General features: G+C 71.5%; 46 protein-coding genes and 1 tRNA gene. 21 read left to right on the forward strand and 26 right to left on the reverse strand.

Translation table 11 applies throughout. The features are described 5' to 3' along the window. From DN069_RS32925 to DN069_RS32935, 3 genes are all read left to right on the forward strand, one after another. The coding region (locus DN069_RS32925) for a glycosyltransferase (protein WP_111506910.1) at positions 1-1,827 on the forward strand (1,827 nt) is incomplete at its 5' end. Further along, complete coding sequence (locus DN069_RS32930) at positions 1,824-3,107, forward strand: nucleotide sugar dehydrogenase (protein ID WP_111506911.1); 1,284 nt, start codon at positions 1,824-1,826, stop codon at positions 3,105-3,107. The genes DN069_RS32925 and DN069_RS32930, both read left to right, overlap by 4 nt. A 42-nt stretch (positions 3,108-3,149) precedes the next feature. Then, complete coding sequence (locus DN069_RS32935; RefSeq protein ID WP_243640068.1) at positions 3,150-5,807, forward strand: glycosyltransferase; 2,658 nt, start codon at positions 3,150-3,152, stop codon at positions 5,805-5,807. 127 nt (positions 5,808-5,934) lie between these two features. Here DN069_RS32935 and DN069_RS32940 read toward each other — a convergent pair whose 3' ends face one another. The 4 genes from DN069_RS32940 to DN069_RS32955 form a co-directional block, all read right to left on the reverse strand. Next, on the reverse strand, positions 5,935-6,528 hold the full coding sequence (locus tag DN069_RS32940; protein ID WP_111506912.1) for an acyltransferase: 594 nt from the start codon (positions 6,526-6,528) through the stop codon (positions 5,935-5,937). Between the two features lie 39 nt (positions 6,529-6,567). Then, a complete protein-coding gene (locus tag DN069_RS32945) occupies positions 6,568-8,193 on the reverse strand; it encodes a N,N-dimethylformamidase beta subunit family domain-containing protein (protein ID WP_133260119.1) in 1,626 nt (541 codons plus the stop codon). A 173-nt stretch (positions 8,194-8,366) separates the two neighbouring features. Continuing rightward, positions 8,367-9,053, reverse strand: coding sequence for a response regulator (locus DN069_RS32950; RefSeq protein ID WP_111506914.1), 687 nt, complete (start codon positions 9,051-9,053; stop codon positions 8,367-8,369). Further along, positions 9,050-11,614 (reverse strand): ATP-binding protein, encoded by a 2,565-nt coding sequence (locus tag DN069_RS32955; protein WP_111506915.1) that lies wholly within the window; start codon positions 11,612-11,614, stop codon positions 9,050-9,052. The genes DN069_RS32950 and DN069_RS32955 overlap by 4 nt, the downstream gene beginning before the upstream one ends. A gap of 265 nt (positions 11,615-11,879) precedes the next feature. Here DN069_RS32955 and DN069_RS32960 point away from each other — a divergent pair, with 265 nt between their 5' ends. Continuing rightward, entirely contained in the window at positions 11,880-12,320 is a 441-nt protein-coding gene (locus DN069_RS32960) for a hypothetical protein (protein WP_111506916.1), read from the forward strand. 19 nt (positions 12,321-12,339) lie between these two features. Here the strand turns inward: DN069_RS32960 and DN069_RS32965 are convergent, their stop codons facing one another. The 3 genes from DN069_RS32965 to DN069_RS32975 form a co-directional block, all read right to left on the reverse strand. Continuing rightward, a complete protein-coding gene (locus tag DN069_RS32965; RefSeq protein WP_111506917.1) occupies positions 12,340-13,716 on the reverse strand; it encodes a hypothetical protein in 1,377 nt (458 codons plus the stop codon). Positions 13,717-13,995: 279 nt separating this feature from the next. After that, positions 13,996-14,301 carry a hypothetical protein gene (locus DN069_RS32970; RefSeq protein WP_111506918.1) on the reverse strand — a complete coding sequence of 102 codons (306 nt, stop codon included), beginning with the start codon at positions 14,299-14,301 and terminating at the stop codon, positions 13,996-13,998. A gap of 62 nt (positions 14,302-14,363) precedes the next feature. Next, a complete protein-coding gene (locus DN069_RS32975; protein WP_111506919.1) occupies positions 14,364-14,969 on the reverse strand; it encodes a DedA family protein in 606 nt (201 codons plus the stop codon). A gap of 59 nt (positions 14,970-15,028) precedes the next feature. Here DN069_RS32975 and DN069_RS32980 point away from each other — a divergent pair, with 59 nt between their 5' ends. After that, positions 15,029-15,289, forward strand: coding sequence for a hypothetical protein (locus DN069_RS32980; protein ID WP_111506920.1), 261 nt, complete (start codon positions 15,029-15,031; stop codon positions 15,287-15,289). On the opposite strand, the gene DN069_RS32985 is transcribed toward DN069_RS32980, so the two are convergent. Together DN069_RS32985 and DN069_RS32990 are read right to left on the reverse strand one after the other, a co-directional pair. Beyond that, on the reverse strand, positions 15,249-16,625 hold the full coding sequence (locus DN069_RS32985; protein ID WP_111506921.1) for a S53 family peptidase: 1,377 nt from the start codon (positions 16,623-16,625) through the stop codon (positions 15,249-15,251). The two genes, DN069_RS32980 and DN069_RS32985, sit on opposite strands and share 41 nt — an antisense overlap. 343 nt (positions 16,626-16,968) lie before the next feature. After that, positions 16,969-17,316, reverse strand: coding sequence for a YrdB family protein (locus DN069_RS32990; protein ID WP_111506922.1), 348 nt, complete (start codon positions 17,314-17,316; stop codon positions 16,969-16,971). A 231-nt stretch (positions 17,317-17,547) separates the two neighbouring features. On the opposite strand from DN069_RS32990, the gene DN069_RS32995 reads away from it, so the two are divergent. Continuing rightward, positions 17,548-18,867 carry a UDP-glucose dehydrogenase family protein gene (locus DN069_RS32995; protein ID WP_111506923.1) on the forward strand — a complete coding sequence of 440 codons (1,320 nt, stop codon included), beginning with the start codon at positions 17,548-17,550 and terminating at the stop codon, positions 18,865-18,867. A gap of 16 nt (positions 18,868-18,883) precedes the next feature. Here DN069_RS32995 and DN069_RS41095 read toward each other — a convergent pair whose 3' ends face one another. Next, positions 18,884-19,954, reverse strand: coding sequence for a hypothetical protein (locus DN069_RS41095; protein ID WP_207892356.1), 1,071 nt, complete (start codon positions 19,952-19,954; stop codon positions 18,884-18,886). Positions 19,955-20,230: 276 nt separating this feature from the next. On the opposite strand from DN069_RS41095, the gene DN069_RS33010 reads away from it, so the two are divergent. From DN069_RS33010 to DN069_RS33020, 3 genes are read left to right on the forward strand one after another with little or no spacing between them, the layout of a single operon-like run. Further along, on the forward strand, positions 20,231-21,577 hold the full coding sequence (locus DN069_RS33010; protein ID WP_243640071.1) for a glycosyltransferase family 2 protein: 1,347 nt from the start codon (positions 20,231-20,233) through the stop codon (positions 21,575-21,577). Next, positions 21,570-22,769 carry a glycoside hydrolase family 26 protein gene (locus DN069_RS33015; protein WP_133260121.1) on the forward strand — a complete coding sequence of 400 codons (1,200 nt, stop codon included), beginning with the start codon at positions 21,570-21,572 and terminating at the stop codon, positions 22,767-22,769. The genes DN069_RS33010 and DN069_RS33015 overlap by 8 nt, the downstream gene beginning before the upstream one ends. Next, positions 22,766-24,634, forward strand: coding sequence for a glycosyltransferase family 39 protein (locus DN069_RS33020; RefSeq protein ID WP_111506927.1), 1,869 nt, complete (start codon positions 22,766-22,768; stop codon positions 24,632-24,634). The genes DN069_RS33015 and DN069_RS33020 overlap by 4 nt, the downstream gene beginning before the upstream one ends. A gap of 25 nt (positions 24,635-24,659) precedes the next feature. Here the strand turns inward: DN069_RS33020 and DN069_RS33025 are convergent, their stop codons facing one another. After that, positions 24,660-25,727, reverse strand: coding sequence for a glycoside hydrolase family 26 protein (locus DN069_RS33025; RefSeq protein ID WP_165845743.1), 1,068 nt, complete (start codon positions 25,725-25,727; stop codon positions 24,660-24,662). A gap of 160 nt (positions 25,728-25,887) precedes the next feature. Beyond that, positions 25,888-25,961 (reverse strand) — tRNA-Gly (locus DN069_RS33030). Positions 25,962-26,174: 213 nt separating this feature from the next. Here DN069_RS33030 and DN069_RS42055 point away from each other — a divergent pair. Next, complete coding sequence (locus DN069_RS42055; protein ID WP_111506929.1) at positions 26,175-26,393, forward strand: hypothetical protein; 219 nt, start codon at positions 26,175-26,177, stop codon at positions 26,391-26,393. A gap of 144 nt (positions 26,394-26,537) precedes the next feature. Further along, positions 26,538-27,113, forward strand: coding sequence for a dCTP deaminase (gene dcd / locus DN069_RS33040; RefSeq protein ID WP_111506930.1), 576 nt, complete (start codon positions 26,538-26,540; stop codon positions 27,111-27,113). A 6-nt stretch (positions 27,114-27,119) separates the two neighbouring features. On the opposite strand, the gene DN069_RS33045 is transcribed toward dcd, so the two are convergent. The 5 genes from DN069_RS33045 to DN069_RS33065 form a co-directional block, all read right to left on the reverse strand. Beyond that, positions 27,120-27,986 carry an alanyl-tRNA editing protein gene (locus DN069_RS33045; protein ID WP_111506931.1) on the reverse strand — a complete coding sequence of 289 codons (867 nt, stop codon included), beginning with the start codon at positions 27,984-27,986 and terminating at the stop codon, positions 27,120-27,122. 121 nt (positions 27,987-28,107) lie between these two features. Then, a complete protein-coding gene (locus DN069_RS33050; RefSeq protein WP_133260122.1) occupies positions 28,108-28,917 on the reverse strand; it encodes a Yip1 family protein in 810 nt (269 codons plus the stop codon). Positions 28,918-29,010: 93 nt separating this feature from the next. Further along, positions 29,011-29,940: a LamG domain-containing protein gene (locus tag DN069_RS33055; RefSeq protein WP_111506933.1), complete on the reverse strand. Its 930-nt coding sequence runs from the start codon at positions 29,938-29,940 to the stop codon at positions 29,011-29,013. 46 nt (positions 29,941-29,986) lie between these two features. Continuing rightward, positions 29,987-30,385 (reverse strand): LamG domain-containing protein, encoded by a 399-nt coding sequence (locus DN069_RS40545; protein ID WP_165845744.1) that lies wholly within the window; start codon positions 30,383-30,385, stop codon positions 29,987-29,989. Positions 30,386-30,725: 340 nt separating this feature from the next. Beyond that, the gene (locus DN069_RS33065; RefSeq protein ID WP_111506935.1) at positions 30,726-32,924 is read right to left on the reverse strand and encodes a 4Fe-4S dicluster domain-containing protein; all 2,199 of its coding nucleotides are present in this window, start codon (positions 32,922-32,924) and stop codon (positions 30,726-30,728) included. Between the two features lie 246 nt (positions 32,925-33,170). On the opposite strand from DN069_RS33065, the gene dnaK reads away from it, so the two are divergent. The 6 genes from dnaK (at position 33,171) to DN069_RS33095 (ending at position 39,629) form a co-directional block, all read left to right on the forward strand. Then, positions 33,171-35,024: a molecular chaperone DnaK gene (dnaK, locus tag DN069_RS33070; protein ID WP_111506936.1), complete on the forward strand. Its 1,854-nt coding sequence runs from the start codon at positions 33,171-33,173 to the stop codon at positions 35,022-35,024. Next, positions 35,021-35,707 (forward strand): nucleotide exchange factor GrpE, encoded by a 687-nt coding sequence (gene grpE / locus DN069_RS33075; RefSeq protein WP_111506937.1) that lies wholly within the window; start codon positions 35,021-35,023, stop codon positions 35,705-35,707. Before dnaK ends, grpE begins: the two co-directional genes overlap by 4 nt. Positions 35,708-35,800: 93 nt before the next feature. Then, entirely contained in the window at positions 35,801-36,970 is a 1,170-nt protein-coding gene (gene dnaJ, locus DN069_RS33080) for a molecular chaperone DnaJ (protein WP_111506938.1), read from the forward strand. Position 36,971: 1 nt separating this feature from the next. Next, the gene (locus DN069_RS33085) at positions 36,972-37,421 is read left to right on the forward strand and encodes a heat shock protein transcriptional repressor HspR (RefSeq protein ID WP_243640073.1); all 450 of its coding nucleotides are present in this window, start codon (positions 36,972-36,974) and stop codon (positions 37,419-37,421) included. A gap of 459 nt (positions 37,422-37,880) precedes the next feature. Further along, positions 37,881-38,900, forward strand: a complete 1,020-nt coding sequence (locus tag DN069_RS33090) for a helix-turn-helix transcriptional regulator (RefSeq protein ID WP_111506939.1) — start codon at positions 37,881-37,883, stop codon at positions 38,898-38,900. 201 nt (positions 38,901-39,101) lie between these two features. Continuing rightward, positions 39,102-39,629 carry a hypothetical protein gene (locus DN069_RS33095; protein ID WP_133260123.1) on the forward strand — a complete coding sequence of 176 codons (528 nt, stop codon included), beginning with the start codon at positions 39,102-39,104 and terminating at the stop codon, positions 39,627-39,629. A 13-nt stretch (positions 39,630-39,642) separates the two neighbouring features. Here the strand turns inward: DN069_RS33095 and DN069_RS33100 are convergent, their stop codons facing one another. After that, complete coding sequence (locus DN069_RS33100) at positions 39,643-40,716, reverse strand: TDT family transporter (protein WP_111506941.1); 1,074 nt, start codon at positions 40,714-40,716, stop codon at positions 39,643-39,645. A gap of 70 nt (positions 40,717-40,786) precedes the next feature. Between DN069_RS33100 and DN069_RS33105 the strand changes: the two genes are divergently transcribed. Further along, entirely contained in the window at positions 40,787-41,746 is a 960-nt protein-coding gene (locus DN069_RS33105) for a LysR family transcriptional regulator (protein ID WP_111506942.1), read from the forward strand. Here the strand turns inward: DN069_RS33105 and DN069_RS33110 are convergent. Then, complete coding sequence (locus DN069_RS33110) at positions 41,743-43,026, reverse strand: MFS transporter (protein WP_111506943.1); 1,284 nt, start codon at positions 43,024-43,026, stop codon at positions 41,743-41,745. The genes DN069_RS33105 and DN069_RS33110 overlap by 4 nt on opposite strands. Before the next feature lie 157 nt (positions 43,027-43,183). Beyond that, positions 43,184-43,978, reverse strand: a complete 795-nt coding sequence (locus DN069_RS33115; RefSeq protein ID WP_111506944.1) for a carbon-nitrogen family hydrolase — start codon at positions 43,976-43,978, stop codon at positions 43,184-43,186. A gap of 117 nt (positions 43,979-44,095) precedes the next feature. Between DN069_RS33115 and DN069_RS33120 the strand changes: the two genes are divergently transcribed. Continuing rightward, entirely contained in the window at positions 44,096-44,923 is an 828-nt protein-coding gene (locus tag DN069_RS33120) for a maleylpyruvate isomerase family mycothiol-dependent enzyme (RefSeq protein ID WP_111506955.1), read from the forward strand. 56 nt (positions 44,924-44,979) lie between these two features. Here DN069_RS33120 and DN069_RS33125 read toward each other — a convergent pair whose 3' ends face one another. The 6 genes from DN069_RS33125 to pdhA all read right to left on the reverse strand — a co-directional run bounded on the left by DN069_RS33125 (position 44,980) and on the right by pdhA (position 52,392). Then, positions 44,980-46,377, reverse strand: coding sequence for an MFS transporter (locus DN069_RS33125; protein ID WP_111506945.1), 1,398 nt, complete (start codon positions 46,375-46,377; stop codon positions 44,980-44,982). Between the two features lie 72 nt (positions 46,378-46,449). Beyond that, positions 46,450-47,454, reverse strand: a complete 1,005-nt coding sequence (locus DN069_RS33130) for a trypsin-like serine peptidase (protein WP_111506946.1) — start codon at positions 47,452-47,454, stop codon at positions 46,450-46,452. 123 nt (positions 47,455-47,577) lie between these two features. Next, entirely contained in the window at positions 47,578-48,693 is a 1,116-nt protein-coding gene (locus DN069_RS33135; protein ID WP_111506947.1) for a M64 family metallopeptidase, read from the reverse strand. Between the two features lie 119 nt (positions 48,694-48,812). Continuing rightward, positions 48,813-50,261: a dihydrolipoamide acetyltransferase family protein gene (locus DN069_RS33140; protein ID WP_111506948.1), complete on the reverse strand. Its 1,449-nt coding sequence runs from the start codon at positions 50,259-50,261 to the stop codon at positions 48,813-48,815. An 18-nt stretch (positions 50,262-50,279) separates the two neighbouring features. Continuing rightward, positions 50,280-51,263, reverse strand: coding sequence for an alpha-ketoacid dehydrogenase subunit beta (locus DN069_RS33145; protein ID WP_111506949.1), 984 nt, complete (start codon positions 51,261-51,263; stop codon positions 50,280-50,282). 1 nt (position 51,264) lies between these two features. Beyond that, complete coding sequence (pdhA, locus tag DN069_RS33150; protein ID WP_243640075.1) at positions 51,265-52,392, reverse strand: pyruvate dehydrogenase (acetyl-transferring) E1 component subunit alpha; 1,128 nt, start codon at positions 52,390-52,392, stop codon at positions 51,265-51,267. 251 nt (positions 52,393-52,643) lie between these two features. Here pdhA and DN069_RS33155 point away from each other — a divergent pair, with 251 nt between their 5' ends. Beyond that, positions 52,644-53,300 carry a response regulator gene (locus DN069_RS33155; protein WP_111506951.1) on the forward strand — a complete coding sequence of 219 codons (657 nt, stop codon included), beginning with the start codon at positions 52,644-52,646 and terminating at the stop codon, positions 53,298-53,300. 135 nt (positions 53,301-53,435) lie between these two features. Further along, positions 53,436-53,808: phosphotransferase enzyme family protein (locus DN069_RS33160; protein WP_165845745.1), on the forward strand; the 373-nt coding region annotated here is incomplete at its 3' end.

The raw sequence follows: 53,808 nt of genomic DNA on the forward strand, positions 1-53,808 counted from the left end.
CCGCGGCCGTCGACGGCCGCGGAGGCGGCCGAGGCGCCCCACGAGGCCGCGACGGCGCGGCCGAGCGCCGAGGCCGTGCCCATGACCCCGGTGAAACCCGCCCAGGTGCCCGCGACCGCGGGGCACGGCGCGGGCGCGGGTGGGGCGGCCCGTGTGGCCGGGGCGCAGGCAGAGGCCGCTGTGCCCGCGCAGTCCGGGCCGGCGCGGGCCGCGCAGCCGGATGTCACCGTGATCGTCGCGGTGTACAACACCATGCCCTACCTGACGACCTGCCTGGAGTCGCTGCTCGCGCAGACGCTCGGCACCGCGCGGATGCAGATCGTCACCGTCGACGACGGCTCGACCGACGGCAGCGGTGCGGTGCTGGACGCGTTCGCGGCCGAGCACCCCGGGTTGGTCGACGTCGTGCACCAGGCCAACTCCGGTGGCCCGGCGGCGCCGAGCAATCGGGCGCTGGATCTCGCCCGCGGGCGCTTCGTGTTCTTCCTCGGCGCCGACGACCACCTCGGCCCGGAGGCGCTGGAGCGCCTGGTCGCCGCCGCCGACGCGCACGGCACCGACGTCGTCGCGGGCCGGATGGTCGGCCTGAACGGCCGCTGGGTGCCGAAGGCCGCGTTCGAGCGGCAGCGGCACGACGCCACGCTCGGCAACTCCGCGCTGGCCTGGGCACTGTCGAACACCAAACTGTTCCGCCGCTCGCTGATCGAGCGGCTCGCGCTGCGCTACGACGAGGACCTGCCCGTCCTCAGCGACCAACCCTTCACGCTGGCCGCCCTGTTCGCCGCGGGCCGGGCGTCGATCCTGAACGACTACGACTACTACTACGCGGTGCGCCGCTACAACGCCGACAACATCACCTACCGGGGCGGACCGGAGCCGCGGTTGCTCGGCACCGAGCGGATCATGGCCCTGACCGGCCGGCTCGCCGAGTCCCCCGAGGTCCGCGACCGCGTGCACCGGCGCCACCTGGAGGGCGAGCTCGCGGACATCCTCGGCCCGGCGCTGCTGGAGCTGGACCGGGAGGCGCAGGAGCGGATCACGGCGCGGGTGGGCGCGCTGGTGCGCGAACACGCCACCGACGAGCTGCTGCTGAAGGTGCCGACCGCCGCCCGGATCCGGCTGCTGCTGGCCCGCGCGGGCGAGGTGGACGCGCTGCTGGAGGCGCTCCGCTTCGAACAGCGGCACCCGCGGCTGCCGCTGCTGATCCGCGGCGAGCGCGCCCTGCTGGACCACCCGGCCCTCGGCGACGCCCGACTCGGCCTCGACGAGCGGTTCTTCGCCACCGACGCCTCGCTGACCCGCCTCGACGGCCTGACGGCCGCCCTCGCGCTGGACGCGCGCCGCCGCCCCTGCCTGACCGTCACCGCGCACAGCCCGCTGCCGGGCTACGGCGGGCCGGTCGCCCGGCTCTGGGCGGAGACCTTCCGGCCCAGCGGCGCCTCGGCCGTGGGCGAGCAGTTCATCGCCCATCCGGCGCTGGTCTCCTACGCGCCCGCCCCCGACGGCGGGACCACGGTGACCGCGCGCGTCCCGCTCGGGCTGCTGCTGCGGCAGACCCACCTCGGCGCGGCGTCCGGCCCCTGGTCGCTGCGGCTGCGCCTGCACGGCCGGGCCGCGACGGGGAGCCGCACCCACGAGCTCGGTCCCGTCGGGTGCGACGCACCGGTCAAGCTGCGCGCCTGGCGCGGCCCCCATCTCTTCCGGGTCTCCGCGACCGTCGGCGCCGAGGGCGAGTTGCAGCTCTCGGTCGCCGCGCTGAGCCTGGTCCGCTCGCTGAAACGACGGCTGCGCCCCACCCCTCGCGCCGCCCAGGAAGGAAAGACGTGAACGTCTGCGTAGTCGCCCTCGGCAAGATCGGCCTGCCGTTGGCGGTGCAGTTCGCGAGCAAGGGCCACCAGGTCGTCGGCGCGGACGTGAACCCGGCCGTCGTGGAGCAGGTCAACGCCGGGACCGAGCCGTTCCCGGGCGAGGCCGAGCTGGACCTGCGCCTCAAGCAGGCCGTCTCCGCCGGTCTGCTGACCGCCACCACGGACACGGCCGCCGCCGTGGCCGGCAGCGACGTCGTGGTGCTGGTCGTCCCGCTCTTCGTCGACGGCGAGGGCACGCCGGACTTCTCCCACCTCGACGCCGCCACCGAGGCCGTCGCCGCCGGACTGCAGCCCGGCACCCTGGTCTGCTACGAGACGACGCTGCCGGTCGGCACCACCCGGGACCGCTGGGCGCCGCTGCTGGAGCGCGGCTCGGGCCTGACCGCGGGCCGCGACTTCCACCTGGTCTTCAGCCCCGAACGGGTGCTCACCGGCCGGGTCTTCGCCGACCTGCGCCGCTACCCCAAGCTGATCGGCGGCATCGACGCCGCCTCCGCCGCGGCCGGACGCGCCTTCTACGAGGCCGCGCTGGACTTCGACGAGCGCCCCGAACTGCCGCGCCCCAACGGCGTCTGGGACCTCGGCACCGCCGAGGCCGCGGAGCTGGCCAAGCTCGCCGAGACCACCTACCGGGACGTCAACATCGGCCTGGCCAACCAGTTCGCGCGCTTCGCCGACCGGGTCGGCGTGGACATCGCGCAGGTCATCGCGGCCTGCAACAGCCAGCCGTACAGCCACATCCACACGCCCGGCATCGCCGTCGGCGGCCACTGCATCCCGGTCTACCCGCGCCTGTACCTGTGGAACGACCCGGAGGCGACCGTCGTGGCCTCCGCCCGCGCGGCCAACACGGAGATGCCGGCCTACGCCGTCGACCTGCTGGCCGAGGCCTACGGCGAACTGAAGGACGCGCACGTGCTGGTGCTCGGCGCGGCCTACCGCGGCGGCGTCAAGGAGACCGCGTTCTCGGGCGTCTTCCCGACGGTCGCGGCGCTGCGCGAGCGCGGGGCGATCCCCTACGTCAGCGACCCGCTCTACACCGACTCCGAACTGGTCGCGCTCGGCCTGCCGCCGCACCGCGGCGAGCCGGTGACGGCGGCCGTGGTCCAGGCGGACCACCCCGAGTACCAGGCGCTCGGCTCCGCCGACCTGCCCGGCGTCCGGGCCCTGGTCGACGGCCGCCGCACCACCGACCCGGCGCGCTGGCAGGGCGTGCGCCGCGTCGTCATCGGCGGCTGAACCCCCGCCCCGCAGAACCATCCAGAGAAGGGCGCGACCGCCGTGAACGCGGAGCAGCAGCAGGACCAGGCGGCCGACCTGGCGGACCCCGACGAGCGGCTCGACCTCGACGACCGGCCCCGGCTGGCGGTCATCGTCGGCAACGGCATCACCGGCGACTCCCGGGTGCAGAAGACGGCGATCGCCGCCGCCCGGGACGGCTGGCGGGTCCTGCTGCTCGGCCGCAGCCGCAGCGGCCGGGTGGAGCGCTCCTGGATGGGCCCGATCGAGGTGGTCCGCGTCCCGGTCTGGCACAACGTGCGCCGCCAGGTCGCCCACGACCGCGCCCGCGGGCCGCGCAGCCTGGTCACCCGCTTCCGGCTCGACGACGTCGACGCGCTCAAGCGCTACCAGGCCGCGCACCGCACCTGGGACCGCGCGCTGAGCGCCGAGGTCGGCACGCTGGAACGCGAGGGCCGCGCCTCCGTGCGCCGCAACACGCTCAAGGCCGCGCTGCGGGCCCGCCGGACCGTGTACCGCGCCCGCAACTGGGCCTTCCGCTGGGAGGGCCGGCAGCAGCCGGACCCGACCGTCCCGGTCGGCGAGTGGCGCCTGGACTGGCCCGAACTGCTCGACCTGGACCTGGCCTTCGGCCCGGCCATCGAGGAGTTCCGCCCGCACGTCATCCACGCCAACGACGTCACCATGCTGGTCCCGGCCGCCCACAGCGCCGCCCGTCTGTGGGCCGCCGGCCACCGCTGCTCCTGGCTCTACGACTCGCACGAGTACGTGGCCGGCGTCGAGTGGGGCAACCCGCTGCGCCAGGCCGCGTACCCCGCGCTGGAGACGGAGTTCATCGGCCGCGCCGACGCCGTCGTCACCGTCTCCCCCGAGATCGCCGGGCTGCTGCGCGAGGCTCACGGCCTGCGGGAGACTCCGCTCGTCGTCGCCAACACCCCCGTGCGCGAGGCGGTCGGCGTGGACGCGCCCGGCACCGGCGTGCGCGCCCTGTGCGGGCTCGACGAAAGCGTCCCGCTGCTGGTCTACGCGGGCTGGGTGGACCGCCAGCGCGGGCTGGAGACGGTGGTCGCCGGGCTCGGCGCGCTCCCCGAGGTGCACCTGGCCCTGGTGACGAACCGCCAGAATCCCTTCGTCCAGGTGCTGCTGGACCAGGCGGCGGAGGTCGGCGCGGCCGACCGCGTGCACGTCCTGCCGTACGTGCCGCAGCACGCCGTGGCGGACTACATCGCCTCCGCGGACCTCGGCCTGATCCCGTTCCGGCGCACGCCCAACTGTGAGCTGTCGCTGCCGACGAAGATGGCCGAGTACCTCCACGCCGGCCTGCCGGTGCTGGCCAGCGACGTGAAGACGGTCCGCGCGTTCACCGAGGAGCACGGCATCGGTGAGGTCTTCACCGCCGGCGACGCCGTCTCCTTCGCCGAGGCCGCGGCCAAGGCCGTCGCCGCACGCGACGCCCTCGCCGAGCGGATCACCGAGCCGCTGCTGGCCGAACTCTCCTGGGAGGCCCAGACCGGCACGCTGCTCGACCTGTACCGCCGCCTCGCCGGGACCGGCCCGGAGGCCCCCCGCCCCGACGTGCCGTGGACCGTCACCGAGCAGGTGCAGCGCCCCGCGCAGAGCGAGGACGGCGCCTCGGCGGTCAACCGCTGGCGGTCCCTGGACGCGTCGGGCGACGTGCGCCTCGGCCTGGGCATCGCCAACTACGCGGGCCAGCTGGCCGCGTTCGCCTCGGCAGTCAGCCGCGAGCGCGAGGACGTCTCCTGCGAGGTCGTCATGGCCAGCAGCGCGACGGGCTTCGGCTACCCCGCCGACGCCTACCTCGACAACTCCCGTCTGGGCTCCGTCGATGTGCAGGTCGAGCAGGTCCGCCGGATCCTCTCCGGCCGCTACACCCACCTCCTCACCGACGCGTTCCGTCCCGTGCTGGGCTTCCTGAACGGCGACCACATCGGCGCGGACCTCCCCGCGCTGCGGTCGGCGGGCCTCAAGGTCGCGCTGCTGGCCCACGGCAGCGAGATCCGCCATCCAGGTCGTCACCTGGAGCGCCACGCCGAGTCCCTCTTTCTCGACGCCCCCGCCGAGCAGGTCGCGGCGATGACCGCGATCGCGGAACGCAACCGCCGCACGGCGGCGGACAGCGGCCTGCCCGTGTACGTCACCACCCCCGACCTGTTGATCGATCTGCCGTGGGCGACGTGGGCCCCGCTGGTCGTCGACGTCGACGCGTGGTCGAGCGACGCGCCCGTGCTGGAGCGCAAGCGCCCCGTCGTGGTCCACGCCCCGTCGAAGCGGTGGACGAAGGGCAGCGGCCGGATCCTCCCGGTGCTGGAGTCGTTGCACGACCAGGGCGCCATCGACTTCCAACTCCTGGAGGGCGTCCCGTGGGAGGAGGTCCGCCGCCGCATCAGGTCTGCCGACATCGTGGTCGACCAGTTCGCCATCGGCGCCTACGGCACGTTCTCCTGCGAGGCGATGGCGGCCGGCCGCCCGGTCCTCTGCTACATCTCCGACGAGGTCGAAGCGGTCACCGGCCCCCTCCCCATCGTCAACGCGACGAGCGCGACGCTGCGCGAAGCGGTGGAGTCCCTCCTGGACGACCGCGAGGCGGGCGCGCGAATCGGCGCGGAGTCCCTGGCCTTCGTCCGCGAGCACCACGACGGCCGCAGGACGGCCGCGGCGCTGTCGAGCTTCCTGCAGTAGCCCACCCAGGGGCGCGAGGCTCTGCGCGACAAGCCACCGGCGTGCGGATGGTCCTCATCGAACAGGGCCATCCGCGCAGGGGGGGTTTCTCGCGCAGTTCCTCGCGCCCCTGGGGAGTGCAGCTACCTCAGAGCTCGAAAAGTGATCCGTCACGCTCGGCGTAGCGCGAGTCCGTCTGGGGGCAGACCCACTCCCCCGTCGCGGCGTCCTGCTCCAGACGGACGCCCGCGCGGCCCACCCAGCCGATGCGCCGCGCCGGGACCCCCGCGACCAGGGCGAAGTCCGGGACGTCCCGCGTCACCACCGCGCCGGCGGCGACCAGGGACCAGCGACCCACCCGGACGGGGGCGACGCACACCGAGCGGGCGCCCAGGGACGCGCCCTCGGCGACGACGACGCCGACCGGCTCCCAGTCGCCGCCGCGCTTCAGCTTGCCCTCGGGGTCCACGGAACGTGGGTAGTGGTCGTTGGTGAGGACGACCGCGGGGCCGACGAAGACGCCGTCGGCCAGCTCGGCCGGCTCGTAGACCAGGGCGTGGTTCTGGAGTTTCACGTTGTTGCCGATGCGGACGCCGGGGCCGACGTACGCGCCGCGGCCGATCACGCAGCCGGTGCCGAGGCGGGCCTGCTCGCGGATCTGGGCGAGCTCCCAGACGGTGGTGCCGTCACCGAGCTCGGCCGTCGGGTCGACCTGGGCCGTGGGTTGGACGCGTGCGTTCATGCGCCGACCGTACGGCTTCCCGGTGAAGCGCAGGGGACGTCAGGCCTTCAGGCGGGTGACGAGGTTCCGTGTCGCGATCTGCGCCTGCGGGATCTCCAGCTTCGGTCCGCCGCCCAGCGCCAGCGCCCAGCCGAAGGTGCCGGCGTTGAAGACCCACCCGCCGGCCGTGGCGCGGTAGAGCGTGGTGTTCTGCTGCTGCATCCGGCTGCGGCCGGCCGCGCGGAACTGGGAGTCGGAGAGCAGCAGGTGCTCGCTCGCCGCGGGCAGCGGCACCCCGCGCTGTTGGCCGTCGGCCTCGCCACTGACCAGGTCGGGGAGGAAGTCGCCGTCGATCAGGTCGGTGCCCTGCCAGAACCAGTGCGTGGCGGTGCTGACCGTCAGCGGGAACGTGCCGACGACCGCTCCGGTGTACTGGCCGCCGAGCAGCCGCTGCTCGGCCAGCGCGCCGTTCGGGGCGGCACGGCGCCAGAACGTGGTCGGGCCGGTGGGGTCGTGGATCGGGTCGGGGTCGGTCTTGTAGCAGGTCATCAGCGGGAAGCCGGTGGGGTCCCGGTCGATCCGCACCTTCCAGTAGCAGTCGTTGGCGGCGAAGGTCGCCAGCGAGAGGCCCCCGGCCACGCCCTGCTCGACGGTCTGCCGCATCTCCTGCGACCAGTACTCGTCGTGGCCGCTGAAGAGCAGCGCCTGGTGCCGGCTCGGCACGACACGGCCCTCGTGCAGGTCGAGGTTGGTGGCGTAGGTGACGTCCCAGCCCTCGCGCTCGGCCCAGGAGACGAAGGCCAGGTCGAGAGCGAACTCGGCGGGCATGCCGTCGTGCTGGTAGGGGCGTCGGAAGCTGACGGCCCGGGAGCGCTGCGGGTAGTGCCGGACGTACCGCTGGCGCGCCACCGGCTCGGCGGGGTAGGTGTGGCCGTCGGGCGCCTTGGCCCCGGCCGCAGGGTCCGTGGCGGAGGGCAGGAAACCGTAGTAGAGGCTGCGGCCCAGCGTGCCGTCGAACGGGTACTGGTTGTAGGCCTGGTAGGTGTTGAACGGCAGCACCACCAGGAACGTACTGGCCCGGCTGTCGTCGCGGACCGCGAACGGCACGGCGGTGCGCTCGCCGCGCTCGGTGGTGAAGGAGGCGAGGTAGAGGCCGCTGACCCAGTCGCGCGGGATCTCCAGCGACCAACTGGGCTGCCAGCTCGTCCGGACCGTGCCGTTCGGCCCGTCCACCTCCGGTGCCGGCTGTTGCTGACCCCGCTGCTTGGGACTGGTCGTCAGCAGCCGCCCGCCCGCGCCGCCGTAGTGGCCCATCCGGTAGACGGCGACGGTGTAGGACTGCGGGGCGGCGGTGGCGACGTGGAAGGCGATCTGCTCGCCGTGGGTGACGCTGGTGGTGTCGGCGAAGGCCTTGATCTGGCTCAGGTCGTCGGTGACGGGCGTCGCGCCGCGGTCGGCGGACATCCAGCCCCGGCTGCCGGCCTCGCGGTTCTCGCGGGTGATCGGGTTGCCGGTGCGCACGTCGGCCGGCCGGGCCGTCGCCGAGCCGTTCCCGGCCCCGCCGCCGTCGTTCTCGGAGCACCCGGCCAGGCTCGACAGCCCGGCCGCCCCGGCGGCCACTCCCGCGGTCGCGGCGGCGGCTCGACCCACCCCACGCAGCAGGCCGCGTCTTGTGACTTCCCGCATCCGCAGGTCCCTCGTCCTCGCAGGCATCGCGTCTTCCGGCGGGAGTCTAGGCGGCGCCACCAGGCCCGAACCGGCCTCCGGAGGCCCGGTGACCGACTGTGACCCGATTGCGTCCGCGCGGTCCCCAGGACCTCACGCGCCGTCCAGCCGCCGTTCAATCTCACGGCTCGAACTCACGGCTCGAAGCGGTAGCCCATGCCCGGCTCGGTCACCAGGTGGCGCGGGTGCGCCGTGTCCGGCTCCAGCTTGCGGCGCAGGCCGGCGAAGTAGACGCGCAGGTAGTTGGTGCTGCCCTCGTGTCCCGGCCCCCAGACCTGCTGCAGGATGTGACGCCCGGTCACCAGGCGGCCGGGGTGCTGCAGCAGCACGGTCAGGATCCGCCACTCGGTCGGCGTCAGCCGTACGTCCGCGACCCCGTCGACCGCCGGGGTCACCACGCAGCGGTCGAGGTCGACCAGGTGGTCGCCGATCCGCAGCGGTCCCGACGAGGGCTCCTCGCTGGTCGGGCGGCGCAGCGCCGCCCGCAGCCGGGCCAGGAGTTCGTTCATCGCGAAGGGCTTGGTGACGTAGTCGTCGGCCCCGGCGTCGAGCGCGGCGACCTTCTCGCCGGAGTCGGCACGGCCTGACAGCACGATGACGGGGGCGGAGGTCCAGGCCCGCAGGGAGCGCAGCACCTCCATACCGTCGAGCTCGGGCAGGCCGAGGTCCAGGATGACGGCGTCGGGGGGATTCCGGGTGGCCTCGTGGAGCGCGCGGCGCCCGTCGGACGCGGTGGCCACCTCGTAGTGGCGGGCCCGCAGGTTGATCTGCAGGGCCTTGAGCATCTGGGGTTCGTCGTCGACGACGAGGATCCGGCTCACGCGGGCTCCTCCTCCCTCTCGTCCGCATCGTCCGGTGTCTCCTCCGTCGGTGCGGAGGGCAGCGACAGCACCATGGTCAGGCCGCCACCGGGGGTGTCCTCGGGCCGCAGGGTGCCGCCCATCGCCTCGGTGAGGCCGCGGGCGAGCGCCAGGCCGAGGCCGACGCCCGTCGCGTTGTCGGTGTCGCCGAGCCGCTGGAACGGCTGGAACATGTGCTCGCGGTCCTGCTCGGGCAGGCCCGGTCCGCGGTCGACGACCCGCAGTTCGACCCGCTCGCCCAGGGCGCTCGCGCTGACCAGCACCGGGCGGCCGGAGGCGTGTCGCAGCGCGTTTCCGACGAGGTTGGCGACGACGCGCTCCAGCAGCGGCCCGTCCACCAGCACGTCCGGGACGTCGGCCAGGCCTCGGGTCGTCACGGGGACCTCCGCCTCGGCGGCGCCGGAGCCGAGCGAGTCGAGCGCCGTCGCGACCACGTCCTCCAGCGCGTTCGGGTGCAACTGCAGTGAGAGCGCGCCCGCCTGGAGCCGGGACATGTCGAGCAGGTTCTCCACCAGCCGGGTCAGCCGCTCCAGCGAGACCTCGGCGGTGCCGAGCAGCTCGCGCTGGTCCTCGGGGCTGAACTCGACGTCGTCGCTGCGCAGCGAGGAGACCGAGGCGAGGGCGACGGCGAGCGGGGTGCGCAGGTCGTGGCTGACGGCGGCGAGCAGCGCGGTGCGCAGCCGGTCGGCAGCCTTGACCGGCTCGATCTCGGCGGCGGCCTCCGCCAGCCGGGCCCGCTCCAGGGCGACGGCGACGTGTGCGGCGAAGGCCGCGAGCACGCGCCGGTCGGCGGCGGGCAGCGGGCGGCCGCGCAGCACGAGCGAGGCGCTGCCGCCGACGGGCACCACCTCCGCGCCCGGCTGGTCCGCCAACTCCTCGGGCTCCACCACCGTTTCCACCAGGTCGACGCTGTTCAGCGCGAAGGTCTCCCGCAGCCGGGCGAGCAGGGCGGGCACGGCCTGGTCGCCGCGGAGCACGCTGCCGGCGAGCGCGGAGAGCGTCTCGGCCTCGGCGGTGGCACGCGCCGCCCGCCCGGCGAGTTTGGTCGCCGTGTCGACGATCCCCGCCACGACCAGGCCCACCAGCGCGAAGACCACCAGCGCCAGCACGTTGTTGGGCTCGGCGATGGTGAACTGGTGGATGGGCGGGATGAAGTAGTAGTTCAGTAGCACCGACGCCGCGACCGAGGCCACCAGCGCGGAGACCAGCCCGCCGAGCGTCGAGATGCCGACGACCAGGGCGAGGAAGAGGAGCGTCTCACTGGTCAGGTTGATGGTGTCCCTGGTCCGGCACAGGATCGCGGTCAGCACGAAGGGCAGCACGACGGCGCAGGCCAGCCCGGCCCAGCGGCGGGTCGCCGACCGGCCGTGGCGGGCGGCCTGTGCGCCGCCGAGCCGCTCGGTCAGGTGGCGCCCGCGGCCGGAGGACTCGTGGGTGACCATGTGGACGTCGATGTCGCCGGAGAGCTCGATCGTCGTCTCGCCGATGCCGCGGCCGCCGGTGAGCGCGCGGCGCAGCAGGCCGCGGCGGCTGGTGCCGAGCACCAGTTGGGTGGCGTTGGCGGCGCGGGCGAAGTCGAGCAGCGCGCTCGGCACGTCGTCGCCGACGACGGAGTGGTAGCTGCCCCCGAGCGACTCCACCAGCCGCCGCTGCGCGGCGAGCGCGGCCGGGTCGGCGTCGGCGAGCCCGTCGCTGCGCGCGACGTGCACGGCCAGCAGCGCCCCGTTGCCGGCCCGGTCCGCAATCCGTGCGGCGCGGCGGATCAGCGTCGCGCCCTCGGGCCCGCCGGTCAGCGCGACGACGACGGTCTCGCGGGTCTCCCAGACCTTGTGGATCTCGTGCTCGGCCCGGTAGCGACGCAGGCCCTCGTCGACGCGTCCGGCCAGCCAGAGCAGCGCGAGCTCGCGCAGCGCGGTCAGGTTTCCGACGCGAAAGTAGTTCGACAGCGCGGCGTCGACCTTCTCCGCGCCGTAGACGTTGCCGTGCGCCAGGCGCCGGCGCAGGCCCTCCGGGGCCATGTCGACCAGCTCGATCTGGTCGGCCCGGCGAACCACCTCGTCGGGCACGGTCTCCCGCTGCGGCACGCCGGTGATCTTCTGAACCACGTCGTTGAGCGATTCGAGATGCTGGACGTTGACGGTGGTCAACACGTCGACGCCGGCGTCGAGCAGCTCCTGGACGTCCTGCCAGCGCTTGCCATGGCGCCCGCCGGGGATGTTGCTGTGGGCGAGCTCGTCCACGAGCGCGACCTCGGGCCGCCGGGCCAGTACGGCGTCGACGTCCAGTTCGTCGAAGCGGCTGCCGCGGTACGCGCGCTCGGAGCGCGGCAGCACCTCCAGGCCGGCGACCCGCTCCTCGGTGTGCCGGCGCCCGTGGCACTCCACGAACCCGACGACGACGTCCTGGCCGCGTTCCGCCCTGCGGTGGGCCTCGTCCAGCATCTTGTAGGTCTTGCCGACTCCCGGCGCCGACCCGAGGAAGACCTTCAGCCTTCCCCGGCCCGAACCGGTGCTTCCCGCCATCGTGCCGTGCCTCCTCGCCACCCCCGTCCGGCATCCCACCCAACTGCACACCGGCCGGGCGCCGGACCGCTTTGACGGCACCTTGTCGGTCCCCACCGCTCCCCATACGCAATCTTGACGCCGCCCGACGGGTATCGATCCGTCGATCCTGAGGTGAGCAGCGCATTGATCCCGTTAAAACGGATGCGAAAACTCCGGATCACTTGCTAATGTGAAGGCACCGAGGCCATCGGGGCCTGGGAATCACGGAAAGAACCGATACGTCATGTCCGAGACCGCCACCGCAGCAGTGACCGCCCGTGTCATCGTCGGTGTCCGCGACTCCGCGAAGGGCCGCGCGCAGCTGCGCCGGGCCGCGGCGGAGGCCCGCCGCCAGGGCGCGGAGCTGGTCCCGGTCCTCGCCTGGTCCCCCTCCGGCGGCGAGCTGCTCTACCGTGCCCGCCCCTGCCCCGAGCTGGCCCACGCCTGGGAACGCCGCGCCTGCGCGAAGCTCGACGAGGTCGTCACCGAGACCCTCGCCGCCGAGCAGCTGCCCGCCGCGGTCCGTCCCGTCACCGTCCGCGCGGAGTCCCTGGCCGAGGCCGTCACCGCCACGGCCACCGCCCCCACGGACCAGGTCTTCGCCCCGGCGGAGCGCCCCGGTCTGCTGACCCGCCTGGGCTTCTACCACCACACCCCGAACCGCGGCGTGGCCCTGGCCCACTGAGCGGGACGCCACCCGCGGATCAGCGGAACTCGCGCAGCCGCGGCGCGGCGCCCAGGCCCACCAGGGCCAGGACGCCCGCCACACAGCCCAGTTGCAGCCACAGCGCCGAGTCCGCGCGGTGCGCGCCGGTCGCGGAGGCGGCGGCGTAGGCCTTCTCGTTGATGCCGATCAACGACTGCAGGGCGGTGTCGTGGGCGTCGAAGTCCGCGTTCGAGCCGCCGGGAGCGAGGCTGGTGCAGTAGGCGATCGCATCCTCCAGCCGGCCCGAGGTGACCAGCGCGCGGATCTTGCGGTCGTCGACCTGGTACGCCTGGAAGGCCAGCAGGGTGTGCGTCGCCGCCTCGCGCTCGCCGGGGAAGGTGATGTTGCGGAACTCCCTGCCGTACTCACCGCCGAAGCCGACGTCCGAGGGGTTCTCCTTCAGCCGCGCCACCGCGGTGGCCAACGCGCTGTCGTAGGTGTCGAGCCCCGCGCCGTCCAGGGAGAGGACCTGGTCGGTGTCGGTGACGAAGTCCGCCTGGTACTGGGCCCGCCGGCCGACGTCGAGGACGTAGCGGCTCTCCGCCGCGTTCGAGTCGGCGACGATCGCGCGGGCCTGGGTCAGCGCGACGACGGAGTCGTACGCGTCCTTGCGGGCGGTGGAGAGGTCCTGGCCCTCGCCGCCGAGGAACGAGCCGGCCGTGGAGAGCAGCACGACGACCAGCACGCCGGCGGCCGCCAACGCGGGACTGACGACGCGTCGGAACCGCACCGCGAGCCAGATCTGCGTACCGACCACGGCCACCAGCAGCCCGCCGCCGAGCAGCGCGAACCAGAGTCCGGCCGTGTCCAGGCCGCGCCGCTCGTCGCCGTAACTCTGCTCGAAGGCCTGGTCGTTGGCCTGCACCAGCGAGTGTGCCGCGGGCAGCAGCTGCTGCCGCATCAGGTCGGTGGCCTGGCGGTAGTCGGCGAGGGCGGCGGGGTCCGGGTGACCGGCGGTCGCGTTCGCGTGGGAGTCCAGCTCCAGCGCGCGGGCCGCCAGGTCCTGGTAGCGGCCCATGCCGTCGAGGATCGCGGCGAGCGCGGTCTGTGCGGCGGCGTTGCCGGAGGCGTCCAGCGTGGCCTGCTGCAGGTCCCTGTCGGCGTCGGTCCGGTCGGTGGCGTACTGCTGCCGGGCGGTGGCGAGGTTCGTCGTCAGTCTGAGGTCGTCGCCGAACATCAGCTGGTTCGCGGCCTGCGCGTCCAGGTCGGTCAGCGCCTGGTAGAGCGCGCCGGCGTCGGTGACCTGCGGCGCCTCGTGCCGGGTGATCTGGTCCCAGGTGTCCCGCGCCCCCGTGGTCGTCGCGTAGAGCACCCCGCCCAGCGCCAGCGCGAGCACCGCGCACAGCGCGCTCGCCCAGCGCAGGCGCGCGGGCACGCTCAGCCGCGTCCCGGCGCGGACCCTCCCCCACCGTGGCCGCGTGGGAGGCCCCGGCTCCGGCCCCTCCCCCGAGGAGCGCTCCCCTTGTGCGCGCTCCGGCACTGCGACCCGTTCCCCCACCGTCGTCATCCCCGCCGAGCCTTCTCCCCGTCTCCGGCCTGTCGGCCTCGGGGATCACTCTGCTGGGGAACGCGAGCGCGCCGACGCGTCCTAACGCTCTCTTAGCGCTCGGCTGCCGGTTCTTGACGCCTTGTTGGCGGGAGGCGAGCCGACGCCCTACGCGGGCACGCTCTCCGGCATCGGCAGTTTCCGGCCCTCGGTCAGCAGCGTGCAGACGGGCGTGTGCGGGCGGTGGCCGCCGTGGTGGGGGTGGTCGACCCGCACGCTGATGGGCGTCGGCGGCTCGCCGGGCAGCTCCGCCTCCAGCACCGTCGTGCCGGTGCCGCGCTGGTGGTGGTAGCCGACCTCCTTCCCGTCGACGAGGAGCAGGAGGTCCTCGGTGCGCCAGGTGAACCCGGTGCGCAGGTCGAGCGAGACCGAGTGGCCGTCGATGTCGAGGTGGTAGTGGTGCCGCGTGGTCATCCTGGCCTCCCGGGCCGCCGGACGTCCCCCTCAGCTACCACGATAAGCCCGGCCCGCGGCCCCTACCCCTGGCGCTTGTGGCGCCGCCAGGCCCAGACACCGACCACGGCGATCACGATCACCGCGATTACCACGGCGGCGATCTGGCCGGCCTGCTTCTCCACCCGCTGGTAGGCCTGTCCGGCCAGGTACCCCAGCAGCGTGAAGCCGATCCCCCAGGTGATCCCGCCCAACGCGTTGAACAGCAGGAACCTGCGGTAGGGCATCTTGGAGATGCCGGCGAGGGCGGGCATGACCGCACGGAAGAAGGCGATGAACCGGCCGAAGAAGACGGCGGCGGCGCCGCGGTCCCGGATCATCTCCTGCGCCGCCCCGAGCCGGTCCTGGTGCCGGCGCAGCGGCCGGATCCCCAGGATCCGGCCCCCGAAGTGGTGGCCGATCTCGTAGCCGACGCTGTCACCCGCGATGGCGGCGACGACGACCACCAGCGCGACGGCCCAGTAGGAGACGTGCCCCTGGTTGGCCAGCACACCACCGAGGACGGCGGCGGTCTCGCCCGGGAGGACGAAGCCGATGAAGATCGCGTCCTCGAGGAAGACGAGCGCGCCCACGACCGCGTACACGACGGGCCCGGACAGGCCGGCCAACCAGTTGGTGATCGCTCCCATGGCCCCCAGTCTGCGCCATCGCGCAGGGCTCCCGGGCGGAGGCTCATGGAGTGGCGGGCATGAAGATCTTTCTGGCCGGGGCGGGCGGGGCCATCGGGCGGCGGTTGGTGCCACTGCTGCGGGACGCGGGGCACGAGGCCGTCGGTACCTCGCGGAGCGCGGAGGACGCGCGGCGGGTCCGCGCGCTGGGCGCGGGGGCCGTGGTCGTGGACGGCAAAAGGACGGGGCGCGAGGGGTGGACGGTCACCCTCGCGCCCCGTCAGCTCAAGCGGTCAGCCGTCAGCCGCGCGCCAGCGCGTCGACGAAGGCCGGGCCGTTGATCGTGCCCCAGCCGCTGGCCAGGTCGTAGCCCTTGGCGGCGGTGTAGCCGTTGACCTTGCCGAAGGAGTTGTTGCCGGTGGTCACGTCCACGATGCCGTGGCGGGCGGCGCCGGTCTCACCCATCAGGTACAGCTTCGGGTTGATCAGGCCGAGGTCGTGGCCCGCCTTCTGGTCCGCCATCGCGACGATGCCGGAGAAGATCGGGGTGGCCTCGCTGGTGCCGCCGACCAGGCCCCAGCCGTCGTTCGCCTTGTTCGGGTCGAAGGTCTGGTAGACCCAGGCCGCGCCGTTGACCGCCGCGGTCATGCTGATGTCCGGGGTGCCACGGGTGGCGCCGGTCACCTTGGCGACGCCCTTCTGGAAGGGCGGACGGGCGAAGACGCCGGACTTGCCGCCGCCGCCCGCGCCGTAGCCGTCGTTCCACACCATGTCGGCCTTGAGGCGGTTGCCGTTGTCGTCCAGCGTCAGCTGGGTGCCGCCGACGGAGGTGACCATCGGGTCGGAGGACGGCCAGGAGTTGACCTTGTACGGGTAGAGCCCGGTGGTGCTGGTGGAGTCGGTGGCGCCGTTGTCGCCGGAGGCACCGAGCACGGTCACCTTCTTGGCGAGCGCGTCATGGAATGCATAGCGCAGGTCCTGGATGGACTTCGCACCCTTGCCGTAGTCGGGGAAGGTGTTCTCGGTGGCGCCGAAGCTCTGCGAGATCACGTCGCCGATGTGGTGGTCGATCGCCCACTTCTCGGCGGACATCATCTCCGGGAAGCCGGTGGTGCCTTCGGTCTCGGAGACACCGGTCTCTATCAGGACGATCTTGGCGCCGGGGGCTATCGCGTGGGCGTACTCGACGTCCAGCGTGGTCTCGCCGGCCCAGCCGAGCTGGTCCGGGGTGCCGGTGAAGGTCGGGACGTTGCCCCACTTCTTCACCTGCACGGAGGTGTTCGGCAGGCCGAAGGTCTTGTCGAAGGTGTTCAGGTCCTTCTGGATCGTCGGCGACCCGAAGGAGTCGACGATGACGATGGTGCGGCCCTTGCCGGTGATGCCGGCCTTGTAGAGCGGGGCCAGGTTGTAGGCCTTGCGGTACTGCGTCGGGGTGTAGCAACGGATGTGGAGCTTGCTCGCCAGGCAGGCGCTGGTCGGCAGGACCGAGCTCATGCCGGAGGCGAGGAAATGACCGGCCGAGGCCGGGACCGGCTTGGGCAGCGCGGCCGACGCGGTCGCCCCGGAGGCGACGGCGGTGCCGGGCGCACCGGCGGTGAAGGCGAACAGGGCGGCTGCGCCCGCGGTGACCGCGGCAGCAGCTCGGAGGGAACGCGCACGCGCGCTGGAACGACCCATGGTTCTCCTCAGGCTCACAATGGCGTGCACGCGAGCACCGGGGGAAAAGTCTGAATACATGTCACCCCCACCCCCCCGGGCGCGGCACTGCCGCAACAGTGCGGACGATGCTGCCTCACCGATCCCGTCGGGCACCACCCCCCGACCGGGGGTTGCAACCCCGCGACGTGGTGCACCTGTGCGTTCCGTTTCCGGAGGTCACCTCGTCAGTTCCGCGTCGTCCCGGTGTCAGCTCCAGGCCGTCGCACTGTCAGGCCCCGGCCGTCGCGCCGTCAGCCGCGCTCGGTGCGAATGGCCGCTGTGGCGCAGATCACCAACAGCGCGGCGGACTCCGGCAACGCGATCAACGCACGGTCAGTTCCAGGACGGTGGACAGCGCCCAGGCCGCGAGGTACCAGCAGCCCGCGCGTCGCCGCCCCGCGGCGAACAGGGCGGCGGCGCCCGTGCCGAACCAGACGAGCTCCAGCGCCGCGCGGCCGACGCCGTGCAGCGGGTACGCCGCGCTGGGCGCGCCGAACAGCGCCCAGACCACGACCAGCAGCACCAGGGCGCCGACGGCGAGCAGGATCCGCAGCGGCCGGGCGAGCGCACTCCGGGTCAGGCCCCAGTACCCGGCGCAGCCATAGACGGCGAGTTCGAGCAGGAAGGCGAGCGTGGCGCTCACTCCACCGAGAACGGTCCCGGCGCTCATCGCACGAGCCTCAGCGCCGCAAGGGCGCTGACGACCAGTCGTGTGTTCATTGAATCTCCCCCATAATCATTCGAGCCATGAACGATATGGAGAAGCTACCATTCTGTTCCTGAGGGATGTCAAGGGCGACGACGTCAGGGCGTCCCACCCCACTGCCGCGTACACAGGACAGTCGACTAGGCTCACCGAACTCATATGGAACGCCTAACGAGCTGTGGAGGACGTGCGCGTATGCGGCTCACGGTGATCGGCACCGGCTATCTCGGGGCCACGCACGCGGCGTGCATGGCGGAACTCGGGCACGAGGTCCTCGGCGTCGACGTCGAACCGGACCGGATCGCCGCGCTCCGCTCCGGCCGACTCCCCTTCTACGAGCCGGGCCTGGACGAGCTGGTGGCCAAGCACGTGGCCTCCGGCCGCCTGCGGTTCTCCACCTCCTACCAGGAGGCGGCGGACTTCGCCGACGTGCACTTCTCCTGTGTCGGCACCCCGCAGCGCGCCGACGGCAACGGCGCGGACCTGCGCTACGTCGACGCCGTCGTGGAGACCCTCGCGCCGTTCCTGACACGCCCGGCGCTCATCGTCGGCAAGTCCACCGTCCCGGTCGGCACCGCCGCGCGTCTCGCCGCCCGGATCGCCGAACTGGCCCCGGCCGGCGCCGCGGCCCGGCTCGCCTGGAACCCCGAATTCCTGCGCGAGGGCTACGCGGTGGCGGACACCCTGCACCCGGACCGGCTGGTCTTCGGCATCGACCCGGCCGCGCCGGAGACCGAGGCCGTACTGCGCGAGGTCTACGCGACGCCGCTCGCCGAGGGCGTGCCCGCCGTGGTGACCGACTTCCCCACCGCCGAGTTGGTGAAGACCGCCGCCAACGCCTTCCTGGCCACCAAGATCTCCTTCATCAACGCGATGGCCGAGGTCTGCGAGGCGAGCGACGCGGACGTCACCCAGCTCTCCCGCGCGCTCTCCTACGACGAGCGCATCGGCGGCCGGTTCCTGGGCGCGGGCGTGGGCTTCGGCGGCGGCTGCCTGCCCAAGGACATCCGCGCGTTCCGGGCGCGGGCCGAGGAGTTGGGTGTCGGTCCGGCCCTGGCCTTCCTGGGCGAGGTCGACGCGATCAACCTGCGCCGGCGCGAGCGGGTGCCGGCGCTCGCGGAGGAGCTGTGCGGGGGCGACCTCACCGGACGCCGGGTGGCCGTCTGGGGTGCGGCGTTCAAGCCCGAGTCGGACGACATCCGCGACTCACCCGCGCTGGACGTCGCCTCCCGGCTGCGTCGCCGCGGCGCGCTGGTGAGCGTCTACGACCCCAAGGCGATGGACAACGCCCGCAAGCTGCACCCGGAACTCGACTACGCCACCGGCGCGCTGGAGGCCGCCCAGGACGCGGAGCTGGTGGTCCACCTGACCGAGTGGGCCGAGTTCCGCGCCCTGGACCCGCGGGCCGTGGCCGGGGTCGTGCAGACGCCGCGGCTGATCGACGGCCGCAACGTGCTCGACGTGGCGGCCTGGCGGGCGGCCGGCTGGAGCGTGCGCTCGCTCGGCCGCCCGTGACCGGGCCGGCGGCGGCTCAGCTGTTCTGCTCGATCTTCAGCAGCGAGCTGAGCACGTAGCTCTCGGCGGCGTGCCCGGCCGCACCGGACAGCGCGTCAGGCTTGCTGGCCGAGGCACCCGTCAGCCCGGACTCCGAGACGTACAGGAAGCGGTCGCTCACCGCGTGCGTCACCTGGCAGCCGGCCTTGCCGACGCAGAACGAGTCGACGTTGCCGCCGTAGAGCGGGGTCACCTTGCCGGTGAAGGCGCTCGCGGCGGCCTGGGCGTCGGCCTTGCTGTGGAAGACCACCACCGCGACGGTGACCGCGTGGTTGCCGTTGTTGTAGGTGCCGCGCAGCACCTGGGCGCAGCCGTTCTTGGTGAGCACCGAGCCGAGACCGTCCATGCTGGCCTTCCAGCACGTGTCGTTGTTGTCGTCCGCGGTGCGGGTGAAGGTCTTGCCGTCCGCGGTCAGCGTCGTCTTGGCGAAGACGTCGGCGGGCGCCAGCGGCGGGGTGTGCGTGGCCGAGGGCGAGGCGGAGGGCGAGGCCGGAGCACTGCTCGTGGAGGCGACGGGCGTCGGCGTGGTGGAGGGCCCGGCGTTCGTGTGGTTCTTGGAGCCGGAGAGCCCGAACCAGACCACACCCCCGATCACGGCCAGGCCCGCGACCAGCGCGGCGGAGATGACGACGGTGCGCTTGCGCTTGCCCGTGCGCTCGTAGTCGTCGGCCATGCTCGCCCAGTCGGGCTCCTGCGAGCCGCCGCCAGGCCCGCCAGGGCCGCCGCCGAACGCGGACGCGGGCTGCGTGGGCTGCTGCGCGTACATCTGCTGCTGCACCGGGGGCTGCTGAGCCTGCTGGGCCTGCTGGGCCTGCTGGGGCTGCTGGGGCTGCTGGGGCTGCTGCGGGTAGCCGTAACCGGGCGCGGGGTACTGCTGCTGCTGCTGAGGTATCTGCTGCTGCGGTGTGGGCTGCTGGTACTGCTGCGGCTGGGGCTGCTGGGGCTGGGGTTGAGCCTGGGGAGCAGGCTGCGGCGGCACCGGCTGCTGCTGCTGCGGGTAGAGCCGCGGATCCGGCGGAGAGGCAGAGCCTGACGAGGCTTCGGACATGGCGGTTCCTCCATCGATGACGTTCGGTGCCAGGACGAGTCTGACCGATGCCGGCCTGGAAGGGGGTGCCCGGGGAGCAATCCACCGTCGGACGGAACTCGAGGAGATGTCCCCTCCCACCAAGTTCCTTACAAAATCATGCCTTATTCATTCATCACCGATGCATAACAGTTCGTCGAAGGCCTTTTGGTCTGCACGGATTTGTCCAGATTTGACATGCGTCACCGTCATACCATCTCTGTTGCTGCCGCTTCGCGGCCCTTTTGGATCGATGCGGTGAGCCGCAGGCAAGAACGGGTGGACATGCTGGCCTTCCTGCTCGAACTCGGCAGGTGGTGGACCGACGGGTCGGTCTATCCGTTTGCCGTGTTCATGGCACTGATCTGGTTCCTCTGGGTCGTCAGGATCGCCCTGGCCCGTCGGTACAAGCCCTGGAAGCGGCCGTGGACCGCCACCACGTCGGTGATCATCCCGGTGGTCGACGAACCGGAGGAGCTCTTCCGCGACGTGCTGCGGCGCATCATGGTGCAGCGGCCGACCGAGATCATCGTGGTCATCAACGGACGCCGCAACCCTGTGCTGGAGAAGATCTGCGCGGATATCGGCATCCACTGGGTGTGGACCGAAATCCCGGGCAAGCGCAACGCGTTGAAGATCGGCCTGGAGGAGTCCTCCGGCGAGATAGCCGTGCTGGTGGATTCCGACACCATCTGGACCGACAACACGCTCAGCGAGTTGATCAAGCCGTTCCGCGATCCCGAGGTCGGCGGCGTGACCACCCGTCAGCGCATACTCGAGCCGAGCCGCGCCGTGCTGACCCGCTGGGCGGACTGGCTGGAGAGCGTCCGCTGCCAGTACTCGATGCCGGCCATGAGCGTGCTCGGCACCGTCGGCTGCCTGCCCGGCCGCACCATCGCCTTTCGCAGCAGCATTCTCTTCGACTGCCTCGACGACTTCCTCTCCGAGAAGTTCCTCGGCGTCTTCCTCGAGGTGAGCGACGACCGGACGCTGACCAACTACACGTTGAAGCGCGGATATCGGACGGTCTACCAGTCCACGTCCCTGGTCTACACCGACGCGCCGCTGCAGCTCACCAAGCTCGCCAAGCAGCAGTACCGCTGGGCCCGCGGCTCGCAGTACAACACCCTGCGCATGCTGCCCTGGATGCTGCGGAACGCGAAGATGCTCTGCCTCTTCTACCTGACGGACATCGCCGTGCCGTTCGTGCTGCTCGGCACCTTCGGCTCCTGGGTGGCGGCCGCGTTCCACCAGGCGCGCCCCGGCATCTACAACGCGCTGCCGCTGCCCGGTGATCCGACCCGGTCCCTGGTGCTGGTGATCGTGCTGGCCGCGGTGATGTCGCTGCTGTCCATCGCCATCCGGTTCGGGCGCCACTTCGCCTACCGGCCGCAGGACCTGCTGTTCCTGCCCACATTCATGATCATCAACACCCTGCTGCTGCTCCCGGTGCGGCTGCTCGGTTTCTTCCGCTGCGCGCACAACGCGAGTTGGGGCACCCGGAAGGACAGCTTCGCCGGTGAGAAGAGCCGCAGCCCGCTCGTTCTCGTGCCCTATCTGATCGGAGCCATGATGCTGGCGGGTTCGGTGATGATGAGTGTCTAGGTCGGACCAACGACGGGTCCGCCGCCTGCACTGGTGGAACCGCGGCAGCGGGATCCGGCTGCGGGTCTGGATGGTCGTCAACGTGCTGCTGCTCAGCACGATCAGCTACGGGGTCTACGCCGCCGTCCAGTCCAAGGCCCAGGGGGCGCCCTTCGCCGGCCTGGGCGTCGCGCCCAGCGCCCCCGGCCTGCTCTCGGGTCTCGGCAGTGGCGGCAAGAAGAAGCCGGCCGCCACCGTTCCGGACAAGTCGCTCTTCCTGGACCCGAAGGGCGTCTACTTCGGCGCGGCCACCCCCGGCGCGCCCTACAGCTCCGGTGAGGTCTCCGAGGTGGCCGCCGCGGCCGGCGGGGTGCGCCCGACCATGACGGAGTTCTTCGTCAACTGGACCCAGGACTTCCGGCCCGCCATGATCACCTCCGCCTACGACCACGGCACCCTGCCGGTGATCTCCTGGGAGCCCTGGGCGGGCGGCCAGGAGAACAACCTCGGCGGCGGCCAGACCCCGGCGGACCAGACGAACCAGCCCAAGTACCGGCTGGCCAACATCATCGACGGCTCCTTCGACTCCTACATCACCGCGTTCGCCCAGGGCGTCGCCGCCGCCAAGTGGCCGGTCGCGCTGCGCTTCGCGCACGAGATGAACGGCACCTGGTACCCGTGGTCGGAGAAGGCCAACGGCAACAAGGCCGGCCAGTACGTCGCCGCCTGGCGGCACGTCCACGACCTCTTCCAGAAGGCCGGGGCCACCAACGTCATCTGGGTGTGGAGCCCGAACATCGTCCGCCCGGTGCCGCACACCAAGCTCAGCACCCTCTACCCCGGGGACGCCTACGTCGACTGGGTCGGCCTGACCGGCTACGGTGTCCGCGAGGCCAGCCCCGCGGACACTTTCGACCCGACGCTGCGTCAGGTCCGGACGTTGACCAAGAAGCCGATGCTGATCACCGAGACCGGCGCGCAGCCCGACAAGGACAAGGTCTCCTGGGTGCGCTCCTTCTTCCCGTGGCTCGAGCAGAACCACGACATCGTCGGCTTCGTGTGGACCGAGAAGACCAAGACCACCGGGGCCCTCGCGGACTGGCGTTTCGACGGCGACGCCCAGAGCCAGGACGCGTTCCAGACCGGCATCAGCACGGCGCCGCTGGTGACCGGGCTCGGCGTCACCGAACCTTCGAGCGGGAGCACCCCATGACCCCCGAGCCCGGCCCAGACGGCGACGAGTCCGGCTGGTTCACCCGCTCCCGCCCCGAGCCGGACCCGCAGAACCCGATCCCGCACCAGCAGCAGCGCCCCGAGCCGCAGCCGTACCGCCCCCAACCGCTGCCCGAGTACGGCGGATACGGCGAGAACGGCCAGCACGGCCACTACGCCGCCGCCGAGCCGGACCGCGGCGGCGCCACGCTGCTCCAGGAGGAGGCTGCGGGCGGCGCCGGCGCCGACGACGACGAGCAGTACATGTGGACGCACCCGGACGAGGAGCCCCGCTACCCCGTCACCGAGGCGGAGCCGCAGGCAGACCCGTTCGAGGAGGACCACGCCGAGGAGGAGGGCGCCGGCCGCGGCGCCCGCGCGCTGCGCACCGCGGCGCTGCTGCTGGTGCCCTCGGTGGTCACCCTCGTGGTCGCCGGCTACCAGCTGGGGCAGCGTCAGCTCTGGCAGGACGAGTCGGCGTCCTGGTGGGCGGCCACCCTCTCCTGGTCCCAACTGCTGCACCTGCTCGGCAACATCGACATCGTGCTGGCGCCGTACTACGCGCTGATGCACCTGTGGGTCTCCGTCGCCGGCACCTCCGCGGTGGCGCTGCGGGTGCCCTCGCTGGCGGCCATGTGCCTGTCGGCGGGACTGCTCGGACTGCTCGGCCGCCGGATGTTCAACGCCCGGGTGGGCCTGGTCGCCGGTCTGCTCTTCGCGATGCTCCCGGTCACCAGCCGCTACGGGCAGGAGGCGCGTCCCTACGCCCTCACCGTGCTCGCGGTGCTGGCGGCGACGCTGCTGCTCTACCGCGCCCTCGACGACCCGCGCGCCGACCGCTGGGGCGGCTACGCCCTCTCGCTGCCGTTCACCGGCATGTTCCATCTGGTCGCGGCGCTGGTCCTGGCGGCGCACCTGGTGCTGGTGCTGGTGGTGGCCAGGAAGCGCTGGGGCGCGTGGGCGGCGGTGGTCGGCTTCTGCGCCGTCCCGGTGCTGCTGATCGCGCTGCTCGGGCACACCCAGTCCGCGCAGGTCTCCTGGATCTCCACGGACCTGAAGAGCCTGCCGCAGTTCCCGGGCCAGTTCTTCCAGTCCACGCAGGGCATGTACGTCGTCGTCGGCGCGGCGCTGCTGGGCCTGTTCTTCGCGCGGCGGTACGCGTTCGTGCTGCTGACCTGGACGCTGGTGCCCCCGGTGCTGCTGTTCGCGTCGCGCTCGATGCTGAACCTGTTCCTGCCGCGGTACCTGCTCTTCACGCTGCCGGCCTGGGCGCTGCTCGGCGCCGTCGGCATCTGCGGCCTGGCCGGGCTGCTCGGTCCGCGCCGCAAGGGGGTGGCCGTACGGCAGTTGGTCGCGGGCGTCGCCGTGGTCGCGGCGCTCGTCGCGGTCTCCCTGCCGGACCAGCGCACGGTCCGGGCCAACCCGCTGGCGGGTCAGCCCGACTTCCAGAGCGCGGCCGGCTGGCTGCTCGGTCAGCAGCGGCCCGGCGACGGGATCGCCTTCGCGGGCACCCGCGGCGTGCCGATCCGCACCATGGCCTACAACATGCGCGGGTCGAGCCTGCAGCCCAAGGACGTGTTCCTGGCGGAGTCCCCGGCCGACTCGGGCACCTACGAGGGCAAGCCGTGCGTGGTGCCGTCGACCTGCGCGGCCGGCGTCCAGCGGATCTGGCTGATCTCGACGTCGACCACCGCGTCCTTCTACGACGGGCTGCCGACCAAGCAGCAGATGGTGCTGACGCAGCAGTTCAAGGTGGTGTCCGAGCAGCGCTTCGTCGGTCAGCTGCGCGTGGTGCTGCTGGAGCGCCGCCCGCCGGCCACGCCGTCGCTGCCGGTGAAGAAGCCCCACACCAAGGCCAAGCACTGAGCCACGGTGGGCCGTGCTGCCGTTCTCAGCCGCTCGCGGTGGGTGAGGGCGGCAGCACCGAGGCCACCGGCCAACGACGCAGCGTCAGTCCGGCCAGCCCCGACCGGAACGCGGTCTGGGTGGCCGGGTCGACGGTGAACCGGTAGTCGTGCCAGGCGCCTTCGGCGACGCTGTGCTGGAACCAGACGAAGCCGATCACCTGCGGATGCCGGTGCAGCCAGCTGAACAGACTGGCCGTCCACCCGGGCTGCTCGGCGCCCGGCTGGGCCCCGGTCTCGGCGATCAGGATCGGCTTCCGGGTGAGCTGCAACAGCTGCACCACCGTCGGGTCCAGCACCTCGCCCGCGGTCTTCTCCCCGAAGCCGTAAGCGTCGACGCCGACCATGTCCACGTAGTCCACGCCCGGGAAGTACGGCTCCACCGACTGCTCCGGCGTGCCCCGCACCGTGTTCGGGCTCCACAGCCAGATCGCGTTGGTGACCCCGGCGTTGGCGAACACGTCGTGCGCGTGGCGCCAGGCCTTCACGAAGTCGCCCGGCGCGTTCCCGCTGTTCTGCTCCGACCAGGGGTACCAGTTGCCGTTCATCTCGTGCGCGAAGCGGATGATGACGGGCAGTCCGACCGCTTTCACGGCGAGGGCGTACTGGGTGATGTAGCTGTCGAACGAGCCGTTCGCGATCCGCTTCAGCGCGTACTCGGGCTGGTCCGTCGCCTTCGACTGCGACGCGGGCTCCCAGGTCAGCAGCGGCACCGCGCCCTCGTCCCAACTCTCGCGCACCGCGTCGGGATCGAACGGCTCGGTCCAGTTGCGGAAGTACTCCAGGATCGTCGGATGCTGCCCGGCCGCGGCCACGACACTCGCCGTCTCCTGCGGCTGCGGCGAACCGACGGTGCTCACCCCGAAGTAGTCCCCGTCGGGGTTCAGCAACTGCGTCGTGGTTGGCACGTTCGGCGTCGGCGCCGCACTGGCCCGCCCCGTCGGCCTGACCCAACTCCCGGGCGCCCCCCGCCCCACCCCGTCCGCGGACTCCCCACAACCGGCCGCGCAGAGCACGAGCAGCAGCGCGAGCAGGGCTGCACGGGTGGTGCGCAAGAGAAAACCCCCAGGGAACTTCCGGTTCGCCGGGGAGTCTATCCGCCCGCACACACGAACGACCCGTACGCCTCACGAGTGGCCGGCCAAGGGCGCCAGGAGCCTGGGAACGACGAAGGCCCAGGGTGGGGATCATGTCCCTGACCTGGGCCTTTACCTGTGGAGCGGGCGACGAGAATCGAACTCGCGCTCTAAGCTTGGGAAGCTCATGTTCTACCATTAAACTACGCCCGCCTGATCACCCGTCAGAGACGGTCGATCCATTCTCACTCTACCCCATCGTGCGCCTCACGTGCAGCGGTGGTGTGCCCGTGCGGCGTGGGCGTACTGTGACGCGCGGATGGCCGGGGTAGGAGTCAGGGCCGGGGTCGGCGAGCCTGTGGGCGGTATGTCCGGAAGATCCCCTAATGTGGCAGGGCTGGCCTACGGCGTTGGGGAGAGGATGCAATGGAGCGCACTGTCGTCCGTTGTGCCGAAGGGCACCTGTTCAGCACCGGGAGTTTCCCGCTTCAGAATCTGCGACCCGCACGGATCGGCCCAGGCCGACTGATGCGGTGTCCTCAGTGCGCACGGCTGCGCAGCGCCGTGCCCGCGGATCTGGCGGTGCTGTCGACGGAGCAGATCACGCGGGCGCTGCGGCGGGAGGCTGCAGACTTCCTCGCGTAGCGCGGAAAAAGAGTGACCGAGCCTCGCGTAGCGCGGAAAAGAGTGACCGAGCCTCGCGTAGCGATCACGCACACGCAGGGTGGAAGTGGACGGACCCCCGCGCCGGATTGGGCGGGGGTCCTGCCATGCACGTAGTCTCGACCCGTGCTGCTCTCAGACAAGGACATCCGGAGCGAGATCGAGTCCGGTCGCGTGGTCATCGACCCGTTCGACCCGGAGATGATCCAGCCGTCCAGCATCGACGTGCGTCTCGACCGGTTCTTCCGGGTCTTCGAGAACCACAAGTACCCCCACATCGACCCGGCGGTCGAGCAGCCCGACCTGACCCGGCTCGTCGAGCCGGACGGGGACGACCCGTTCATCCTGCACCCGGGTGAGTTCGCGCTGGCCTCCACCTACGAGGTGGTGACCCTGCCGACGGACATCGCCTCCCGTCTGGAGGGCAAGTCCAGCCTCGGCCGGCTCGGCCTGCTGACGCACTCCACCGCCGGCTTCATCGACCCCGGGTTCAGCGGCCACGTGACGTTGGAGCTGTCGAACGTCGCCACGCTGCCGATCAAGCTCTACCCGGGCATGAAGATCGGCCAGTTGTGCATGTTCCGGCTGACCTCGCCGGCCGAGTTCCCGTACGGGTCCGAGCGCTACGGTTCGCGCTACCTCGGCCAGCGTGGTCCGACGCCTTCCCGGTCCTACCTGAACTTCCACCGGACCAAGATCTAGGACAACCTAGGCGCGCTTCGGCGTGGTGGTGACGGTCAGCTCGCTGCCGTCCTCGGACAGGCGCAGTTCCGCGCCGAGCGCGGCCAGCTCGCCGAGGTGGTGCAGGTGGGTGCCGCCGCAGAAGATCGAGGCGTGGCCCTCGGGCAGCTCCGCGTGCCACTCGCGGCGCGCGGTGAGCTCGGGGCCCGGGGCCTCGATGCGGACCGCGGAGTCCGCGGCGACCCAGGCGGCCAGGCGGGCGTTGACGGCGTCGGTGATCGCCGGGAGGTCCTCGGCCAGGCCGTCGGCCGTGAAGCCCTTCTTCCGCAGCGACTTGCCGATCCGGTAGACGTCGTAGCTCGCGGCGGCGTCCATCCGCGAGGTGTCCATCGCGAGCGAGTCGAAGTCCGGGTTGCCGTGCGAGTCGGCGCGGCCCGGGTCCTTGCGCCAGCGCGACGCCAGCGCCGCGTTGAGGGCCAGCGCCAGCAGGTGGCAGCCGGTGTGGGAGGCGCTCAGCGCCGCCCGGCGGTCGGCGTCGACGAGCAGCTCGACCTCCTCGCCCACCGCGACCGGCTCGGCGACCACGTGGACGACCAGCCAGGCCCACTCGGCGTCGCCGCGCCGCACGGGGATGTCCGCGCCGAGCGCGAACTCGCCCTCGGGGCCGACGGCGCCGGTGACGCAGTCGAGCACGGCCCGGCCGCCCAGCGTGCCGGTGTCGGCGGGCTGGTCGGGCCAGGTGTGGTCGAGCGGGTGGAACGGCGTGCGCTCGACGACGACGCCGTGGCGGCCGTCGGGCAGCGGCAGACAGGCCACGACCGCGGACCGGTCCGCGACGCCTCCGGCGGGGAAGGTCACCTGGGTGGAGACGGCGGGAAGGGACGGCGCGGTCATGAGCGGGCTCCGTTGCACGGTCGGGTGGGCACGGTCGGAACGACACGGTCGGGGTCGCCGCCGTGCGATCGAACGATCGAGGGTCTGCCGACCATTGAACAACAAACCGGGCAGCGCGGGCTCAGCCCAGGGTCGGCAGCTTGATCAGCACCAGCAGCATGATCAGCTGCAGCGCGCCGGCCGTCAGTGCCTTGCCCCACGGCAGGTCGTGCAACTGCCGCACCATCGCGGCCAGCAGCCAGGCGCACAGCGCCCAGGTCGCCCAGCCCAGCGTCTGCACCACCGCGTTGCCCGCCGGCAGGAACAGGGCCAGCACCAGACGCGGCGCGTCCGTCAGCCAGGAGATCAGCATGGCCAGGGTGACGGTCGGCGCGTAGGCGCCGTCGCCGCCGAGGCGGCGGGCCAGGGCGTGGGTGACCGAGCCGAGCATCAGCCCGCACAGCACGAAGCCGGCGGCGCTGCTCAGCAGGATGGTGAGGGCGATGGCGAAGGTCGAGTGCATCACCTGGTCGCTGGTGCTGCCGAAGGCCAGGCCGGCCACCAAGCCGTAGACCGCGGAGACGACCAGCGCCGGGCCCCAGGCGTGGTGGGTGCGCATCTGCGCGAAGGTGCGCGTGGGCTGCCGCAGGATGCCGCGCAGCAGCTCGCGCCACGGCAGCCGCTCGGAGCCGACCTGCGGGTGAGGCTGGCCCGCCCGGTAGACGGCGACGTGCTCGTCCCGGTCGTCACCCTCGCCGTAGCCGCCGCCGCGACCCGCCTGACCGTACGGGCCGTAGCCGTCGTAGCCCGCGGCGGGCATCTCCGGCACGGTGAACGCGCGGGTGTGACCGGGCTCGTCGGCCGGGTCGACCGCGACCGGGCGCGGAGCCGTGACCTGCTCGGCCTGCTGCCCCCGCGCTCCCCCGCCGAACTTCATTCCTCGTAGACGCACAACCCGACGGTACCCGCCCGTGCCACCCTCGAACGATCTTGTGATCACCCGGAACAGAGCTGTGACACGTGCGGAACGATCTCCCGGAGCGTCCTAGCTCACCAACCAGGAGTGCGCCGGGGCCACGCCCGACCTGTCGTGGACGGCGCCCGCCACCTGGGCCGCGGTCAGCGTCCTGGTCCAGATCTGGACGTGCGCGACGGCGCCGTCCCAGCTGTCCGTCCAGCCGTTCCGGTAGCGGGTCCGGCCCAGCTGCAGCGCGCCGCCGTTCTGCCAGATGCCCGCCGCGGGGCTGGTCCCCGCGAGCTTGCCGTCCACGTAGAGGGCGACGCTGTGGTGGACCGCGTCGTAGCTGCCGGTCAGGTGGACCCAGGTGTCGAGCTTCGCCTCGCCGCTGCTGTCGGCGGCGCGCACGTAGGAGTCGGAATTCCCGGCCCGCGTCTGGACCTTGAAGACCCAGCCGTGGTGGCCGGGCCAGTAGTCGCGGCCGAGTGCGAAGGCGTAGTAGCCGCCGTCGCCCTGACTGACCGCGATGGACCCGCCCTGGGGCTGCTTCAACAGCACCCAGGCGGAGACGGTGAAACCGTGGGCGGTGTCCACCACAGGTCCCGGGGCGGACGCGTAGCCGTTCGCGGAGCCGTCCAGCCAGAGCACCTTGCTGCCGTTGCCGGGACGCACCTGCGCACCGCTCCCGTACGTCAGCGACACCCCGCCGACGGAGTCGGCGAGGACGGCCGAGGCGGGGGAGGCGCTCGCCGACGCCGAGGGCGATGCCGCCGCCGAGCTGGAGGCGCCGGTCGGCGCCGGCGAGGACGACGCGGCGGGCGTGTTGCCGCCACCGCCGTCCACGACCTTCATGCCGACCCCACCGGCCACCGCGCCCAGCAGGAACGCCCCGCCGATCGCGCCGATCAGACGCACCCGGTTGCGGCGCTGCTCCTCGTCGTGCCGGTCCGCGAGCGCGTTCCAGTCCGGCTCGGGTGGACGGATCGGGGAGGGAGGTTGGTAGCCGCCGTAACTCATGCGGGCGAGCCTAACCACCCTCCCCGAACACCAGGACGGCGGCCGGTCAGGCGACCAGCCACGCGTGCGCGGCGCGGACCCGGCGCGGGCCGCCGTACTTCTTGATCTCCGCGATCTGAGCCGGGGTCAGCGCCTGGTTCCACACCTGGACGTGGCCGATCAGGCCGCTCCACGGGTTGTCCCAGGTGTTGGCCGCGCGCTGGCCGTCACGTGAGACGCCGAGCACCAGGCCGCCGGGGTTGGTGGTGACGTTCGGCGCGTAGTGCGAGGCCGCCAGGACGCCATCGACGTAGAGGTACGCGCGGTGGGCGGTCGGGTTCCAGATGCCGGTCAGCAGCGCCCAGGTGTTCGACGCGTGGAACCGGGCCGGGGCGTAGGCGGTGTACTGACCGCCCACCTGGCCGTCGACCTTGAAGCTCCACAGCGCCGGACCGCCGGGGTGCACGCGGAGACGGTGAAGGCGTGCTTGATGTTCACCGCCGCCGTGGCCGACTGGGCGGTGGCGTAGGCGCCCGGGTGCGTGTTCAGCACCCAGCCGCCCTTGATGTGCGCGATGGCGCCCTTCGGGCCGCTGACGGTCAGCCGCAGGTGTCCGGTGGCGTCGGCGAGCTCGGTTCGGGTGGCCCGGAACGGTCGGGCCACCGCTGTGCGGCGCCGGTGGTGGCGCCGGCCGTGGCGGACGCCGAGGGAGCCACGGCGGCCACGCCGCCGGCCAGGGCTGCCAAACGCTGACGGCCCACCAGATCCCGGGATCCGGTGGGCCGTCGGGGCGTTCAGGCGCAGGCTCAGGACGAGACCGGCTCCGGCTCCTCGGCCGGGGCCTCCGGCGCGGCCGGGTCGGCCTTGACCGACTCCAGCAGCAGCTGGGCGACGTCCACGACGCGCAGCGACTCCTTGGCCGCGCCCTCGTTCTTCTTGCCGTTGACCGAGTCGGAGAGCATCACCAGGCAGAACGGGCAGGCGGTGGAGACGATGTCGGGGTTGAGCGACAGCGCCTCGTCCACGCGCTCGGTGTTGATGCGCTTGCCGATCCGCTCCTCCATCCACATCCGCGCGCCACCGGCGCCGCAGCAGAAGCCCCGCTCCTTGTGGCGGTGCATCTCCTCGTTGCGGAGCCCGGGGACCTTCTCGATGATCTCGCGCGGCGGCGTGTAGACCTTGTTGTGGCGGCCCAGGTAGCACGGGTCGTGGTAGGTGATCAGACCCTCGACCGGGTTGACCGGCAGCAGCTTGCCCTCGTCGATCAGGTGCTGCAGCAGCTGGGTGTGGTGGATGACCTCGAAGTGGCCGCCCAGCTGCGGGTACTCGTTGGCGAGGGTGTTGAAGCAGTGCGGGCAGGTGGCGACGATCCGCTTGACCGGAGCATCCTCCAGGGCCGCGTTCAGCGTCTCGACGTTCTGCGCGCCGAGCATCTGGAACAGGAACTCGTTGCCCAGGCGGCGCGGGGAGTCACCGGTGCAGGTCTCCTCCTTGCCGAGGATCGCGAACTTGACGCCCGCGGTGTGCAGCAGCTCGGCGAAGGCCTTGGTGGTCTTCTTGGCCCGGTCCTCGAGGGCGCCGGCGCAGCCGACCCAGTACAGGTACTCGACCTCGGCGGGCTCGATGTCCTCACCGATGATCGGCACCTCGATGCCGGTCTCCTTCTTGAGCTCCTTGACCCAGTCCAGGCGTGCCTTGGTGGCCAGACCCCACGGGTTGCCCTTGTTCTCCAGGTTCTTGAGCATCGTCCCGGCCTCGGTCGGGAAGTTGCTCTCGATCATCACCTGGTAGCGGCGCATGTCGACGATGTGGTCGATGTGCTCGATGTCCACCGGGCACTGCTCGACGCAGGCGCCGCAGGTGGTGCAGGACCACAGCACGTCCGGGTCGATGACGCCGCCCTCTTCGGCGGTGCCGATCAGCGGGCGCTCGGCCTCGGCAGCGGCGGCGGCCGGGACGTCGGACTTGTCCTCGCCGGCGAGCAGGTACGGGGCCTTGTTGTAGGCGTGGTCCCGCAGGCTCATGATCAGCAGCTTGGGCGACAGCGGCTTGCCGGTGTTCCAGGCCGGGCACTGCGACTGGCAGCGACCGCACTCGGTGCAGGTGGAGAAGTCGAGGATGCCCTTCCAGGAGAACTCCTCGACCTGGGAGACACCGAAGACGGCGTCGTCCGCCGGGTCCTCGAAGTCGATCGGCTGACCACCGGAGTGCATCGGCAGCAGCGCGCCGAGCGCGACCTCGCCCTTGGCGTTGCGCTTGAACCAGATGTTCGGGAAGGCGAGGAAGCGGTGCCAGGCCACGCCCATGTCGGTCTTGAGCGAGACCGTGATCATCCAGATGAAGGAGGTCGCGATCTTGATCATCGCGAAGAGGTAGGTCAGGTTCTGCAGCGTGGAGACGCTGAGGCCCTTGAGCGCGGCGACCAGCGGGTAGGTGAGGAAGTACTCGGCCTGGTAGTGGTCCACGTGGTGCAGCGCACCCTCCAGGGAGTGGAGGGTGTAGATGCAGAGGCCGATGATCAGGATGACGGTCTCGACGAAGTACGCCTGGCCGAAGTTGGAGCCCGCGAACCGGGACTTGCGGCCCGGACGGCGCGGGTGGCTCAGCTGCCGGATCACGATCAGCGTCAGGATGCCCAGCGTCGTCATCACGCCGATGAAGTCGACGAACGCGCCGTAGATCTGCCAGTCCCCGATGACCGGCAGCAGCCAGTCGGCCTGGAAGAGCTGACCGAAGGCGTTGACGATGGTCAGGAACAGCGTGAAGAAGCCGACCGCCACGAACCAGTGGGCGAAGCCGACGATGCCCCACTTGTTCATGCGCGTGTGACCGAAGAACTCGCGGGCGACGGTGACCGTGCGGTCCTTCCAGTCGTTGGTGCGCGAGCCGGCGGGCACGTTCTGACCGAGCCGGACGAAGCCGTAGATCACAAGGAACGCGCGCGCGAAGAGCGCCACGCCGACCACGGCCAGGACCAGCGACACGATGATCGCGGCGATTTGCATGCGGGCTCCTCAAAGGACCACGGAGCGACAACTACCCAGCAGTAACTTATCTCAGTTCAAGCTGAGCGTAGCGATTCACGTACCCAATCCCCAGTCGAACCAGAGGTGACATAGCGCACCACCGCCCATGCGGCGTAGGGGCGACATAAAGTTGAGCCAGCCTCGCTCATGTCTGTTGACGAACGCCGAGGCTTCGGGCACTCTTGAGTCTGTTCAGCTCAACTTCCTCTCTTGGAGGGTTCCACGATGGCTCGTGCGGTCGGAATCGACCTCGGTACGACGAACTCTGTCGTCAGCGTCCTCGAAGGCGGTGAGCCCACCGTCATCACCAACGCCGAGGGCGCCCGGACCACACCGTCCGTCGTCGCCTTCGCGAAGAACGGCGAGGTTCTCGTCGGCGAGGTCGCCAAGCGACAGGCGGTCACCAACGTTGACCGCACCATCCGGTCCGTGAAGCGCCACATGGGCACCGACTGGAAGATCAACCTCGACGGCAAGGACTTCACGCCGCAGCAGATCTCGGCCTTCGTGCTGCAGAAGCTGAAGCGCGACGCCGAGTCCTACCTGGGCGAGAAGGTCACCGACGCGGTCATCACCGTGCCGGCCTACTTCAACGACTCCGAGCGTCAGGCGACGAAGGAGGCCGGTGAGATCGCGGGCCTCAACGTCCTGCGCATCGTCAACGAGCCGACCGCCGCCGCCCTGGCCTACGGTCTCGACAAGGACGACCAGACCATTCTGGTCTTCGACCTCGGTGGTGGCACCTTCGACGTGTCGCTGCTGGAGATCGGCGACGGCGTCGTCGAGGTCAAGGCGACCAACGGTGACAACCACCTCGGTGGTGACGACTGGGACCAGCGCGTCGTCGACCACCTGGTCAAGCAGTTCCAGAACGGCCACGGCGTCGACCTGTCCAAGGACAAGATGGCGCTGCAGCGTCTGCGCGAGGCGGCCGAGAAGGCCAAGATCGAGCTCTCCTCCTCCAGCGAGACCACGATCAACCTGCCCTACATCACGGCCTCCGCCGAGGGCCCGCTGCACCTGGACGAGAAGCTCTCCCGCTCCCAGTTCCAGCAGCTGACCTCGGACCTGCTGGACCGCTGCAAGACCCCGTTCCACAACGTCATCAAGGACGCCGGCATCGCGCTGTCCGAGATCGACCACGTGGTCATGGTCGGTGGCTCCACCCGTATGCCGGCCGTCGCCGAGCTCGTCCGCGAGCTGACCGGCGGCAAGGAGCCCAACAAGGGCGTCAACCCGGACGAGGTCGTCGCCATCGGCGCGTCCCTCCAGGCCGGTGTCCTCAAGGGCGAGGTCAAGGACGTCCTGCTGCTCGACGTCACCCCGCTGTCCCTCGGCATCGAGACCAAGGGCGGCATCATGACCAAGCTGATCGAGCGCAACACCACGATCCCGACCAAGCGCTCCGAGATCTTCACCACGGCCGAGGACAACCAGCCGTCCGTGCAGATCCAGGTCTACCAGGGCGAGCGCGAGATCGCGGCGTACAACAAGAAGCTCGGCATGTTCGAGCTGACCGGTCTGCCGCCGGCGCCGCGCGGCGTCCCGCAGATCGAGGTCACCTTCGACATCGACGCCAACGGCATCATGCACGTCTCCGCCAAGGACCTCGGTACCGGCAAGGAGCAGCGCATGGCCGTCACCGGCGGCTCGGCCCTCCCCAAGGAGGACATCGAGCGGATGATGCGCGAGGCCGAGCAGTTCGCGGAGGACGACCACCGTCGCCGCGAGTCCGCGGAGACCCGCAACACCGCCGAGCAGCTCGTCTACACGACCGAGAAGTTCATCAAGGACAACGAGGACAAGGTCCCCGGCGACATCAAGGACGAGGTCAACGCGGCCGTCGTCGACCTGAAGGACAAGCTGAAGGGTGAGGACAGCGCGGCCATCCGCGAGGCCTCCGAGAAGCTGTCCACCGTCTCCCAGAAGCTCGGCCAGGCGCTCTACGCCCAGGCCGGCGAGGCTTCGGCCGCGGCCGGCGGCCCGCAGGACGCGCCGCACGCCGACGCCCACGTCGAGGACGACGTCGTGGACGCCGAGATCGTCGACGACGAGAAGCGCGAGGGCGGTGCCAAGTGACGGAAGAGACGCGGGGCACTGCTGAGGAGCCCGGCGCCGCTTCCGGCAAGGCCGCCAAGGGTCGCGGCGCGGCGGGCACCAAGCCCGCCGCGGCCGCGGCCGCGGCGGAGGAGACGGAGGCGGGCACCGAGTCCGTCGCCGACCTGCGCAAGCAGCTGGCCGAGCGCACCGCTGACCTGCAGCGGCTCCAGGCGGAGTACCAGAACTACCGCAAGCGCGTCGAGCGCGACCGGGTGACGGTCCGTGAGATCGCCGTCGCGGCGATCCTGGAGAACCTCCTCCCGGTGCTCGACGACATCGGCCGCGCCCGCGACCACGACGAGCTGACGGGTGGCTTCAAGTCCGTCGGCGAGTCGCTGGAGACGGTCGTCGCCAAGCTGGGCCTGCAGCAGTTCGGCAAGCAGGGGGAGGTCTTCGACCCCCAGCTGCACGAAGCACTGATGCACAGCTACTCGCCGGACGTCGAGGAGACGACCTGCGTGCAGATCCTCCAGCCTGGGTACAAGATCGGCGACCGGATCATCCGCCCCGCGCGGGTGGCCGTCGCCGAGCCGGAGCCGGGCGGCTCCTCCGTCCCGGAGGGTGCCAAGGAGGAGAAGGACGCAACGGCAGACGACTCCGAGGACGCCAAGGGTGCGAAGAGCGCCAAGGGCTCCAAGGACGAGAGTGCCGCCGAGAAGTAACCGACCGGGGCCGACCGCGAGCACGCAGGAGCGGGCCTCGCGGCCGGCCCCTGGTCGTACGATCACGATCAGCAGTGGTGAGGAGGGAGCGCGTTGAGCGGCAAGGACTACGTGGAGAAGGACTACTACAAGATCCTGGGCGTGCCCAAGGACGCCTCCACCGCTGAGATCAAGAAGGCCTACCGCAAGCTGGCCCGGGAGAACCACCCGGACGCCAACAAGGGCGACAAGGCCGCCGAGGAGCGCTTCAAGGAGATCTCCGAGGCGAATGACGTCCTGTCGGACCCCAAGCGCCGCAAGGACTACGACGAGGCGCGCGCCCTCTTCGCCAACGGCGGTTTCCGCCCCGGTGGCGCGGGCGGCGGTTTCAACTTCGACCTGGGCGACCTCTTCGGCGGCAGCGCCGGCCAGACCTCTCAGGGCGGCGGCTTCGGCGGCGGCGTGGGCGACCTGTTCGGCGGCCTCTTCGGCGGCCGCGGCCGGGGCACCACCACGCAGCCGCGGCGCGGCGCGGACGTGGAGTCTGCGGTCACGCTGAGCTTCGTCGAGGCGGTCGAGGGCGCGACGGTCCCGATCCGGATGACCAGTCAGGCCGCGTGCAAGGCCTGCGCGGGCACCGGCGCGAAGGCGGGCACCACCCCGCGCGTCTGTCCCACCTGCGTCGGCACCGGCTACGTCAGCCGCGGCCAGGGCAACTTCGCGCTCAGCGAGCCCTGCCGGGACTGCAAGGGCCGCGGCCTGCTGGTCGACGACCCGTGCGAGGTCTGCCACGGCAGCGGCCGCGCGACGTCCGCCCGGACGATGCAGGTCCGTATCCCCGCCGGCGTCGGCGAGGACCAGCGCATTCGGCTCAAGGGCAAGGGCGCGCAGGGCGAACGCGGCGGCCCCGCGGGCGACCTGTACGTCACGGTCCACGTCACCCCGCACCCGGTCTTCGGCCGGCGCGGTGACAATCTGACGGTGACCGTGCCGGTCTCCTTCCCCGAGGCGGCGTTGGGCGGCACCATCAAGGTGCCGACGCTCGGCGGTTCGCCGGTCACCATGAAGCTCCCCGCCGGCACGTCCAACGGCCTGACCATGCGGGCCCGCGGCAAGGGCGCGGTGCGCAAGGACGGCACGCGTGGAGACCTGCTGGTGACGGTCGAGGTGGCGGTCCCTCCGAAGACGGAGGGGGAGGCCAAGGCGGCTCTGGAGAAGTACCGCGACGCGACCTCCGCGGAGGACCCGCGGGCGGCGTTGTTCAAGGCAGCGGAGGAGGCGTGAGATGGCAGGCATGACGGACGGTCCGGGCGGCGGCCCCCGCAGGGTGGCCTACCAGCTGACGGAGTACACCCCGGTCTACGTCATCTCCGTCGCGGCTGAGCTGAGCGGGCTGCACCCGCAGACCCTGCGTCAGTACGACCGCCTCGGCCTCGTCTCCCCCGACCGCACGGCCGGCCGCGGCCGGCGGTACTCGGCCCGGGACATCGAGCAGCTGCGCGAGGTCCAGCGCCTCTCCCAGGAGGAGGGCATCAACCTGGCGGGCATCAAGCGCATCATCGAGCTGGAGAACCAGGTCACCGCGCTCCAGGCCCGCGTCGCCGAACTCCAGGGCGCCGCGGAGGCGGCCGCCGCCGCGGTCCACGCCTCCTACCGCCGCGACCTGGTCCCGTACCAGCAGAGCTCCGCCCTGGTCGTCTGGCGCCCCAAGCCCCGTCCGGACGGCTCGCGCTGAGGCCGGTCCGAGCCGAGCGCCCGATGGGCATGCGAAACCGAGGGACCGTGTCCGGGGAGGCACGGTCCCTCGGTTTTCTGCAGACCCCGGTCGTCGAGGAGGATCGACCGGGGAGATTCAGCGCTGTGCGGCGACCGCGATGGAGTGGCCGGCACCCCACGAGCTGTCAGCGGGAGCCGGGCCGGAGGTCATGAGCAGTGCCACGACGGCAACTCCTCCAGCGAGAGCGGCCCTCCACAACATACGGTGCGATGTGCGCATTGAGCCTTCCCTCTCTCTAGGGGATCGAACAGCGAAGTATGCAGGAAGCGATCCAGTGGTGGTCAGCCGCCGACCGGAGGGCGACCATCCACCACAATGGGGTACGGATCTGGCACGAGTCAGTGTTCGATAGTGGCAACAAGTGACCAGACCTGAAGTGGCCACAGGATGAAACCGGATAAGGCAGGCAAAACTCCGATGACGAGCCCGCAACTGCCCACTGCTCTGACCGCAGAAGCAGTCACCGTCTACCGGCGCGCCCTGGTGGACGGGGAGTTCATCTGGGACAGCGCCGCCGAGGTGACCGGCCTGGACAAGGAAGGCCTCGCCAAGTGTCGCGACGAACTGGTCGCCCACTTCCTGCTTCAGTCGGAACCGAACGGCGACTCACGCCTTCGACCGGTGAGCCCGGAGTTCGCCGCCGCCAAGCTGGCCGAGCCGTTCGAGGACGCCATCCGCGCCGCACGGTCGGCCGTGGACACCACGCGGGAACGCCTTTTGCAGCTGATGCCCGCCTATCTCGGTCGGACCGTATCAGGGCCTGTGCCCGGCGGTCTGGAGATCGTCGCGGACCCCGCCGAGGTCCAGCTGATGATCAACAATGCCGTCTCCAAGTGCACCCGTGACTTCATGACCGTACAACCGGGCGGTCGACGCAACCCCGACCAGCTGGAGAGTTCCCTCCCGCTCGACCTGACGATCGCGCGGCGCGGTGTCCGCTTCCGGATGATCTACCAACACACCACCCGCACCCAGCTGAGCATGCGGTCGTACGTGAGCGCAATGGTCGAGGCGGGAGCGGAGATTCGCACGGCCGACCAACTGCCCGACATTCTCTTCATCGTCGACCGCGAGATCGCGTTCATTCCGAAGAGAACCCACCCGGACCAGAAGCCGGGAGCCCTCGTCGTCCGCGAGCCGGTGCTCATCTCTTTCCTGTGCGCGCTCTTCGAGCAGTTCTGGATCACCTCCACGCCGTTCATCGACGAGGGTCCCGGTTACCAGAACGCGTCCGACGACCTCAAGCGGTCGGTGCTGGAACTCCTGGCGCAGGGCCTCAAGGACGAGGTGGTGGCTCGCAGACTCGGGATGTCGGTGCGCACCTGCCGCCGGCACATCGCCGCCCTGATGCAGGAGCTCGGCGCCGAGAGCAGATTCGAGGCCGGAGTGCGGGCTGCTCAGCTCGGGCTGCTCAAGCGCGAGGGTCTGGAAGGCTGACGCCCTCTCGTGCCACCGCGCGGCAGTTTGATGTCACCGGGCGCCGCTGGACGCTCACGTGTTCTCCCCAGCACCATCGAAGCATCCCCCCAAGGGTCGCCGGCGCCGGCACCTGATCCCCCGTATGACCGACCGACACCCATCCCGCAACGTACGGGAGTTGTCGTTGTGCGGTCAACCATGTCGATGGAGCCCATCGTGATGACCGAGCTGTCCGACGCGGAACTCGCGGCAGACGCACGCCGCACCATGCGCGTCTTCCTCGCCGCCCCGTCTCTGCGCCTCACCGGTCCTGCCGACGGCGTCTTCAGTCTGGCGCTGCGCGGTCGGATATCCGCCCTGCGCGAGGCCCTGCTCGACGCCGGCGTGAGCGTCTTCAGCACGCACCACGACGACGTGTGGACCACCCGCGGTGTGGGCGTCGGTCTCCGGGTCCCCTCCGCGTTCCGCGCGATGCAGTCGGCCGACCTGGCGATCGCCTACGTCGGCTCGCCGCTGTCCGCCGGGGTCGGCATGGAACTGGGCTGGGCCACCGCGCTGCGCAAGCCGGTCGTGCTGCTCGTCGACAAGGCCGTCGCCCACAGCCCGATGATCTCCACGCTGGAGGAGGTCTCCCCGGTGCTGCCGCTGGAGTTCGACACCTCCTGGACCGACTCCCAGCTGCGCCACACCATCATCACCGCGCTCGACTGGGCCGACACCTCGGTTACCTACCCCGAGGCGTCCTGACCCCTCGGCGCGTTCAGCTCCGCACGAAGGCCGGCAGGGAACGGGCCGTGCGCACCGCCGCCACGGCCCAGGCCGACACCAGCAGCCCGAACAGCGCCACCGAGATCACCGCGAACGCGGCCAGCCCGGTGCGGGCGTAGAGGCCGGCCGCGCCGGTGACGCAGGTGCCGACCGGGAAGGTGTAGGCCCACCAGGTCATCGCGAACGGCATGCCCTTGCGCAGTCCGCGCACCGTCGCCGCGCCCGCGACCGCCAGCCACAGCAGCGCGAAGCCGAACACCGGCACGCCGTAGAGCAGGGCGAAGCCGCCGAAGACGGCCGGGCCGTGAGCCGCGAACTGGGTCGCGGCGGTCACGGACTGCCCGAGCGGGCCCAGCACCAGGAAGAGCGTGGGGATCAGGGCGGGCGGCAGCGGACCCTCGTGGGCGAGCCGGGCGAAGAGCGACGGCAGCAGCACCAGCACCGAGATCAGGCTCAGGCCGAACATGGCCACACACGCCAGCAGCATCGTCTGCTGCGGCTGCCCGGCCGGCAGATGGGGGATCAGCGCCGGCCCGAGCGCGGCGGAGACCATCGGCGCGACCACGGGCAGCAGCCAGGTGGGCGCGGCGTCGGCGCGGGCGACGTCGTAGTGCGTCACGAGCTTGAACATCACCGTCCCGGCCGCCCAGAGCCCGTAGAGGGTCCCCAGGGTCCACAGCACGGCGTCCAGGGCCACCGCGTTCCCCGCACCCAGCAGCGGCTCGCCCGCGCCCAGCGCGCCGAAGCCGACGGCCAGCAGCGCCATCGGCGGGCAGCCCAGGAAGACGGCGACGGACGGGTCGTCCAGCGGACGGACCCGGGCGTGGTGCAGCCGGCCCGCCAGCCGGATCCCGCCCAGCGCCAGCAGCCCGGCGAAGCCCAGCGCCCAGAACACCTCCGCGAACTGCGCCGGCACTCCGCCGGGCAGGACGTGCGCGCCGTTGGCGACGATCGCCGTGCCCATCACGGCCGCGTACCAGTTCGGCCCGAAGCGGCCGGCGGCCTCGATGACGGGGTGGTCGGTGAACCGCCTGGTGAGCGGGGTGGGGAGCACGGTGGTAGCCATGTCTCCAGCCTCGGTCCGCGCCGTTCGTGCCGGTAGGGACCAATCTTCGATCGGGGCATAAGCTGGATCTATGAGCTCGTCCCCGGCGCCCCTCTCCTCCCACGTGCCCGAGCTCGGCGGGCTGGAGCTGCTGCTCGCGGTCGTGCGACTGGGCAGTCTTGGCCGCGCCGCCGCGGAGGTCGGGATCACCCAGCCCGCCGCCTCGGCACGCATCGCGGCGATGGAGCGTCAGATCGGCGTCACCCTCCTGGAGCGCTCACCGCGAGGATCGCGGCCCACGGAAGCGGGCGCGCTCGTCGCCGAGTGGGCGGCGCAGGTGGTCAGCGCCGCCCAGGCGCTCGACGCCGGGATCGCCGCGCTACGGGAGCGCCGTGACGCCCGCCTGCGGGTGTCCGCGAGCCTGACCGTCGCCGAGTACCTGATGCCGGGCTGGCTGCTGGCCCTGCACGCCGCGCTCCCCGGCACCGCCGTGACGCTGCGCGCCGCGAACTCCACCGAGGTCGCCGCCCAGGTCCTGGACGGCGAGGCGGACCTCGGCTTCGTCGAGGGCATGCGGATCCCGTCCGGGCTGGACACCACAGTGATCGCGAGGGACCGGCTGGTGCTCGTGGTCGCCCCCACCCACCGCTGGGCGCGCCGCCGGGCGCCTGTGCCGCCCTCGGAGGTCGCCGCGACGCGGCTGGTCCTGCGGGAGCAGGGCAGTGGCACCCGCGAGGTGTTGGACGCGGCACTCGCGTCCGCGGGTGGCCTCGCCGAACCGTTGCTCACACTCGCGTCGACGACCGCCCTGAAAGCCGCGGCGACCACGGGAGCCGGCCCGGCCGTGCTGAGTGAACTCGCCGTGGCCGACGACCTGGCCGCAGGCCGCCTGGTGGCCGTTCCGGTCACCGGCCTCGACCTGGAACGACCCCTTCGGGCGGTCTGGCCCATGGGCGCGAAGCCCAAAGGCCCTGCTCGCGAACTCCTCGCCCTCATCCGCACCAAGCGCGGCCCGCGGCCCGAGCAGCGCGACCGGACCCGGCCGTCCTAGGTCTCCGGGATGTCCCGCCACCGGCGCAGCGGCGAGGCCAGCAGCCAAGGGCCGGTGGCGGCGAGGCAGCACGCGGCAACCCACAGTGCGGTGTGCAGGCCGAGCCAAGCGCCGAGCACGCCGCCCAGGAGTGCCCCCAGCGGCATCGTGCTCCACACCACCCAACGGATGCCGGCGTTGACGCGACCGAGCAGCTCCTTCGGGATGATCGACTGGCGGTAGGCCATCTGCGCGGTCTGATAGACGGCGCCGCCGGCATTGAAGACTGCCCAGCCGAGCGAGTAGAGGATCAGCCCGAAACCGGAAGAGGCCAGCGGCATCAGCAGCGCGAACGGAGCACAGACGATCAACGCCAGCCACATCACCCGTGCGTTGCCCACCCTGGCGGTCACGGGGCGTGCGACCAGGCTGCCTGCGAAGCCGCCCAGCACTCCGGTGCCGAGCACCACACCGGCCACGGGAGCGGACGTATGCAGGCCGCGCACCAGGTAGACGACCTCCAGGCTGCCGATGGCGATGATGCCGAGGTTGGCGGTCGCGGTGCAGCAGGTGATGGCACGCAGCACCGGATTGCCCCAGGCGTAGCGCAGGCCCTCCGTCATGGCCGCACGGAAGCTGACCGGAACGGCCTTGGCCCGGTCCGCTTCGGATCCGGCGTCCGGGGTGCGCATCAGCAGTAGGGTGGCAGTCGCGATCACGTAGGAGACGGAGTCGACCGCGACAGCCCGCGCCGCCGTGAGTACACCGGCCAACAGGGCACCCAGAGCCGGTCCGGCCGCATCGGAGGCCGTCTCGGTGGAGTTGAGTTTCGCGTTACCGTCCACGAGCTGTTCGCGCGTCAGCACGCTGGGGAGATAGCTGATATTGGCGATGCTGTAGAAAACGGTGACGCTCCCGACCAGAGCCGTGACCAGGTAGAGCTGCCAAAGGTGTACGTGTCCGAAGAAAGCCACGGCCGGCACGGATCCCATGGCCAGCGCACACAGAATCTGACACCAGATCATCAGCCTGCGCTTGCGGACCCGATCGACCACGACGCCGGCCGGAAGCGTGAACAGCGCCGCCGGAAGTCTGCGGGCCAGGCTGAGCATGGCGATCTGGAAGGTGGTCGCACCCAGGTTCTGGACAGCCATCAGCGGGATGAGCAGAGTTGACACGGCCGAGCCGAGGTCGCTTGCCGCCCCGCCGCTCCAGAGCAGCAGGAAGTCCCTGTCGCGCCACAGCGATGAGCGCGCCTGTGAGGGGAGAGGCGTCGTTGTCGACGCTGTTTTGTCAGGCACTCATCATAATTACCGCATAGTTGGTCGCGGGCCAACCAAAATGGGGTATGAGCGCGCGTCATCATGGTCGCTTTACGGAGCCATCACCAGATCTGCCACCACGGGCATCGGTGACATCTTCCTGCCACTCGCACGTTTACCGTTTCCGGCCACTGACTCACCACTTCTGACGGTCCCGCAGCACCGGGAACTCGGCGCGGGTTCGCGCGACGACCGCCGGGTCGAACTCGACCGTCAGCACCTCCTCCGTACTGCCGGACTCACCGCCGTTCGCCTCGCCGAGGACCGTGCCCCACGGGTCCACCACGACGCTGAGACCCGCCTGCGGGACGCCCCCGTGGGTGCCCGCGGTGTTGCAGGCGAAGACCAGCGCCTGCTCCTCCACCGCGCGGGCGCGGGCCAGCAGGGACCAGTGGCCGGCGCGGCGGGCCGGCCAGGCCGAGGGGAGGACGAAGAGCTCCGCGCCCTGGTCGAGCACCGCCCGGAACAGCTCAGGGAAACGCAGGTCGTAACAGGTCGCCAGGCCCATCCGCCCGAAGGGCGTGTCCACCACGCAGAGCTCCTGGCCCGCCGCCATCAACGCGGCCTCGCCGCTGTCGAAGCCGAAGCGGTGGATCTTGCGGTACCAGGCGTGCAGCTCGCCGTCGGGCGCGAAGAGCAGCGAGGTGTTGCAGAGCGGCCCCTCCGGGTCGCGCTCCACGATCGAGCCGGCGTGCAGCCAGACGCCCGCGTCGCGGGCGGCCGCGGACATCACCTCGGCGGTGGGGCCCTCCAACGACTCCGCGCCGTCCGCCCACGCCTCGTAGGCGAAGCCGCCCAGCGGCCACAGCTCCGGCAGCACCACGAGGTCGGCGACCCCGCGCTGGGCGCGGACCAACTCCGCGATCCGGGCCCGGCGTTCGTCCGCCGACTCGCGCTCGTTGACATCGATCTGGACAAGAGAAGCGCGCACGGTACCACCCGTTTCGTCAAGAGCCCTACGATCGACACCGGAAAGCGCTGCCTGGGCACTCCAGGCAGCGTAACGTGCCGATAGCGCAGTTGGCTGCTCCGCCGAGGGGTCGTGAACGTGACCGACAAGCAGACCGTCCAGGCGTACGCCGATGCTTGGACCCAGTCCATCGAGGCCATATCCGAGCTGGTCGCCCCGCTCCCCGAGGGAGCGTGGAACCGACCCACCGAATGCCCGGGGTGGTCCGTGCGGGACGTCGTCTCGCACATCATCGCCATGGAGTCCGAACTCCTGGGCGATCCACGCCCCATCCACACGCTGCCACGCGATCTGCGGCACGTCGTGGACGAGTTCAGCCGCCACTGCGAGGTGCCGGTGGACAAGCGGCGCTGCCACACCGCGGTGGAGATGGCCTCGGAGCTTGAGTACACCGTGATCCGCCGGGGCCGTGCCCTGCGGAGCACCCGGTACGAGCCGCTGGACGAGGTCCGCTGGCCGATGGGCCCCTACAGCCGGGACGTCCCCTACCACCAGCTGCTGCGCACGCGCGTCTTCGACGTGTGGACCCACGAGCAGGACATCCGGCGGGCCCTGGCCCGCCCCGGCAACCTGGACTCCCCGGCGGCCGCGATCACGCGCGACTACCTGATCGAGATGCTCCCGCGCGCCGTGGCCAAACTGGCCGGCGCCCCGTCGGGCTCCACGGCGGTCTTCGACGTCCACGGCGAGCAGGAGTTCATGCGCACGGTCCACGTGGACGTCGACGGCCGCGGCCGGGTGGACGGCGAGGTGCTGTTGGTCCCCTCGGTCCGCCTCAGCATGGACTGGGAGACCTTCTCCCGCCTCGCCTGCGGCCGCGTCCCCGCGCACGCCGCGGAGGCGAAACTCGAGGGCGACGAGTCCCTTGGCCACCGCATCCTGGACAACTTCGCCGTCACGCCCTGACCACCTCAGGGGCGCGGGGACGCCGGCAACCGGCTCGCGCCCCTGGGTAGGTGCACCTACCGGCGGGAGCGTGCGCGAGGAACCGACGTCCCGATGATCTCGCGCTCGCGCGCGAGCGCGCGCTTGCGGAGGCGGAGGATCTGGAGGAGGCCGAAGGCCATCGGCAGGTAGAGCATGGCGAAGGCCGCGCGGAAGCCGGAGGCGGTGTAGTCGGTGCCGCCGCCTGGGGTGTTGAGGTCCAGGACGAGGCCGATCAGGAAGAGGGCCAGGACCGCGGCGATGAAGCCGCCCATGTTGACGATGCCGGAGGCCGTCCCGACCCGCTCCGGCGGGTTGACCGGGCGGGCGTAGTCGAGGCCGATGAGGGACGCGGGCCCGTTGCTGCCCATGACGACCGCCAGGGCGATCAGCAGCCACATCGGGACGTGGCCGGCCGACGGCCAGGTCAGGACCGCGGCCCAGACCCCGCCCGTGGTGGCGACGACGGCGAAGACGGTCGGTGTCCGCCAGGACGGTCGGCGGGACATCAGCTGGCCGAAGAGGACCGCGAAGCCCATGCCGGCGACGATCACCAGGCTGAGCAGCGCGCCGGCGAGGGCGCGCGACAGGTGCTGGCCGGACATGAGGAACGGCATGCCCCACAGCAGCAGGAAACTTGAGGCCGGGAACGCCGTGGTGAAGTGGACCCACATGCCCAGCCGTGTACCGGGCTCCCGCCAGGACGAGCGGATCTGGTCGCGCAGCGAGAAGCCGGGGGCGGGCGGCGGGGCGTCGGGGACGCGTGCGCCCCGGCGCACGAACAGCGGCTCGCGCCGCGCGCTGTCCGGCGTCTCACGCAGGACCAGGACGACGAGCGCCAGCACGCCGAAGCCGAGCAGCGCGGTGGTGCCGAAGGTCGCCGTCCAGCCGGCGCTGTGCAGGACCTGGGAGAGCACCATCGTCGAGACGAGGTTGCCGATCGTGCCGACCAGGCCGGTCAGCTGGGCGATGAAGGGGTTGCGGAAGAGCGGGAACCAGCGCGAGCCGATCCGCAGCACGCTGACGAACGTCATCGCGTCGCCGCAGCCGAGCACGCCGCGCGCGAGCAGCGCCGGGGTGAAGGAGGTCGCGAGCGCGAAACCGAGCTGGCCTGCGGTGAGCAGTACGAGGCCCGCGCTGAGGATCCGGCGCGGGCCATGACGGTCGACCAGCAGGCCGACCGGGATCTGCATCCCGGCGTAGACCAGGACCTGCAGGATGGAGAAGGTGGACAGCGCGGAGGCGTTGATGCCGAACCGCGCCGCCGCGTCCACCCCGGCGACGCCGAGGCTGGTGCGGTGGACGACCGCGAGGACGTAGACCGTGACGCCGATGCCCCAGGCCAGCCACGCGCCCCTGCCGCCCGGCGGCTCCCGCCGCACCTGGGCAGGGGCGAGGGGAGTCTCGGCGGCGCTGGTGGCGGGATCGACAGGCATGGTGCCGTCATCCTAATTGGTATGACGAATTGCCCTGCCTGGTGTCCGCCCTGTGAACGATGCAGGCAGCAACTAGTGGGTCTCGGCCCAGTTGAACAGGGTGAAGACCCGACTGTCGAAGAACGGGCTGTAGCTGGTCCAGCTGTTGGGGCCGCCGGTGTCCAGGCCGCCGGTGATGCCGACGAGGTAGCCGGTGTTGCCGTTGAAGCCCAGCAGCCACGGGCCGCCGGAGGTGCCGCCGTAGAAGCCGGTGCAGTACAGCACCATCTGCCGGTAGCCGGAGAGGTGGCTGGTCGGGTAGCTCGGGTGGCAGCGGATCGCCTCGTCCGCGGAATCGGCGCTGATCTTCGGGTAGCCGAGCGCGGTGACGTACATGCTGTACGTCGAGGGGTGGCTCAGCCAGTTGCCGCCGGTGACGCTCTGGACCGTCTGGCCCTTGCTGTTGTCGGCGACCTGCGCGAAGGCGTAGTCGTAGTCGCTGCCGGAACCGATGCCGGAGTAGTGGGAGTCCTTGAAGACCTTGGTGACGGCCCAGATCCCGTAGGGCTGCTGCGCGGCGCCGTGCTGGTACTTCGGCACGTAGGCCATCCAGCTGCCCGGGTTGCAGTGGGCGGCCATGATGATCAGGTTGCCGTGGGTGCTGTCCACGACGCTGGCGGTGCAGTAGTGCGTGGTCAGGTCCTGCGAGGCGTAGACGATGATGCCGGTGCTCGAGGCGCCCGTGAAGTGGCTCGCGTGGGCGATCGTGCTGCCGGTCGTCGCGTGGGCGCCCACCGACGTGGTCGACTTCGCCGGCGCGTCGACCGAGGTGGCGGCGGCCAGGCGGGCCGGCGTCCAGAACTTGGCGGCGGAGGAGGCGTTCCAGGTGCTCGGGGCGGCGGCGGCCATGCGCGGCGAGGCCGCCATCGAGCCGCCCGGCAGCGCGGACGCCTGGGCGCCGGCCGTGGCGGTGCCGCTCGGTCCGTTGATCTCCGCCAGCGCGGAGGGCACGAACACGGCCCCCAGCACGCCCGCGGCGAACAGCGCCGCGACGCCCGCCTTGATCCCTCCGAAACGGCGCCGTCTGCGCTCGCCCACCGTGGAACTCCCCACCCTTTGCCTATTTGTCTTTACACACTCTCATATGACTGCCCGTCCGCCCGAGGTGTGACCGGCTCCCGTTAGCAGGCCGTGACCTGTGGATTTCCTCTGAACCCCGCGTCACACCCGGCCCACCAGCCACTCGGCCCGGCCGCTCATCCGCGCCTGGCGGAACGCCTCGTCCCTGACCCACGGCGTCCGGTCGGTGACGACGGCTCGGACGGTCGCCCGCGCATTCGCCCCCACGCCCAGCGCACCGGTGTCCAGCGCGCCACCCCCGTCCCGCAGCGCGCCCGACGGCACCGGGCGCCCGTCCACGGTCCAGCTGACGGAGAGTCGGGCGCCGTCGCCGGCGAGCGGCAGCGTGTCGAGGCGCAGCGTCCGGCCCAGCGGCACCGGCCCGGCCTGCGGCGCGGGTTCGGCGTCGTCCACGAGCCGGAGCTGCCGGTAGAAGGACTCGATGATCGCCTCCCGGCAGGGGAGGTTGTAGACGCCGCCGAGGGTCCGCATGATCGAGTCCTGGGTGGGCCGGTAGAGGCCGTTGGCGCTCCGGTACGCGCCGACCACGCCGCCGGTGGGGTCGGCGGCGCCCAGCCAGCGCCACCACTTCGCGTGCGCCGTGGTCATCGCGTCGGCGCCCTGGGTGGACAGGTTCGGGAAGTCGGCGTTGTCGCCCGGCGCGGCGTCGTACTCGTCACCGAGGCCGCCCACGGTGTGTCCCATCTCGTGCTCGATGATGCGGGCCGCGTCCGGCGAGCCCGCCGCCAGTGTGGTGACGCCCGGACCGCCCGCGCCGCCGTACTGTGTCGAGTGGGCGAGCGCGATCACGTAGCGGGGTCCGGCGGCCGGGCCGACCCAGTGCGAGACGGCCGCGTCGTCGGCGCAGAGCAGGCGCGGCGTGCCGCCGCAGTCGAAGTGCATGCCGAGCGGAGAGCCGTCGCCGATGCCGGAGTGCGGGGAGACCAGGTCGACCCGGCGGACGTCGAAGAGGCGCGCGTAGCTCCGGAAGGGTTCGACGGAGCCGAGCGCCCGCCAGGTCGCCGCCGCCTGCGCGCGGAACTGCGGCAGTTCGTCGGAGGTGTAGCCGTCGCCCACCAGGACGATGCTGATCCGGTTGGCGGCCGGGCCGTTGTCGACGAGGTCGACCGTGTCCACGACGCGCGCCTCGGACGCGGACGCGGGAGTGGCGCCGAAAAGGAGTGCGAGCAACAGCAGCAGAGCGGCAGAAAGCTTCACTCAAGACAGAACGAGCGTGCTGGGCAACAGATGTTGAGCCATTCGGTCAAAAGGGACATTCCACAGCGAAAGGAGCCCGGGGCCGCGAACGGCGACCCCGGGCTCCCTCGGCAGTCCGGCTACTGCCAGCTGATCAGCTTCTTCGGGTCCGCCAGGATCGCCGCCGTGTCGGCGAGGACCTTGGAGCCCAGCTCGCCGTCGACCATCCGGTGGTCGAAGGAGAGCGCCAGCGTCGTCACCAGACGCGGGACCACCCGGCCCTTGTGCACCCAGGGCAGCTCCCGGACCTGACCGAACGCCAGGATCGCGGCCTCGCCCGGGTTCAGGATCGGGGTGCCCGAGTCGACGCCGAAGACGCCGACGTTGGTGATGGTCACCGTGCCGCCCTGCATCGCGGCCGGCGAGGTCTTGCCCTCGCGGGCCACCTCGATCAGACCGGTCAGCGCCTGGGCCAGGTCGGGCAGCGTCATGCTGCCCGCGTCCTTGATGTTCGGCACGATCAGGCCGCGCGGCGTCGCCGCGGCGATGCCGAGGTTGACCGAGCGCTTGTAGACGATCTCCTGGTTGGCCTCGTCCCAGCTGGCGTTGACCTCCGGGTGGCGCCGGATCGCGATCAACAGGGCCTTGGCGACCAGCAGCAGCGGGCCGACGCGGACGCCCGCACCCAGCTCGCCGGTCTCCTTGAGCTTGGCGACCAGCCGCATCGTGCGGGTGACGTCCACCTGGACCCACTCCGTCACGTGCGGGGCGGTGAACGCCGAGGCGACCATCGCCGCCGCCGTCGCCTTGCGCACGCCCTTGATCGGGACGCGGGTGTCACCGTCCGCGGACACGACCGGCGCCGCCGGGACGGCGGCCTCGGCCACCGGGGCCGCGACCGGAGCGGACGCGGCGGGCGCGGTCGTCGCGGCGACGTGCGCGTGCACGTCCTCGCGGGTGACCGTGCCGTGCGGGCCGGTCGGGGTGATCACGGCGAGGTCCACGCCGAGGTCCTTGGCCAGCTTCCGCACCGGCGGCTTGGCCAGCGGACGCTCGCCCGAGACCGGGGCCGCGCGCGCGGCCAGTGCCGGAGCCTCGGGAGCGGCCGGCGCGGGCGCGGCGGCCGGGGCCGGGGCCGGGGCGTAGTACGTCGCCTCGCCGCCGGACTGCACCACCGTCGGCGCGGGCGCCGCGGCGGGCTTCCGGGCACGGCGGCGGGACGAGCCCGAGCGCGGGCCGTAGCCGACCAGCACCTCGCGCCGCTCGGGCTCCGGCTCCTCGGCCGACGCGGCGGCAGCGGCGGGAGCCGCGGCCTCCTCGGCCGGGGCGCCGCCCGCGACGGCGACGCTGATGATCGCCATGCCGACGTCGACCGTCGTGCCCTCGCTGAAGAACAGCTCCTGCACCACCCCGTCGAAGGGGATCGGCAGCTCGACGGCGGCCTTGGCCGTCTCGACCTCGCAGACGATCTGGCCGTCGGTGACGGTGTCACCCGGCTGGACGTACCACTTGAGAATCTCGGCCTCGGTGAGGCCCTCGCCGACGTCCGGCATCTTGAACTGGCGGACGTTCGAAACAGCAGTGCTCATCGTGCTCTCCAACCCCCGTCAGAAGGCGAGGGCGCGGTCGACGGCGTCGAGCACCCGGTCGAGGTCCGGCAGGTACGTCTCCTCCACCCGGGACGGCGGGTACGGGGCGAAGTAGCCGCCCACCCGCAGCACCGGGGCCTCCAGGGAGTAGAAGCAGCGCTCGGTGATCCGCGCGGCCAGCTCCGCACCCATGCCCAGGAAGACCGGCGCCTCGTGCACGATCACGGCGCGGCCGGTGCGCTTGACGGAGGCCTCGAGGGTGTCGAAGTCGACCGGGGAGAGCGAGCGCAGGTCGACGACCTCGATCTGGTGGCCGTCCTCGGCGGCGGCCTCGGCCGCCTCCAGGCAGACCTTGACCATCGGGCCGTAGGCGACCAGGGTCAGGTCCTTGCCGGCACGCGCGACGCGCGCGGCGTGCAGCGGGAGCGCGGCCTCGCCCAGCGGGTCCACGACGCCCTTGTCCCAGTAGCGGCGCTTCGGCTCCAGGAAGATCACCGGGTCGTCCGAGGCGATCGCCTGGCGCAGCATCCAGTGCGCGTCCACCGGGTTCGACGGGGAGACGACCTTCAGGCCGGCCGTGTGGGCGAAGTAGGTCTCGTGCGACTCGCTGTGGTGCTCGACGGCGCCGATGCCGCCGCCGAACGGGATGCGCACGGTGATCGGCAGCTTGACGTGGCCGAGCGCACGGGCGTGCATCTTGGCCAGCTGGGTGACGATCTGGTCGAAGGCCGGGTAGACGAAGCCGTCGAACTGGATCTCCACCACCGGGCGGTAGCCGCGCAGGGCCAGGCCGATCGCGGTGCCCATGATGCCGGACTCGGCCAGCGGGGTGTCGATGATCCGGGCGTCGCCGAAGTCCTTGTGCAGGCCGTCGGTCACGCGGAAGACGCCGCCGAGGCGGCCCACGTCCTCGCCCATGACGAGGGTCTTCGGGTCGGCCTCCAGCGAGCGCCGCAGCGCCTCGTTGAGGGCCTTCACCATCGAGTACTTTTCAGCGGCCATCTCAGCGGCCCTCCCCAACCTCTTCGGAGCCGTCGAAGCTCGCCGCGTATGCCACGTACTCCTCGCGCTCCTCGTCCACGAGCGCGTGCCCCTCGGCGTAGACGTTCTCGAAGATCGCGCTCGGGTCCGGGTCGGGCATGTTGCGGACGCCCTCACGCACGCGGCGGGCCAGCTGCTCGCTCTCGGCGTCGACGGCGTCGAAGAACTCCTGGTCCGCCCAGCCCTCGCGGACCAGGTAGGCCTTGACCCGCTCGATCGGGTCCTTGAGCTTCCACTCCTCCAACTCGTTCGCGATCCGGTAGCGGGTCGGGTCGTCGGAGGTGGTGTGGGCGCCCATGCGGTAGGTGAAGGCCTCGATCAGCGTCGGGCCCTCGCCGGCGCGGGCGCGCTCGAGCGCCCAGCGGGTGACCGCGAGGCAGGCCAGCACGTCGTTGCCGTCCACACGGACGCCGGGGAAGCCGAAGCCGGCGGCGCGCTGGTAGAGCGGGACGCGGGTCTGCCGCTCGGTGGGCTCGGAGATGGCCCACTGGTTGTTCTGGCAGAAGAAGACCACGGGGGCGTTGTAGACCGAGGCGAAGGTGAAGGCCTCGTTGACGTCGCCCTGGCTGGACGCGCCGTCGCCGAAGTAGGCGACCACGGCGTCGTCGGTGCCGTCCTTGGTGATGCCCATCGCGTAGCCCGTCGCGTGCAGCGTCTGCGAGCCGATGACGATGGTGTACAGCTGGAAGTTCTTCTCGTACGGATCCCAGCCGCCGTGGTTCACACCCCGGAACATGCCGAGCAGGTTCAGCGGGTCGACGCCCTTGCACCAGGCGACGCCGTGCTCCCGATAGGTGGGGAAGGCCCAGTCGCCCGGACGCTGTGCGCGTCCCGAGCCCACCTGGGCGGCCTCCTGACCCAGCAGGGAGGCCCACAGGCCCAGCTCGCCCTGGCGCTGCAGCGAGGTCGCCTCGCCGTCGAAGCGGCGTACAAGGACCAGGTCACGATAGATGGAGCGCAGCTCCTCCGGAGTCGTCTCCAGGGAGAAGCGCGGATGCTCCACTCGCTCCCCTTCCGGGGTGAGCAGCTGCACCAGCTCCGGGACGGCAGCGGTCGCCGTCCCCGCCGTGCTCTCGACGGTCACGTTCACTCCTCGGTATTGCCGGCCATCCGGGGTTGCCGGCAACCGGTCCGGTCGCCTGCTCCGTGCGTCCTCGCTTCGGGTGGGCGACGACTGCGGATCGGCGGATAGGTGTGCCCTGATCCTCTTCGAGAACGTTACCCAGGGGAAGACCCAATTTCTTCTGTGCTAGGACGTCCAACTACCATCCTCACCCACAAAACCGGACAAACCTTCGCCCCCGCCCGACCTGTTCGCGACCCGTGTGCGAGGCTGTCCCCATGAGCGAATCGGGACAAATCCGCGTTTTCCTACTCGATGACCACGAAGTGGTGCGCCGCGGCGTCCACGAGCTGCTGTCGCTCGAGTCGGACATCGAGGTCGTCGGCGAGGCCGGCACCGCGGCCGAGGCACTGGTCCGCATCCCCGCCACCCGTCCGGACGTCGCCGTGCTGGACGTCCGCCTCCCCGACGGCAGCGGCGTCGAGGTCTGCCGGGAGATCCGCTCGCAGCTGCCCGAGGTCAAGTGCCTCATGCTCACCTCCTTCCCGGACGACGAGGCGCTCTTCGACGCGATCATGGCCGGGGCGAGCGGATACGTCCTCAAGGCCATCCGGGGCACGGACCTGCTCTCCGCCGTCCGTGACGTCGCGGCCGGAAAGTCCCTGCTCGACCCGGTCGCCACCGCCCGCGTCCTGGAGCGGCTGCGTGACGGCGGCCAGAAGGAGGACGAGCGCCTCTCCGGGTTGACGAAGCAGGAGCGGAAGATCCTCGACCTGATCGGCGAGGGCATGACCAACCGGCAGATCGGGGCCGAGCTGCACCTGGCGGAGAAGACCGTCAAGAACTACGTCTCCAGCCTGCTGGCAAAACTGGGCATGGAACGGCGCACGCAGGCCGCCGCGTATGTCGCGAAGATGCACGCGACGGAGGGTTAACGGTCACAGAAGATCAGCACGGGCTGCCGCTCACGTCCCGGCAGTAGCATCTGCCGCGTGACGCAGGGCCAGACACTCACGCTGACAAGTCGGTTATCAGCCGTTCCCGCCGCCTCCCGGGCCCGGGTGAACACGGTGCTGGAACGCTTCGGCGTGGACGCGCCCGTGGCCGTGGAGCGCACCGCGCACGGGCTGCTGAACCGGGTCTGGCGGATCGACGCGGAGGACGGCCGCCGCTGGGTCCTCAAGCAGTACCTCGACGACGCGGGCCACGCCTCCAGCGGCGCGATCGCCGCCCAGCACCGCACGATCGCCGCGCTGGCCGCGGCGGGCCTCCCCACCGTGCCCCCCGTCGCGGCCGAGGACGGCCGCACGCTGGTCCTGCTCCGGGGCCGCCGCTACGCGCTCTTCCCCTTCGTGGACGGCGCCGCCCCCGGTCCGCTCCCGCTCACCGCCGCGGCCGAGCTCGGCGTGTATGGAGCCGAGGAGCGTGCCGAGCTCGGCACGC

Origin of the sequence: Streptacidiphilus pinicola (assembly GCF_003258295.1) — a bacterium.
Lineage (GTDB): Bacteria > Actinomycetota > Actinomycetes > Streptomycetales > Streptomycetaceae > Streptacidiphilus > Streptacidiphilus pinicola.

Bases quoted from the DNA above. Each gene is read 5' to 3' on its own strand.
- DN069_RS42055 (WP_111506929.1), top strand. From the start codon at position 26,175: ATGGAGCGCACTGTCGTCCGTTGTGCCGAAGGGCACCTGTTCAGCACC.
- DN069_RS33105 (WP_111506942.1), top strand. From the start codon at position 40,787: ATGAGCTCGTCCCCGGCGCCCCTCTCCTCCCACGTGCCCGAGCTCGGC.
- DN069_RS33125 (WP_111506945.1), bottom strand. From the start codon at position 46,377: ATGCCTGTCGATCCCGCCACCAGCGCCGCCGAGACTCCCCTCGCCCCT.
- DN069_RS33145 (WP_111506949.1), bottom strand. From the start codon at position 51,263: ATGGCCGCTGAAAAGTACTCGATGGTGAAGGCCCTCAACGAGGCGCTG.
- DN069_RS32945 (WP_133260119.1), bottom strand. From the start codon at position 8,193: ATGCGGGAAGTCACAAGACGCGGCCTGCTGCGTGGGGTGGGTCGAGCC.
- DN069_RS41095 (WP_207892356.1), bottom strand. From the start codon at position 19,954: ATGTCCGAAGCCTCGTCAGGCTCTGCCTCTCCGCCGGATCCGCGGCTC.
- DN069_RS32975 (WP_111506919.1), bottom strand. From the start codon at position 14,969: ATGGGAGCGATCACCAACTGGTTGGCCGGCCTGTCCGGGCCCGTCGTG.
- DN069_RS32990 (WP_111506922.1), bottom strand. From the start codon at position 17,316: ATGAGCGCCGGGACCGTTCTCGGTGGAGTGAGCGCCACGCTCGCCTTC.
- DN069_RS32985 (WP_111506921.1), bottom strand. From the start codon at position 16,625: ATGGGTCGTTCCAGCGCGCGTGCGCGTTCCCTCCGAGCTGCTGCCGCG.
- DN069_RS33045 (WP_111506931.1), bottom strand. From the start codon at position 27,986: ATGACCGCGCCGTCCCTTCCCGCCGTCTCCACCCAGGTGACCTTCCCC.
- DN069_RS32960 (WP_111506916.1), top strand. From the start codon at position 11,880: ATGTCCGAGACCGCCACCGCAGCAGTGACCGCCCGTGTCATCGTCGGT.
- DN069_RS32970 (WP_111506918.1), bottom strand. From the start codon at position 14,301: ATGACCACGCGGCACCACTACCACCTCGACATCGACGGCCACTCGGTC.
- DN069_RS33055 (WP_111506933.1), bottom strand. From the start codon at position 29,940: ATGAGTTACGGCGGCTACCAACCTCCCTCCCCGATCCGTCCACCCGAG.
- DN069_RS33155 (WP_111506951.1), top strand. From the start codon at position 52,644: ATGAGCGAATCGGGACAAATCCGCGTTTTCCTACTCGATGACCACGAA.
- DN069_RS32955 (WP_111506915.1), bottom strand. From the start codon at position 11,614: ATGGCGGGAAGCACCGGTTCGGGCCGGGGAAGGCTGAAGGTCTTCCTC.
- DN069_RS33085 (WP_243640073.1), top strand. From the start codon at position 36,972: ATGGCAGGCATGACGGACGGTCCGGGCGGCGGCCCCCGCAGGGTGGCC.
- DN069_RS33065 (WP_111506935.1), bottom strand. From the start codon at position 32,924: ATGCAAATCGCCGCGATCATCGTGTCGCTGGTCCTGGCCGTGGTCGGC.
- DN069_RS33095 (WP_133260123.1), top strand. From the start codon at position 39,102: ATGACCGAGCTGTCCGACGCGGAACTCGCGGCAGACGCACGCCGCACC.
- DN069_RS33140 (WP_111506948.1), bottom strand. From the start codon at position 50,261: ATGAGCACTGCTGTTTCGAACGTCCGCCAGTTCAAGATGCCGGACGTC.
- DN069_RS32995 (WP_111506923.1), top strand. From the start codon at position 17,548: ATGCGGCTCACGGTGATCGGCACCGGCTATCTCGGGGCCACGCACGCG.
- DN069_RS32980 (WP_111506920.1), top strand. From the start codon at position 15,029: ATGAAGATCTTTCTGGCCGGGGCGGGCGGGGCCATCGGGCGGCGGTTG.
- DN069_RS33090 (WP_111506939.1), top strand. From the start codon at position 37,881: ATGACGAGCCCGCAACTGCCCACTGCTCTGACCGCAGAAGCAGTCACC.
- DN069_RS33020 (WP_111506927.1), top strand. From the start codon at position 22,766: ATGACCCCCGAGCCCGGCCCAGACGGCGACGAGTCCGGCTGGTTCACC.
- DN069_RS32940 (WP_111506912.1), bottom strand. From the start codon at position 6,528: ATGAACGCACGCGTCCAACCCACGGCCCAGGTCGACCCGACGGCCGAG.
- dnaK (WP_111506936.1), top strand. From the start codon at position 33,171: ATGGCTCGTGCGGTCGGAATCGACCTCGGTACGACGAACTCTGTCGTC.
- DN069_RS33100 (WP_111506941.1), bottom strand. From the start codon at position 40,716: ATGGCTACCACCGTGCTCCCCACCCCGCTCACCAGGCGGTTCACCGAC.